Origin of the sequence: Paenibacillus daejeonensis DSM 15491, from assembly GCF_000378385.1 — a bacterium.
GTDB classification, from domain to species: Bacteria; Bacillota; Bacilli; order Paenibacillales; family Paenibacillaceae; genus Paenibacillus_D; species Paenibacillus_D daejeonensis.
Genome location: NZ_KB899665.1, coordinates 168,752 through 226,422 on the forward strand (window position 1 = coordinate 168,752; position 57,671 = coordinate 226,422).

Below are 57,671 nucleotides of genomic sequence, written 5' to 3' on the forward strand. Positions count from 1 at the left end.
AATATTCCGGATAGGGCATCGGTGCCGGAGGTGATGGTCACCTCCACATCCGCTGCCGTCCAAGAAGACTCCGTTGCATCAATAGTCGGTTCGCTTGGTGCAGTACGGTCAATGCGAACGGTCAACTCGGCTTCTTCGCTGACCAAGCCTGCGTGACTAAACGCTCTTGCACTGACAAGGGTTTCTCCTTCTTCAATAAGAGTCAGTGCATCGGTGTAAGGGGCCCAGTCGAGCGTCACTGCTCCCTCCAGGCGGTATTCAATTCGTGCTACGCCGGAAGGCCCGGCTGGATCTCCAGCTGCTATCGTTACTTTTACAGTTTCGGCAGATGTCCAGTCCTCAGTATCCGCAGTCAACAGCGGCTGAGGAGGGGACGTTAGCTCCAGCAAAAACGATTGGCTCGTGATTTCACTGGAATTGCCGGCTTTGTCAATCGTTCGGGCATCAACTTGTGTCTGGCCTTCCACAGATAGAACAAGTGCTTCGCGATACGCTGTCCACTCCTGTTCAACTGCGCCGCTCAGCCTATATTCTAATCGATCTATGCCCGACAAGTTGTCTGTCCCTGTGGTGATGCTGATGCTAATAGGCTCGGTATGCCAGCCCTCTTCGTCCGGATGAATCGAAGGCGCCGACGGAGCGGTACGGTCGATCCGGACGATGCTATCAGTAATTTCGCTGACGTTGCCCGCTTCATCGATCGTCCGTGCATAAACTGTCGTTGCCCCCTCGGCCTGGATAGCAAGCGTCTCATTATATGTCGTCCAGTCCGCAGTCTCAGCGCCGGATAGACGGTACTGCGTATGACGTACACCCGACTGCTCATCACTGCCAGACTGAATCGTCACGTTCACCTGGCTGATACTGAGCCATTCCTCCGCATCGTGTAAGATGACTGGGGAAGTAGGTGCAGTACGGTCGATCCGCACGACAGCTGATCCCACCGAGCTAATATTGCCTGCGTTATCGATGGTCCGAGCTTCGATAGTGGTCTGCCCGGCAGCCGTAACCGTAACAGCTGAGCTGTAGGTGGTCCAATTGAGCGTAGTCGCACCAGTGAGCCGGTATTCGGTGCGGTTCACCCCGGCCCCTCCTGTGTCAGCGCCTGCAGCGACGGTCACCTGCACATTGGCGTTGCTCCAGCCAGTCGCCCCCGGCGTCACAGTCGGCGCAGCAGGAGCAGTTCGGTCGATCCGCACGACAGCTGATCCCACCGAGCTGATATTGCCCGCGTGGTCAATCGTCCGCGCCTCAATGGTGGTCTGCCCGGCAGCCGTAACCGTGACAGCTGAGCTGTAGGTGGTCCAATTGAGCGTAGTCGCACCAGTGAGCCGGTATTCGGTGCGGTTCACCCCGGCCCCTCCTGTGTCAGCGCCTGCGGCGACGGTCACCTGCACATTGGCGTTGCTCCAGCCAGTCGCCCCCGGCGTCACAGTTGGCGCGACAGGGGCGGTTCGGTCGATTCGCACGACAGCTGATCCCACCGAGCTGATATTGCCCGCGTGATCGATGGTCCGAGCTTCGACAGTTGTCTGCCCCGCGGCCGTAACCGTGACAGCTGAACTGTAGGTGGTCCAATTGAGCGTAGTTGCACCGGTGAGCCGATACTCGGTACGGTTCACCCCGGCCCCTCCTGTGTCAGCGCCTGCGGCGACGGTCACCTGCACATTGGCGTTGCTCCAGCCAGTCGCCCCCGGGGTCACAGTTGGCGCAGCAGGCGCAGTACGGTCGATTCGCACGACAGCTGAGCCAAGGGAGCTGATATTGCCAGCGTGGTCAATCGTCCGCGCCTCAATGGTGGTCTGACCGGCGGCCGTAACCGTGACAGCTGAGCTGTAGGTGGTCCAATTCAGCGTAGTTGCACCGGTGAGCCGATACTCGGTGCGGTTTACCCCGGCACCACCAGTGTCGGCGCCTGCGGCGACGGTCACCTGTACGTTAGCGTTGCTCCAGCCAGTCGCCCCCGGCGTCACAGTCGGCGCGGCAGGCGCCGTACGGTCGATTCGCACGACAGCTGAGCCAAGGGAGCTAATATTGCCCGCGTGATCGATTGTCCGAGCTTCGACAGTTGTCTGCCCCGCGGCCGTAACCGTGACAGCTGAGCTGTAGGTGGTCCAATTCAGCGTAGTTGCACCGGTGAGCCGATACTCGGTCCGGTTGGCGGTTCGATCAATCCGTACATTAGCTGTAGCTATCGTACTCGCGTTCCCTGCCTTGTCGATCGTTCGGGCGCTGACCGTCGTCTGCCCGGCATTGGAGATGTCAATGGAGCTCCCTGGCGGATAGACCGTCCAGTCCAGTGTGCTTGCACCGGTAAGTCGGTACTCCGTCCGATCCACGCCGGAACCGGTGTCGGTCCCTGGGGTGAGGGTGAAGGAGGCGTTGCCGCTTATCCACCCTGTAGGCAATCCGTTAATCGACGGTGCGGTTGGCGGGTCAAAATCGAAGGTTAGCTTATAAACTGTATAATTTTCCTCCCACGTATCGCTGAAGTAACCGCCCATGACGTAAACATCTCCTGAACCGGTTACGACCATACTGGGGTTTATCAGTCCGACGGCTGTCGGCGCATCTTGTGTCCAGACATTAGTAACGGGGTCGTAGAGATGAAAATTTCGATTGCCCATGACGAGAACCTTGCCATTGGGAAGTGTCACCTGTGCATGTCTGAAATATGAGTCCCATCCCTGATAAGGAAGTGCGGCCGCCTGGCTCCAAGTGTTGGTGGCTGGGTCGTAGATATAGCTCTCAAAGCTGTAGACATAACCACTCTGCCCGCCTGTAACAAGTACCCTTCCATCCAGAAGGGTGCTTTGCGCTGCGAAATAAAGAGGCTTTGGTAACTTGGCACCTTCACTCCAGCTGTTGGTCGCCGGGTTGTACAGATAGACACTATCGAACATTGGATCTGCCCCACCAGCTATTTGAGGAGCTCCCCCGGCAATCATCACCCGCCCGTCATTCAGGGTACTCTGCGAGTTCCCGAATATAGTCTTGGGCAGGCTGGCCGCGTTGCTCCAGCTGTTGGATTGAGGATTGTAGATCAGGGGCGTGGCGTTGTAGACAGACCCCACGCCGTTCTGAAAAAAACTACCGCCTGTTGCCATCACTCTCCCATCCTGGAGCTGGGATTGACGATGATACGAGCGCTGCAGCGCAGGTGCATGTGTAGCCCATGTCCCAGTGCCAGGTTGATAGATGGGGGAATGCGGCGCAGAGGCATTGTTATTCGTCCGCCGGCCGCCCGTCACCAGAATTTGATTGCCCAGGGGTACAGCTGACCACCCGCTGACGTTCAGAGGAACATTAACTGAGGAGGGCAGAGCTTCCATCATGACCGCGGCCCGGGCCTGGCTGCTCCAGCCGGCAGGCAGGTACCAGCTGATGAGGAGCAACAGCAGAAGCCCCAACCCAATTTTACGTTTCAACATATACGCTCCTTTCACAAAAACTGAGTATGCCAAGGGCAATATACCATCGTTGTAGCGTCCAGAATATTGACGAATGTTAATTGGTGCGCAAATCCCATAAGAAATCCGCCCGTGAGTGAAGAGGAACTGTGCTATAATGTGCAGAGCAATCATCTATGCCAAAAATGATATGAAAAAGAAAAAGAACCCCGCAGCTAATACGCCGGGGACGGAAGGACGATGGCTGTCATGCTGGGATTATCGCGGTTGGCATGGAGACGTGGCTCTGTTCCGCCGGAAAAGAAGCTGTCGAAGGACGCGGTGACATCGCTGATTATCCACGGGTGCTTCCAATTCGGAGCCTCGATGTCCGCTCTCTTCCTCAACTTGTATCTGTGGCGTCTGACCGGCGACTTGCTTGTCAATGGCTTCTACAACATTATTGTGTTCGTGTGTACGCCGCTCGCCTTTGCGCTTGGCGGGTGGATAGCCAAGAAAAAGGACCGGATGGTGACCTATCGTCTGGGCATTGTACTCATTGCTGTATTCTATCTCGGCGTTATCATCGCGCAGGAAAGCGTTGTTGATTATTACGTCGCTTTTGCGGTCTTCAGCGGTCTGGCTCAGGGCTTCTACTGGACCGGTTACCTCGTACTGATGTACGACGTCTCAACCGACACGAACCGGATTCGGTTCCTGGCCATCAATATGATGGTGTTCAACGGGGCGGGACTTGCGGGTCCGGCACTGGCCGGCTATATCATCCAACTGAGCGAGGGGCTGTCGGGTTACATACTGACATTTGGCATCGCTTTCGTCAGCTTTTTCGTGGCGGCCATCATCAGCTTCCGTATTCCACTCATTACCTCGCATCACCGAACGTATTACTTGAAGCTGGTGGGGGCAGTCATCAAGCGCAACAAGGCGTGGCTGCTGTCGCTGTTCGGTTTTCTGGTATTGGGCCTGCTGCAGGGGATTATGCTCTTCCTGCCTAATATTCTCCTGTTTCAGACCGTGGGAAGGGAGGACTGGGTCGGGTATCTGGGCGTGTTGTTTGCTTTTCTGACCGTGGTAACGGGATTTATCATCTCCCGCAAGGCCAAGGAGGAGCATGCGCACCGGTATGTGACGTACTCGTCGCTGGGTGTTATTTGTGGAGCGTCAGTCCTGCTCATCGAGATCAGTACGTGGTCGGTTATTACCTTCATGATCGTGTTCTCGCTCTGCAATCCGCTGACGATCAATACGCTGACTTCGTATTATTACCGGATTATGGGGACGCTGCCCCTGAAGGGACAGCTGAGAATCGAGTCGGTGGTCATGCGCGAGGTGTTCGTCAATGCCGGCCGGGTGCTATCCATCTTCATGCTGCTGTTGTTCGCACGCGATGTCAACTCGTTCGCACTGCCGCTTGTCTTGGTGGGCGTAGCGTTGATGCAGTTGAATCTAATCTGGCTTGTCAAGCGGCGCTAGTTGTGAGGCAAGGTACCGGCGCGCGTCCGGCAGCATGACGGCGATCGGACGACCACATCGCTGCTGACAGAATCAGTTGAGCATGCGGAATTGCTGGGGTGTCAGTCCAGTGCGCTTGCGGAACGTGGCGACAAAATGGCTCGGATCCCGAAACCCGACTTGCGTCGCGATGGTGCTCACCGTCAGTTCCCGATCCCGGATGAGCAGCTCCTTGGCTTTGCGGATGCGGAGATTGAGCAGATAGGCATAAGGAGCAAGGCCAAAGGCGCGGCGGAACAGCTCCCCCAGCCTCCGGCTGGAGAGGCCGAGCTGCATAGCCAGCTCGGTTAAGCCTAGCCCAGGGTCATCCAATTGGGATTCCATCGCTGCAATAACCGGCCTGAGCTGCTCCAGCTGCAGGGAGAAGGCGACGCTTCCCTGTGGCTTGCCGTATTTGCTAAGCGTCACCAGGAACCGGTACACCTCGCTGGTAGCCGTCAAGCCGAATACATCCTCGGCCTGCTCCAGTTTCTCCAGCAGCTTCTCCATCCGCCAGGGCATATCTGACTCCCAACGATAGTATGCGGACCGCTCCATATCGAGCGACTGCAACAGCGGCAAGGCCATCGGCCCGTCAAAGGTCAAATACATCGTCTGCCAGACATCAGATGTAGCCTCGTAGCTGTGGGGAACATGCGGGAGGAGCAATACGCCGCTGCTGGGGGTCAGCTCAATCGAGTTGCCTTCGAAGCGAATCACGCCTTCGCCCGCAGTCGTCTGGATCCAATGATAGTAGGGAAACCCCGCTGGCCGGCTGATCGGCTCCTGGGTGGTGTTATGACCGATGCTCTCGGCAAACAAAGGCAGCGATTGCTCGTTAAATGGGGTGAGTTCTAGGCGGCGGTGGGGTCGAATCATGGGTGCGTCTCCTTTGTCGATGCCGGGCTTCCGGATTATGATAGGCTGGTGCAGATATCTTATATTTATCAGGGGAATCGTGAACGTATACAATAGGAAGATAGTTATATCCCAATGATAAAGGAAGTGTCTAATATGATCAACGAGAAGCTGCCAAAAATCTGGTACGGCGGCGATTATAACCCCGAGCAGTGGGAAGCGGATGTATGGGACGAGGATATCCGCATCTTCAAGCTGGCCGGAATTGACGTAGCGACGCTGAATGTATTCTCCTGGGCGATGATTCAGCCGGACGAAGAAACCTATGACTTCTCCTTCCTGGACGAGACGATCGACCGTCTGTATAAGAACGGCATTTATACCTGTCTGGCTACGGCTACAGGTGCGCACCCGGCCTGGATGGCCAAGCGTTATCCTGACGTCACGCGGGTGGACTATGAGGGACGCAAGCGCAAGTTCGGCGGACGTCACAATTCCTGCCCGAGCTCGCCAACCTACCGTCTCTACTCCGAACGCATGGCAGACAAGCTGGGTGAGCGGTATAAGGATCATCCGGGCGTCCTGATCTGGCATATTTCCAACGAATACGGCGGCTATTGCTACTGCGATAACTGCGCTGCGGGCTTCCGCAATTGGCTGCAGGACCGTTATGGCGATCTGGATAAGCTGAATAAAGCCTGGAACACCCGTTTCTGGGGCCATACGTTCTATGACTGGGACGAAATCGTACCGCCCAACGCGCTGAGCGAGGAGTGGAACGGCAACCGCACGAACTTCCAGGGGATCTCGCTGGATTACCGTCGTTTCCAATCGTGGAGTCTGCTGGAGTGCTACAAGCTGGAGTACAATGCCGTCAAAAAGCATACGCCGGACCTGCCGGTCACTACGAACCTGATGGGCACGTACCCGGAGCTCGATTATTTCGAATGGGCCAAGCATATGGATGTTGTCTCTTGGGACAATTATCCGTCGCTCGATACGCCTTACAGCTACACAGCGATGGTACATGACCTGATGCGCGGTCTCAAAAGCGGCCAGCCATTCATGCTGATGGAGCAAACGCCGAGCCAGCAAAACTGGCAGGCCTACAACTCCCTGAAGCGCCCGGGCGTGATGCGTCTCTGGAGTTACCAGGCGGTAGCGCGCGGCGCTGACACGGTGTTGTTCTTCCAGCTGCGCCGCTCGATTGGCGCCTGCGAGAAATATCATGGTGCGGTTATTGAGCATGTGGGCCACGAGAATACACGCGTATTCCGTGAGTGCGCAGAGCTGGGCCAGGAGCTGGGCAAGCTGTCGGATCAGATTCTGGACGCCAGAGTGGATGCCAAGGTTGCGATCGTATTCGACTGGGAAAATCGGTGGGCTGTCGAGCTCTCCAGTGGACCGTCGGTCGCGCTGAAGTACGTAGATGAAGTGCACAAGTATTATGATGCCTTGTTCCAACAGAATATCCAGGTAGACATGGTCGGCGTGGAAGAGGAGCTGAGCGGCTACGATATCGTGATCGCACCAGTGCTGTACATGATCAAGCCGGGTTATGCGCAGAAGCTAGAGACGTTTGTGAAGGGCGGCGGCACCTTCCTGACCACGTTCTTCAGCGGCATCGTGAACGAGAGTGATCTCGTGACAACAGGCGGCTATCCGGGCGAGCTGCGCTCGTTGCTCGGCATTTGGGCTGAGGAGATTGACGCGCTGTTCCCGGGCCATACCAATCAAATTGTGATGGAGCAGCCGTGGGGCGCACTGAAGGACAGCTATTCCTGCAGCATCCTCTGCGATCTGATCCATGCCGAAGGCGCCGAGGTACTGGCACGTTACGGCGAGGATTTCTATAAGGGGATGCCAGTTGCTACGGTCAACCGTTTTGGCGAGGGCAAGGCGTATTATATTGCCTCCAGTCCAGACGCCGCGTTCCTGCAAGGGCTGCTGGCCAATCTGTGCGAGGAGAAAGGCATTCGTCCGCTGCTGCCGCGCAGTGAAGGCATCGAAGTGACGGCACGCACCAAGGACGGTCGTGAGCTGCTGTTCGTCCTCAATCACCAGGCCGAAGCGGGCGTGGTTGAGGCGGGAGAGACCAGTTACATCGATCTGCTCACCGACCGTACGTTATCCGGCGCCATCGAAGTACCGGCCAAAGGTGTGCTGATTCTGGCACAGGCTTAATTGAACGTTCTTTACATTGCATATAGACGAACAGGCCCTGCCAGCTGGTAGGGTCTGTTTTGCTTGAAAACCGCGAATGGATCTACTGGCTCGTAAGCACGCGCTGAGGGGCGAAGAAGTTAGTTCTGGTTGTTACTTGTGAGGGGGTGACTGTCGGCGAAGCTCGATAGATGCGGTGATGGTGCTAAGATGCGGCGATTGGAGTGGCGTGTGCGATGGTGTGTGTGCAGCAACAGGGGGATGTAAAGACAAAAATGCAGTTAATTCTAGCCTCAGGGGGCATATCTCGGCTCGTAAGGTCAAAAGTGCAGTTAATCTCTCTCAAATATCCATATATTTCAATAAAAGACCGGATTAGTTGTACTTTTGACGCTAATCTCGTCATGTCGCTAGTATCGAGGGTTATTAACTGCACTTTTGTCTTTAAGTGGCAGATGCAGAAGGTCCAGATGTCCCTAGTCCCGACCTGGGCATGCGAGTTGCTGAACATATTCTCTACTAGCTGAGACTATAACGTTCCAGCGAAAGCGCCCCAGCTCTTACTCATCCGGGAACGCTAACGCTCGAGTACCATATTTACAGGGGGTTGCAAGAGATGAACGACATCCTTGCCGTCGCCTCACTCGGCTTGCGCTTCATAAAATCGTACCCAGATGTTCACATTCCTGCTCTTATTTCCAGTCGATTACGATATAATAGAGAAGACTAACTCCGCAGTTGCCGGGATGATGCGGGATTTAAACCGGACAGGGTGGGATAATGTGCAGGAATGGATAGAGACCTCAATCGAACAACTGATCAAGCTGACAGGGCTGCATGGCTACTCCCTGCTGCTTGTAACGTTTCCTCTGGCCCTGATACAAGGGATTATTACGATCTTCCCGTTCGCAACGCTGCTGCTGCTTCATGTGACTTCCTTCGGCTGGTTTGAGGGGATGATGATTAGTTGGGCGGCGGGCACGATGGCGAGCGTGGCGTGTTTTTATTTAAGCCGGACACTGCTGAGCAATTGGATTGATCGACGCTTTGGCGAACGACTGCTGAAATACCGCAAGTGGCAGACCCGGATGAATAACTATGGCGTATGGGTCGTCATTCTGCTGCGGTCGCTGCCGTTTGTGCCTAGCAATATTGTGTCCATTATGGCTGCCGTTTCGCCCCTTAAGCCGCTGGCTTATATCTGGTCGACGACGGTAGGGATGTTTTCGCAGGTGTGGCTGTTTATGTTGTTAACGGCGGAAGTTATCTTTCCAGAGAAAGAAATCCGCCCGATGTGGATGGGATACATAACTTTTTGCGGCGTATTGGTGCTTATTCTGATCGTCGTGCTGCTGCTGGACCGCCAACGCGGTGAGACCGGTACGGAGGTGTGAGCAATGGACACCCTCGTAACTGGTCATTTCTTTCTTGTCAGGCCTGGTCTATAATGAGAGAGGATTAAGATACGGTCTGGAGGCGTAAAAATGAAAAAACTGAAGCTGGTTCAACAACTGTCCGATCTGGGCGTAGTCGCCGTATTGCGCGGAGAGACGCCGGAGGAAGTCGTGGAGATGGCAGAGCAAGCCATCGCGGGCGGTATTAAAGCAATCGAAGTGACCATGACAGTGCCGTTTGCCTTGCGGGCAATCGAGAAGCTGGCGGTCTCTTACTCTAGTACAGCAACAGATCCTGCTAAGCATGCGGTTATCGGCGTAGGTACAGTGCTCGATCCCGAGACGGCACGGATGGCCATCTTGAGTGGCGCGGAGTTCGTTGTAGGTCCGTCGCTGAACCCGGATACGGTTCGTTTATGCAACCGCTATCGTGTGCCGGTCATGCCCGGAACCATGACAGTGCGCGACATTGAGGAAGCATTGGAGTTGGGCGTGGATATCGTCAAGCTGTTCCCGGGGAACCTGTATTCGCCGGCGATTATTAAGGCAATTAAAGGCCCGCTGCCGCAGGCCAACATCATGCCAACGGGCGGTGTTTCGCTGGACAACCTCAGCGAATGGGTCAAGGCTGGCGCAGTCGCGGTCGGCATCGGCTCGGACCTCACGAACGAAGCGGTCAAAAAAGGCGACTACAGCCTGGTGGCCAAACGTGCAGCCCAGTATATCGACGCATACAAAGCCGCCAAGGCGTAACTGTAAGACGCAAAGCACATCCAGACTCAACCTCCATGACATCAGGCAGCGCCGCTGTCATGGAGGTTGAGTTTTTTCGTTCGAGCGTGAGCGCGCGACGTAGTGAAGTTGTGGTGGTGCTCCAAGTAAAGATTGTTTAGTTAGTGTGGGAGTGTGCGTCGTGGTACGGTGTTTCAAGTAAAGATTGTTTAGTTAGAGTGGCGGAGTGCGCCGCTGTGAGGTGCTCCAAGTAAAGATTCTTTAGTTAGAGAAGCTGCGTGCGCCGTCGTGGGAGTCTCCAAGTAAAAATTGTTTAGTTAGAGTGGCGGTGTGCGCCGTGGTACGGTGTTCCAAGTAAAGATTGTTTAGTTAGAGTGGCGGAGTGCGCCGCTGTGAGGTGCTCCAAGTAAAGTTTTTATAGTTAGAGTGGCAATGTGCGCTAGGTGGGCTCTCCAAGGAAAGAATCTTTCGCTAGAGTGGCAATGTGCGCCAAGGTGAGCTCTCCAAGGAAAGAATCTTTCGCTAGAGTGGCAATGTGCGCCAAGGTGAGCTCTCCAACGAAAGAATCTTTCGTTACAGTAGCGGTGTGCGCCGTCGTGGCATCTCCAAGGAAAGAATCTTTCGCTAGAGTGGCAATGTGCGCCAAGATGGGCTCTCCAAGGAAAGAATCTTTCGTTACAGTAGCGGTGTGCCCTGTCGTGGCATCTCCAAGGAAAGAATCTTTCGCTAGAGTGGCGGTGTGTGCCGTGGTGGATTCTCCAAGGAAAGAATCTTTCGCTAGAGCAGCAGGTGTGCGCCGACATGGTGAGCCGTGCATCTGTTATACTCGGACAGCCTCGGTTTTGAACCGGAAGTGGAAGGGGTAATGAGGTTATACACCACATTTCAGCTCGGAAAGGGGATCATGCTATGCTTACATTACATAATCAACGGTTTTGGCACGTGTATGTCGGTACGTATCAATCTGCTGGGGAGGAGTCTATTCGTCATCTGGTCTTTGACTCGCAGGCGGGGAGTCTGCGCGAGGATGTGGGCATCTCGGGCGCGGAACGCCCGTCGTTCCTGGCTACGGATACGGAGCGCAACCGGCTCTATGCGGTATGCGAGATTGATGAGCCTCAGGTGGTCGGATATTTGCTCAATCCGCAGAGCGGCGTGCTGGAGGAGATCAACCGGCAGCCGATCCCGGGCATGCACGCCTGCCATGTTAGCCTTCACCCGTCCGGAGATTGGCTCTATGTGGCCAATTATTCCTCGGGCAACATCTGTCTGTTCCCGATTGACGAAGAGGGACGTCTGGGCCCGCTGGCTGACCAGCAGGAGCACAGTGGCTCTGGCCCACGAGAGGACCGGCAGGACGGGCCACATACGCATTCCATCGTGACCGAGCCATGGAGCGGTCGGTTGCTGGTGCCGGACCTCGGCACGGACCGCATCTACGTATACGATCTGGACCGGCTGGCGGGCAAGCTGAGATTCCATGGCGAAGCGGTTGCGCCTGCTGGCGCGGGACCACGCCATCTGGCTTTCCATGCATCCAGCCCGATTGTCTATTGCGCTGACGAGCTCAGCTCCAGCGTGTCCGCTTATAAATATCGGCCAGAGGATGGGAGTCTCACTCTGCTGCAGACCATCTCCACACTTCCGGACGACGGAGACCCGGCCACCAATACTTGCGGCGACATTCACATCAGCATGTGCGGCGGACTCCTGTATGTGTCCAACCGGGGTCATGATTCACTCGCCACATTCCGTATTGGAGAAGATGGCGAGCTGACGCTTATCGGATGCCCGTCGGTGCAAGGCCAGACGCCGCGCAATTTTGCCGTGGTGCCGGATGGTCGTCATGTGCTGGTGGCCAATCAGGATACCGACTCCATTATTGTTATGGCTCTCGACGAGGAAGGCGTGCCTGCGCCACAGGGCGAGCGCTTTGAGACCGACAAGCCGGTATGCCTGAAGCTGATTCCGGTAATGGAGTAGGTAGCTCGCAGGATGGCGGGACAGTTGAGAATCCAGTATAATAGGTAGCACACTTCTAGAAACGGCAGGAGGGCTGCGTCGTTATGCAAACCGAGGAAGAGCACAAGCGGGAGTCACGGAACCGTCGGCATTTTTCATTTCGGCTCAACATGTTTTTTTTCGTTACCTTTGTTGCGTTTTCAATTCTGATTGTCCGCTTGGCTATCCTTCAGTTCGTAGAAGGGCCGGAGCTCAGCGCCCGAGAGCATGATAACCGCACCCGCAATGTACTGATTCCGCCAATCCGCGGCAATATATATGACCGGGAAGGATTCCCGGTCGCGTACTCTACTTCTACCCAATCGCTGTACTACACGCTGGAACCCGGTGTCAAAGAGGAGCAAGCCCGCCAGATGGCCGAGCTGTTGGCCGTGGAATTCCAGGCCTTTGACCCGCCGGACAAGGTGCCGGCGACGGCGGATGAGATTTTCAAGTTGATGGATATTTCGGGCAGACTCACCTACGTCTACGAGCCAAGGCGGCTGCGAACCGGATTAAGCACCAAGGAGATCGCGTACTTCAGCGAGCATCGAGATCAGTTCCCTGGGATCGAGATCATCGAGGAGAGCATCCGCCACTACAGTACCGACACGATCGCAGTCCAACTCGTAGGGTATATGAAGGGCTTCAACTCCCTGTATGGTGAGAAAAACGGTCTGACCAAGTACCAGAATATTTTTAAGAACAACAAAATGCTGCCTGCCCCTGAGCAGTATCTGGACAAGGAACGGGTAGGCTATGAGGGACTGGAGCTGCTGTACCAGGATGAGCTGCGCGGCAAGAACGGGGTCAAGACGTATCCTGTCGACTCACAGAGCCGCATCACTGGCCCCGTTGAACTTACCGTACCCGAGAAGGGCAACAATCTGTACCTGACAATCGACAGGGAAGTCCAGATGAAGACGGAGAACGGCATTATGGAGCATCTGGCCAAAATCCGTTCGTCCAGCAATCGTCGTGAATATGCGCCACACGCCAAGACGGCCTACGCCGTCGCCATGGAGGTCAACACAGGCAAGGTTGTGGCGATGGCCAGCATGCCCGACTACGATACCAACGTTTGGAGCGATGGCATGAGCCAGGAGCAGTATGACTTGCTGAAGTACTATGAGCCCAACGGTACGATCCGTGAGGCGTATCCGTACTACGAGGACCCCAAGGTTGGGCGCAATCATCCATCGTCGCTGGTTCCACTCGGTTCCACGATGAAGCCACTGACGGTGTTGCTGGGATTAAACGAGCAGTTGTTTACGCCATCGACCACCTATCAGGACCGAGGCTATTTCAGCTTTGGCCGCGAAGGCCATGAGACCAGGGTAAACAATGCCAGCAATGCAGCCAACGGTTCGCTTAATGCAGCCCGGGCCATCTCCAAATCCTCGAATGCGTTCATGTCGGCGATGATCGGCAACAATTTGTATCTGAACCGCAAGAACGGGCTGGATATCTGGCATCAATACATGATCGATTTTGGTCTGGGTGAGCTGACAGGCAGCGGGCTGCCCAACGAAAGCAAAGGCGTCATTGAGTATTATAATGAGGCCAAAACGGGCAGTGCCCAGTCGGCTCTGATCTACGCTTCCTTCGGTCAGCAGGGGCGCTACACTGCCTTGCAGCTGGCGCAGTATACAGCCATGCTGGCGAATCGGGGACACAAGATGAAGCCGCAATTCGTGGAGAAAATCACGGACGCCCAGGGCAATACGATTCAGGAATTCGAGCCCGAGGTATTGAGCAGCGTAGACATTCCCGATAATTACTGGTCGGTCGTACAGTCCGGCATGAGCAATGTTTCCGTCCAGGGCTTCGAAGGCTTCGAATATGATTTCATTCGGAAGACCGGTACCTCGCAGCAGGACGTTGGCAACCGCAGAAAGCTCGAAAATGCGGTATTCATCGCTTATGCGCCAGCCCAGAATCCGGTATTGGCCGTTGCGGTCGTCGTGCCGGACGGTGGATACGGCGGCTGGGGGGCCGCGCCGATTGCGCGCAAGATTTTTGATGCGTACGATGAGGAAATTGGCCTGACAGGCACGCCAAAAGTGAAGCAAGCCCAGAGCACCGAAGAAACGCCAGAGCAGTAGGAGTAAAGCATCGTGTCATGGATTTGGTCTGAACTCAAAACGAGGGTGTCCAAAAGTCAGTTTGCTGACGGTCGGGACAGCCTCGTTTTTTTGCTGGAAGCTGGTGCCAAGGAGCCTCAGACTACGCTACATCTTTTGCCAATTCCGGCGCATACTATCTCCGAAGGTAACTATTCCAGATGGAGGTGGACCATGCCGCATTGGCTGGAAGTGGGGCTTCGTACCTTGTTGGCGCTTGTTGTGCTGTTTATCATTACGAAGGCGCTGGGCAAACGTCAAATCTCGCAGCTGTCCCTATTCGAATATATTACAGGTATCTCTATCGGCAACATTGCCGGTTACATCTCCATTGATACCGATACAGAATGGTATGTGGGAATATTGTCACTAGCTGTATGGGCAGCTGTCTCGGTCGGTGCAGAGAAGCTGACAGTTCATAGCAAGAAGGCGCGGGATCTCATTGATGGCAAGGCTGCTGTACTTATTGAGAAAGGAAATGTAGTGGAGAAAAATCTCGCCAAGGAGCGCCTGACAGTGGACGAGCTGCTGGGGGTCCTGCGAGACAACAGCGTATTCAGACTGGCGGATGTGGAGTTTGCGCTGATGGAGCCGAGCGGCAAGGTCAATGTGATGCTTAAGTCCGAGAAGCAGCCGCTCGTCCGCGAGGATATCGGGATGCAGCCGGCGGAGAACCTCCCTGCCCAGACCGTAATCATCGACAATAAGATTATGGAGAAGCCGCTTCGGGATTCCGGTTACAATGAGCAATGGCTGCGAAAAGAGCTGCATCGGATGCGGATCAAGTACGAGGATGTCTTTATGGCACAAATCGATGATCAAGGTGAATTGCTGGTGGATCTCTACGATCCGGAGGATGAGGGGAAGAAAAAATAGGCCATCCCTCGGATGGCCGTTTCTTTGCGTTATTTTGAATGTATGGGGCCCCGGATTGGACTGGACAGGGTTTACCCGATAATAATCTCTTCCTTCGGATAATGGTAGCTCTGCTTGCGCTTGCGGGTCCGGAACATAAACAGCAGCGACAGCACACCGATCCGTCCGATGAACATGAGCATGATAATGATCCATTTGCCCGCTGTGGAGAGCTCTGGTGTCACCCCCATTGACAGTCCGCTGGTGCCGAATGCCGAGCAAATCTCAAAAATGAGCGCGATAAGCGGAATGTGATTCTGCTCTGTGTAAGCAAGCACCGTCATACTGAAGAGAACAATGATGGCGGCGGCCGTGAACACAATGAAGCTTTTGAGAATATCCTCCTGCTTGATCGCGCGCCGGAAGGCGCGTACTTCATTACGTCCAAGGGCATAGTCGTACAGAGCCAGCATAACAACAGCAAATGTCGTAGTACGGATACCGCCTCCCACACTGGAAGGGCTGGCGCCGATAAACATCAGCATTGCAAGCAGCAGCTGCGTCGGAATACTGAATACGGCGACGTCCATCGTCGCGAGCCCGCCGCTGCGGGTCGTGATGGAGTTGAAGAGGGAGAAGAACAATTTTTCATGCCAGGGCAGGGCTGCGTAATAGAGATCCTTCTCCATCAGCCAGATGCCAACGGCCCCTACGAGCACCAGCAGAAAGAACATGATGCCAGACACCTTGGTATACAGAGAAAACTGATAGCGTTCATGCTTGCCAAAGAAATATTCCCGAAGCTCAATCAGAACGGGGAAGCCGATAGCGCCGAACACCAGCAGAAGCATGGTAATGGTCTGCACAACATAGTCATGCGCAAAGTTGGACAATGAGCTGCCATAGATATCAAAGCCTGCGTTGGTAAAGGCCGAGATCGCATGGAACACACTATGAACAAAAGCGGTCAGCCAGTCATCATAATACCCGGCCAGCCTGAAATAGACGGTCAGCAGCACCGTGCCGATGCCCTCGATATAGAGAGCCAAAATGAAGACGATTTTGAGCAGCTGTACCAGCCCGGAGAGGTTCTCGCGGTTCTGGTCCACCATAATCAGCTTACGGTAGGAGAGGCTGATGTTGCGTCCCAGAATCAGCCACAAGAAGACGCCGAGCGTCATGATGCCGATCCCGCCGAGCTGAAACATAAAGAGGAGCGCGATTTTGCCGAATTCACTGAAGGATTCCGCCGTATTGACGACCGTCAGCCCCGTCACGCTTACCGCACTGGTAGCGGTGAAGAGCGCATCCATCCAGGATAACTGCACGCCCTCCCGCCAACTGATCGGCAGACGGAGTACAATCGTAGAGACGATCACGGTAGCCAGATAGCCCAGAACAATGAATTGGGTCGGTGTAATTCGATTAAGATAGTTCTTCCATGCAAAGTTCATCTCGAAATGCTGCGCCTCCATCACACGGTGATGCCACTTATCATACCTGATTCCGCATAAACAATCCATGCGTCTTCCGCAGCAACGAGGCGCCTGCGTATGACCTGTGAATTCAGGCCTGTTCTCTGCATAAAAGATCAGCCATCCCCCGTTTCATTCGGTATAGATTGGCAATACTATAAAGAAAGTTCAAAGTGTTCGGTGATGAGCACCGAGAAGACTGGAAGCAGCAGGAGGGATGAAGGTGGCGATTTTGCCCATACATGAACGGCTTGCCGAGTTATGGATTCTACGCGGGACGCGCGAGTTGACGGATTCCGAACGCATGGACATGGAGCATTGTCTGGCGGTCAACGCCTCGTACTGCCGCGAACTGGCTAACCTGCGCAATATGTCGCTGCTCGCCTCGATGACAGGGGACGAGAACTGGCAATACGAAATATGCTCCGAAATCGAGCGCCTGGGCGGGGTCCCTCCCTCCACGCGCTACTAATGAATGCTCGGTCAGTAACAGAAAACAACTGTGGATCATGAAGTGACTCGGGAAGTGGATTTTCGAGCACGGACTAAAAGGAGCGGCCGCGAGGGTCGTTCCTTTTAGCGCGGCGTGCCCAGAAAGGGAGGGGCCAAGGCGCCATCTGCCCGCAGTAGTGCACCTTTGTTCCTCTATTTGCTCGAATCTCCGCCATCTGCCCGTAGTAGCGCACCTTTGTTCCTCTATTTGCTCGCACCTCCGCCATCTGCCCGTAGTAGCGCACCATTGTTCCTCTATTTGCTCGCACCTCCGCCATCCGCCCGCAGTAGTGCACCTTTGTTCCTCTATTTGCTCGCACCTCCGCCATCTGCCCGTAGTAGCGCACCTTTGTTCCTCTATTTGCTCGGATCCTCGCCATCTGCCCGCAGTAGTGCACCATTCTTCCTCTAGAGGCCCCATAGATAAGCCACTATCGTTGCTGCGAGCCTCATGAGGAAGAACCTTGGGATGGGGGATCAACCACAGGGTAACTATTTTCTCGTACAGCCCTTTATTATTTTCATTTGACATTGATAATCATTATCACTTACAATAGACCCAGTAAGATGATCAACTTTGACGGCTGCGTTCGACGCAGCGGTTGACTATACATAACGGCTGACGGAGGCTGGTCCGAAGGTCACACCGACAACGATAAGGGAGTGGAAGCTGTGTCACAGGATGCAGATCGCGGACGCGATTGGCTATTGTTTCATTTCACATCCGTGAAAGCGATTGATGAGGGGACGCTGGTAGCGGCGCCGATGGGGCAAGGGGTTATGCGCAAGCGGGGAGAAGGCAGTTGGGAGAAGCTCGACGCGGGGTGGCCCGCAGATACGCATGTCAATCGGCTTCATTTTGAAGAAGGGGAAGTGTTCGCGTCGACCAGCAAGGGGCTATGGGTGTACCGGCAGGAACAATGGGAGCCGACGCCACTAGCCATTAGCTGTTACCAGTTCCGCAAGATCGGCAGATTGCTGCTGGCAGCGACTGAATATGGGGTCTGGACCAATACCGCAGAGGATTGGCATAAGTCTGCCTATGGCGGTTCGATCGTTTATGATTTTTTGTATCTGCCGCAGTTTATTGTGCTCGCGCTGCATACGGGCATAGCGATCTATGACCGGCTTACGGACAGCTGGATGGATTACTCCTTCGGCGAGCCCGTCACTTCATTGGCTGTTCACGAGGGAAGGATTCTGGGCGTGACCGAGAGTGGCAAGCTGCTCCAGACCAACGGACGGGGCGGCTTCGAGCGAATTCGCTTTGACCATCTGTTTTTGTTCTCGGTAGTCATGCAGGGCCGTGCGGTCTACCTCTGTTCAAATCGCGGATTATATCAGGCTACCCGTCTGGGCGGTCAGACGACGATCCGTTCCGTGAAGCTTGGTTGCCCGGTCACAGACATGGATACAGCAGGGGACAGTTTGTTTGTGGCGACGATGTTCGAGGGTGTGCTGGAAGTTGCAAGGTAAGGTCTAATTGAGCGCGCAAGCGCATAAACATAAGATTCGGAGGTTGAACAACATGGCAGATGTAATTGTGATCTATGCGAGCGTGACAGGCAATACGGAAGAGATGGCAGAAGCCATCGTAGAAGGGCTTCGAGCTGGCGGCTGCCAGCCTGTCGTCAAGTCGGTCATAGATGCCTCCGCTGTGGATTTGCTTGACTACCGTGGCGTAATTCTCGGGGCTTACACATGGGGAGACGGCGAGCTGCCCGACGAATTCCTGGATTTCTACGAGGAAATGGACGATGTCAGCCTGGAAGGCCGGCGCTGGGCCGTCTTCGGATCGGCAGACTCCTCCTATCCTGTCTATGGCGCAGCCGTAGACATTCTGGCTGCCAAGCTTGCGGAACGCGGCGCAGCCCCCATCATGAAGGAGCTGAAGATCGATCTCAGCCCGTCTCGGCAAGAGAAGGAAGAGTGTGTCGAATACGGACGGCGTTTTGCAGTACAGATCACAGTTGACGCTGCCCTAAAACCATAGGAGGGATCGCAATGGGTGTGCTGTATGAAATCATCCGGCGCGCAACGAAGCGTTCGGATAGCAAAGGCAGTGGACAGGAGCGTACGATGGAAGCCGGCACAGCAGAGGCGCTGCTGCGTCTAAGCAACCGGCAGGCGGAGCTGGAGCTGCGGCACCAGTACGGACGAGAGAATGTAGGGGCTCTGCGACTTCAGCGCAAACCGGAGGTATAGCGAGTCAGGCAGTTAGGCGATAAGAGGCAGCTTCACGAACTTGTGGGGCTGTCTTTTCGCATGTCCTGAGAGTTTTGCGAAGCAAAACTAGCTTCGTAAGCATGAGCTTAAGGACGACAAAAACGTTTTTGCTTGCTCTAGCGAAGACTCGCAACCCGCGGCAGCTTGGACTTGTGGTAAAATGGCGATAGGTAAGGAGGGGATGGCTTGATCAAGCTATTGATCGTGGACGATCATGCTGTCGTCAGATCGGGATTGCGCATGCTGCTGCATGGGCGGCATGACATCCATGTGGTCGGGGAAGCGGCGGATGGACAGGAAGCGATAGACCAGGCGGAAGCCCTGCAGCCCCATGTTGTGTTGATGGATCTCAGCATGCCGGGCATGGACGGGATGACCGCGGTTGGCGAACTGCGGCGCCGGGTGCCAGAGCTGGGCATACTCGTACTGACGATGCATGATGACGATGAGTACTTGTTCCGGGCGATTCATCAGGGAGCGTCCGGTTATATTCTGAAAAACGCGCCGCATGAGGAGTTAGTCACTGCGATTCAGACGGTAGCGGAAGGCAATGCTTACTTATATCCAACGGCGACCAAGCGCCTCATGAGCGAATATATCCAGCAGGCAGCCCAGCCTGGGCAGAACGGTGGAGTCGATGCGGAAGGCGACAGTGTCTATGAGAAGCTGTCGGAGCGGGAGAAGGAGATTCTGGCCTGGACTGCCCGGGGCTATGCCAACAAGGAAATTGCCGAGCATTTGATGATCAGCGTGAAGACGGTAGAGGCACACAAGAGCAATCTGATGGATAAGCTGGGGCTCAAAAGCCGTCCGGAGCTGATCAAGTTCGCTATGAAAAGGGGGCTGCTGGAGTATGACTGAGCGACAAGCGGAGAACTCGCGATTCAAGGTGTCCGCCGGCGAGCTGGCCCAGGGCGTGGAAGCCCTCATGCAGCGCCTTCAGGACGGGGTGGATGACGCCGCAGTTCGCGCGGAGCTGCAGCAAGCCCTCAAGCAGCTGGCCGACGTCAAGTTTGCGCTGGATGAATCCTCCATTGTGGCGATCACGGATGCCAAAGGCAAGATTCAATACGTGAACGACAAGTTCTGTGAAATTTCCCAATACAGCCGGGAAGAGTTGATTGGACATGATCATCGCATCATCAATTCGGGCTACCATGATAAGTCGTTCATGACGACGCTCTGGCAGACGATTCGCTCGGGCGAGGTATGGCGGGGCGAGGTCAAGAACCGGGCGCGCGACGGCTCTTACTATTGGATGAATACAACGATCGTGCCTTTCGTGGACGATCAAGGCAAGCCCTATCAGTATCTGGCGATCCGTAATGAAGTGACCCGGCTGAAGGAAGCGGAGGACGAGCTCAAGCAAATGATGGTCAAGGTCATGCAGATTCAGGAAGAGGAGCGACGGCGTTTTTCGAGAGAGCTGCATGATGGCATCGGCCAGAGTCTGTTCTCGCTGCAGATCGAAATTGACCGCCTGATCATTGACCGGGAGCTGCCGGAGCTGAAGCCGCTGCGTTCAGAGGTTTCCCGTATGATTGAAGATATCCGGAATCTCGCCTGGGAGCTCAGACCGTCGGTATTGGATGATCTCGGTGTCGTACCGGCGATTCGGACGTATCTGTCCAATTACAGCCGTCACTTTGGCATTCGTGTGGCCTTCGATTGCAGTCTGCACTCCAGGCTGGAGCGCGGCGTAGAAACAGCGGTCTACCGTATCATTCAAGAAGCGCTGATTAATGTGGCCAGATACGCGGGCGTCGAGGAGGCGCAGCTGCGTATCGCAGAGAACGAACATCAAGTCGAGGTGACCATCGTGGACCGTGGTGCTGGCTTCACGCGCAGTCAAGGCGGCAGAGGGGTCGGCTTGTTCAGTATGGAAGAGCGGGCAAGGGCGGTAGGGGCTCGCTTGTCCATCATTTCTGCACCTGGGCAGGGGACGCAGATTCGACTGCTGATCGACAAACAGGCAGATACAGAGTTGAGGCAAGAGGAAAGGGACAGGGATAACACATGAATGTAATGTCGGTTGAGAATTTAAGCAAGAGCTACGGCGACAAGCAATTGTTCGAACAGGTGTCGTTTGGTCTGGACGAAGGCGACAAGGTAGGCATCATCGGCGTCAACGGTACGGGCAAATCGACCCTGCTCAAGGTCATTGCGGGCCTGGAGCCGGCGGACGGCGGCAAGGTCGTGTTCGGCAGCCGGGTGCGTGTGAAGATGCTGTCGCAAAATCCTGCGTTTGACCCGGAGATGACGGTGAGGGAGCATCTGTTCCAGGGAGACAGTCCCGAACTGGTGGCGCTGCGTGCCTATCATGAAGCCATGGCGGCACTGGAGCTGAAGCCGGAGGATACGACCCTTCAGGGGCGCATGGTGACTGCGAGCCAGCAGATCGATGCCCTATCGGCCTGGGAGCTGGAGAGCGATGGACGAGCTGCCCTGACCAGGCTGGGAATCACACAGTTTGATGCTCGCCTGGGGACACTTTCCGGCGGTCAACGGAAACGGGTGGCGATGGCGGCTGCGCTCATTCAGCCCTCCGATGTGCTGATTCTGGACGAACCCACGAACCACATCGACAATGAGTCGGTTGCCTGGCTGGAGACGATGCTGCAAAAGCGCAAGGGCGCTCTTCTCATGATTACGCATGATCGTTACTTCCTGGACCGGGTGAGCAATCGGATTCTGGAGCTGGACCGCGGCCGGGCCTATTTCTATACCGCCAACTACAGTCGCTTCGTGGAGTTAAAACTGGAGCGCGAGGAGCGCGAAGCGGCGTCTGAGGACAAACGCCAGAACTTGCTGCGAAACGAACTGGCATGGATCCGCCGGGGAGCTCAAGCCCGCTCTACCAAACAAAAGGCGCGCATCGACCGGTTCGAGCAGCTCAAAGCGGCAGGTCCCGGCCGCTCACAAGGCAAGCTGGACGTGTCGGTCGCTTCTGCACGGCTGGGCAAGAAGATTCTGGAGATCGAGGAGGCAGCCAAGGGCTTCGGCGACCGTCAGCTGATTCGGGACTTCAGCTTCATCGCGGTACCCGAGGATCGTGTCGGGATTGTCGGCCGTAACGGCACCGGCAAGTCTACGCTGCTCAAGCTGATTGCTGGCGAGCTGCAGCCGGATGAAGGTACGGTGGAGTTGGGTCCTACTGTGAAGCTGGGGTGGTTCACCCAGGAGCATGAGGAAATGGATGAGCAGATGCGTGTCATCGAGTACATTCGCGAGGCTGCCGATCAGGTACGTACCGGAGACGGGACGACGATCTCGGCTTCACAGATGCTGGAGCGTTTTCTCTTCGACTCCAATATGCAGTGGACACCTATCGCCAAGCTCTCGGGCGGCGAGAAGCGGCGGCTGCAGCTGCTGCGCATTCTGATGACCGCACCGAATGTGCTGCTGCTGGATGAGCCGACCAATGATCTGGATATTGCGACGCTTACTGTGCTGGAGGACTACCTGGATGAATTCCCAGGCGTGGTCTTCGTGGTCTCGCATGATCGCTACTTCCTAGACCGCACCGTGGCGCGTATTCTGGCGCTGGAAGGCGATGGTCGGGTGGTGGCATCGGTCGGTAATTATACCGACTATGTCCGGCAGACTGAGCGGACCGGATCGGCCACACCGGGATCCGCCGCATCGGGTGCCAGTTCTCCGAAATCCCCCAAGGAGTCAACACCTGCGGATACGGAAGCGCCTGTCCGTTCGGGCGAGCGGGAGCGCTCGCTGAAGATGAGCTACAAGGAACAAAAGGAATACGAGGAGATCGACGATCGTGTGGCCAAGGCAGAGCAGACGCTGGAGCGGATCCAGAGTCAGATGGAGCAGTCCGCCAGCGATTCAGCGAGACTCCAAGAGCTGATGCAAGAGCAGGAGGCAGCGGAGGCGCACCTGGAAGAGCTGATGGATCGCTGGACGTATCTCAACGAGCTGGCAGAGAAAATCGCCGCTCAGAAGCAGTCTTGAGCGGTTTGACGATAGTCGGCCAAGCGTGCGATAATGCAGGCAAAGAAGGCCGCACGGACAACGAGACAGCATGACATACGACAGGGACGGTCATAGGGAGGGACGCTTCAAACGATGAAGGAGAAACCGAAGGTGCTGGTTACACGCAGACTGCCTGAGCAAGTGATGGCGTATTTAAATGAGCGGGCGGAGGTAACCTGCCCACAGGAGAACCGGGGATTGACCCGGGAGGAGCTGCTCACGGCGATCCAGGGGAAGGATGCGCTGCTGTGTCTGCTAACTGACAAGATCGATGAAGAAGTGATGGATGCCAACCCATACCTGAAGGTCATTGCCAACTATGCGGTCGGGTATAACAATATTGATATTGAAGCGGCAACAGCAAGAGGGATCACGGTCACGAACACGCCGGATGTGCTGACAGCGGCTACGGCAGATATGGCTTGGGCGCTGCTCATGGCCATCTCGCGTCGAGTCGTAGAAGGAGATGCTCTGGTACGCTCCGGCGCTTGGAAAGGCTGGGAGCCTCTGCAGTTAATCGGCGGCGATGTGACGGGGGCGACGCTCGGGCTGGTCGGTCTCGGTCGGATCGGCCGGGCGATGATGCGGCGGGCGCAAGGATTTGATATGGATATCGTGTACTGGAACCGGACGCGTCTCCCGCAAGAAGAGGAGACGGAGCTAGGCATCCGCTACGCTTCGTTGGAAGAGGTCCTGAAGTCGGCGGATTACCTCTCGATTCATGTGGCCTACACCGAGGAGACGCATCACCTGATCGGCGAGCGGGAATTGCGGATGATGAAGCCGGAGGCTTATCTGATTAACACGGCCAGAGGCGCCCATATCGATGAGCAGGCACTGGTTCGTGCGTTGCAGGAACAATGGATTGCTGGCGCGGGACTCGACGTCTACGAACGGGAACCGGAACTCACCGAAGGGCTGCAGGGTTTGGACAATGTGGTGCTGGCCCCGCATCTGGGCAGCGCGACGCTCCAGACCCGGGAGAAGATGGGGATGATGGCCTCGCGCAGTATTCTGGCAGTCATCAATGAAGAACGGCCCGACCATGTCGTCAATACAGGATTGTATGACCACTAGTCGGACCGCGGGGAAGGATTTCTGTGAGTGACGGGCGTTCTGCTGGGCTGGGTTCCCTTAGGTTATCCGCAGCTTCAAGTTAGCCTTTAATCAGCTTGATATGGAATTGCCGATTGCGGGGGCCGTCGAACTCGCAAAAGTAGATGCCTTGCCACTGGCCAAGCACCAGTTGACCCTCGCTGATGATAACCGTCTGTGAGGTGCCAGTGGTCATCGCTTTCAGGTGAGAGGCCGTATTGCCTTCCGCATGACGATACTTGGGGTGTTCCCACGGATAGACTTCGTCCAGCCGCATTAACACATCGAGCTTGACGTCGGGGTCGGCATTTTCCTGAATGGTGATGCCTGCGGTCGTATGCGGCGAATAAATGACGGCTAGGCCGTCCCGGATATCCTCTTGGCGGACCAGCGAGATGATCTGGCGTGTAATATCAATCATCTCGTCCCGGCGCGATGTCCGGAGGGTTTGAGTAAGCAGCATCAAATCAAGCTCCTCTCGTCAATGGAATGAAGATAGCATAAGTGTGGCATGTCAGATAACGGAAGTCAACCGAACGAGTCGGGCAGTCGTTGCACCCATCGTGGTTAGAATCAGGTACATACCGGGTAATTCATTCTATATTCCAACCGTAAAGGAGTGCAGTCATGATGAAAGCAGAAGTGATCGAAGTGAAAGGCATGTCATGCGAACATTGCGTCAAAGCGGTCGAGGATGCACTCGCTCCGCTCGGCGCCCGGGGCGAAGTCGATCTGGCGGCGGGAACGGTCAAGGTCACCTACAACGAATCCAGTGTTTCGCTCGAAGCAATTCGGGAAGCCATTGAGGAGCAGGGCTACGAGACAAGCGCATAGCTTGCAAGCATGCGATGGACAGGCTCTGCAGCATATATGGGACAAGAAAGCCGATTGTACGGACCTCAGGGGTCATGTGCAGTCGGCTTTTTAGGTTGGCGGAAAAGACTCGCTGCGTCACTATAGAACGGCTTAGCGTTGGAACTTGGCACACGGCAGACCGGACTAAAACTTTTTCGTGACACATTTGTACGTACAACCTATAATGAAAAGCAAATAGAAACGTGTAAGGAGGAGACAAATTAACGATGTTAGAACAACTGAAGCAAGATATCTGGGAAGCGAATATGGATCTGCCCAAGCACGGACTGGTGACGTTCACGTGGGGCAATGTTAGCGGGATCGACCGTGAGAGCGGTCTGGTCGTCATCAAGCCGAGCGGTGTGGCCTATGAGGAGCTGCGGCCAGAGCAGATGGTTGTGGTTGATCTGGACGGGAAGGTTGTGGAGGGCAGCTACAAGCCTTCATCCGATACGGCAACGCATGTGCTGCTCTATCGTGAGTTCGAGGCAATCGGCGGCATTGTTCATACACACTCGCCCTGGGCGACGAGCTTTGCTCAGGCTGGGCGGGCACTGCCAGCGCTCGGCACCACGCACGGAGATTACTTCTACGGCGAAATTCCCTGCACCCGGCCGATGACTGAGGAAGAGATCAAGGGTGCATATGAACTGGAGACCGGCCGCGTCATCGTTGAGACGTTCGTCTCGCGGGGCATTGATCCGATGCAGGTGCCATCCGTGCTGGTGAACAGCCATGCGCCATTCTGCTGGGGCAAGGATGCACACAATGCGGTACACAACGCCGTGGTGCTGGAAGAATGCGCCAAGATGGCGGTTCATACCTTTGCCCTGAACCCCCAGGTGGGAGCCATGGACCAGAACCTTCTGGACAAGCATTACCTGCGCAAGCACGGAGCGGGCGCATACTACGGACAGACTGGCGCGAAGTAAATGTTCTTGCATAGGTAAGGAGCACAGCCTGCGGGTTGTGCTTTTTTGTTATGGATACGAGGTGTTTGGCAACCCGCTGGTCGGACTGCTGTAACACACTTTTGTTCCTCTATTTGCCTGGGAACCCGCCAAGTGGGCTGCTGTAACGTACCTTTGTTCCTCTATTTGCCTGGGAACCCGCCGGTCGGCCGCTGTAACGCACCAGGGCGGTCGTCAGAGCAAGGGGATAAGTCTCTTAAATCATCGTTCTATGCTGGAAAATCATTGAAATGATAACGGTTTTCAACTATAATTTCAACTAGAACAGGTCTATCATTATAACATCTGGAGACTAGGCGCCTATGGAAAAGAGTAGAAGAAAAGAGCCGTTTCGGTATATTTTTCATATCCCGGAGGCGTGTACCTTTCAAATTAACCGAATTAACAATTCCCCTGTGGACAGCAGGCGGGCACAAGCAGAGATCGTTAATCTCAGCCGGGCTGGCTGCAATATCGTAACACCGCTCAAGCTAGGCACTGCCGAGCACGCAATTGGGCTGGTGTTGTATGTCCAATTTGGCGAGGAGCCCTGGGAGCTGCATGGTTTGATTCGTTGGCAGACGTTCGCAGACGGGGTATATAATTATGGCATACAGTTTGACACAAGTGATGCCTTCCGGGAGCGGATGAATATTGAGCTGCGACAGCTCGCTGCTACCAAGCGGATCATCGCCCAGTAGGAACGGAGCAGCACCACATCAAGATGAATCGGAGGGAACAGGATGGCTGAGTCACGGAATCAGGAGCAATGGATGTCAGAAATCCAACGTACACGGCTGCCGCAAGGAACGGCCGCGGTCTGGTTTCTGGGGCAGGAGAGTGTGGTTATCAAGGGACAAGCAACGATTATTTATGTCGATCCCTTCATATCAGAAACGCTGGCAGATGCACGGAGCTTCCCACCGCCGTTCTCGCCTGAAGCGATTACTGCAATAGACATCTGCCTCATCACGCATGAGCACATCGACCACCTGGATCCTGGCACCATTCGGGTTCTGGCACAGACGCAACCGCAAACCCGTTATATTGCACCAGCCTGCTGCAGGCAGCTGCTGATCGATTGCGGCGTGGCGACGGACCAGATTACCGATGCGCGCGCTGGAGATTGGCTGGATATCGGAACTGGCGAGGAGTCCATTCGGCTGCTTCCCATATCAGCGGCACACGAGGAGCTGGATCAGGACGAGCAGGGATTTGACCGGTACGTTGGTTATATTCTGCAGCTCAACGGGGTAACGATTTATCATGCGGGGGACACCGTGATCTACCCTGGGCTAGCCGAAACGTTGCGCGAGCAGTCGATTGACCTGGGACTACTTCCGATTAATGGCGGCAATTATTATCGGCGCAGCCAGCACATTGTTGGCAATATGGACTACCGGGAAGCGGTCGAGCTGACCCTCGCTGCGGGGATTGAGACGGTCGTGCCGCTGCATTATGACATGTTCGATGGCAACAGCGAGAAGCCTGGCGATTTCGTCCAATATCTCTATGAGCAATATCCGGAGCAACGAAGCCACGTCATGGCACGGTTTGAACGTTACGTCTACGTATCGGACAAGGCTTTCTTGGAATAATATTTGCGCCCGACTCTTGTCCCGCCACGATGGCGGGCCAGCGTCTTGGCGTTTTTTTCTGCTCCTAAGGAGCGTTTGTTGTGTGTATGTATATGTGTGGCATCCTTCAGGTAAAGGTAGCATCCGGATGATGGCCGCTCATACTGGGACTTTTCTTTCCGCGCCGAGCTCCCAGCGCGCGGGGGCCGGCGGCATGGCGGCGGTCAGACACCACAGGTGGAGATGGCGCAGCGCCGACTGGCGGTGATAAGTACGAAATTTCGAATACATTGGGTGGTTAGAGCGTCGGTGGGCGGGAATAAGTATGAAATTTCGAGTATATTGGGAGAGTAAAGCGCCGACTGGCGGTGATAAGTACGAAATTTCGAATACATTGGGTGGTTAGAGCGTCGGTGGGCGGGAATAAGTATGAAATTTCGAGTATATTGGGAGAGTAAAGCGCCGACTGGCGGTGATAAGTACGAAATTTCGAATACATTGGGTGCTTAGAGCGTCAGTGGATGGAATAAGTATGAAATTTCGAGTATATGGGGCGGGTAGAGTGCCAGTGGGCGGAATAAGTATGAAAAATCGTGTTCGTAGGGTGCGGGACTGTGCGATGGTGCGTAGGTGGCAAGGGGCGGGGAGCGAACGAAGCAAAAGCAGAGCCCCCATCGGAGTGGGCTCTGCCTGACTTCCTTACTACTATAAACATTCAATTGCGTAAATCCTTAGGGGCGTAAGCGAAACTCTACATTTACTGTTGCTAGACGTAAAACAACTCCAAGCCCACGGTATCTCCCGGTTGCAGCGGGATATAGAGCTGGTTGGCAGGCAGTGGGCGACCGTTCAACCGTAGCGTGTAACGAATGTCATTGGTAATGTAGATGCCGTTGACGGCAACGATCTGCCCGTTGAACCCAATTTGGACAACGCCGGTTTCCACCAGTGCTTGATATACCGTCATGCCTGGGCGATACCGAATGTAGTATGGCTGCGTAATCTGTGGAAACGCACGTCCGCCATTAATGACGACCGTGACGGAACGCTGTTGTCCCGGTCCGGGGAATGGCCACGGCAAGGGCAGCGGAATCGGCAGCGGAAACGGTGGGAACGGTCCCGGTCCCGGAGGCGGTGGGAATGGCCCTGGCCCCGGAGGTGGCGGGAACGGCCCTGGCCCCGGAGGCGGTGGGAATGGCCCTGGCCCCGGAGGTGGCGGGAACGGCCCTGGCCCTGGAGGTGGCGGGAACGGCCCTGGCCCTGGCCCTGGCCCTGGCCCCGGTCCCGGTCCCGGTCCCGGTCCCGGACCAGGTCCAGGGCCTGGTCCAGGCGGTGGTGGTGGGATCATGCGACTCTGGTTGCCGGCACATCCACAGCCGTTGGGAGGCGTCGGAGTGGGGTAACCATTTGGAAACTCGGATCTTCTCATTGTGTATCACGACTCCTTCTGACTCATACTGGCGGAGTAATGCAGGACGATTCCGGCTAGCCACAGCAAGTGCGCCAGTTGATGATGGGTTGGCTGCAGCTGGGCGGATCATGATGCAGTATTGTATGCACTGGGCACTTATCCGGTGCCGCTCAGTTGTCGCTAGGCGAGGAGTCAGATACAACACGATATAAAAAGGCATGGCCACTTGAAACGGAGGAACAGAGATGCATACAATGACCGAGCTGCTGATGCAGCATAAGATTGTGGCGATTTTTCGCAATATTGATGAACAGGCTGCAGAGGCAGCCGCTCAGTCTCTCATAGATGGCGGGATTCGCCTGATGGAGGTAACGATGAATACGAAAGGCGCGACGGGGCTGATTCATAGCTGGCGCGGCGCTTTTGGCGAGAAGGCGGCGATTGGCGCCGGGACTGTCTTGGACGTGGAGATGGCGAAGGAAGCCATCGCAGCAGGAGCGCAGTTCCTGATCTCTCCCAACCTGGATGAGGCCGTCATCTCCTACGGGGCAGAGCGCGACGTTCCCGTATGGCCGGGCGTCATGACCCCAACGGAAATCGTGAAAGCTTGGAAGGCCGGCGCTGAAGCGGTCAAGGTTTTCCCAATGGCCTCTCTCGGACTGGGCTATCTCAAGGAAATTCGGGCACCGCTGAACCATATCCCGATGATTGCAACCGGTGGTGTCGATCTGGACAATATCCGGGCTTTCATAGAAGCCGGAGCTGTCGGCGTGGGGATGGGCAGCAAGCTTGTGCGGCAGGACTGGATCGCCAATGGGGAGTTTGACAGACTGCGGGAGCAAGCTTCTCGTTATGTACAAGCCATTCAGGCGGGAGCATAGTTGTTCGCTCTGGCATGACGACTTGCGCTAACGGCAACATAGGCGCTTATTTAGGCTTTTTTGAGGGGTAAGCGTGTCTAACGGCCACAGGCGCAGCTATTGTAAGTGAAACAGAGAGAAAACGGTGTATTTATGTATAATAGCTGCTTATATGGCCGTTACAATCTCAAAGGACCGATTCCGGGCGAAATAACAGCTGTGGTGGCCGTTAGAATCTGAAAATACGGTACATTCTACAGGACTTCGCTTCCCAGAGACTCTGCAAATCAGTAGAGTGAACCTGAACGAAGCGAACTGCTAACTCGGATAAGTTTCGGAAAGCTCCAGAGACACAAAGACACCTGCGGCACGCAGCCACAGGTGTTAAAGAGAAAATATATAATAAAGGGGGGTCATGTCTAATAGTATAGAGAGACAAGCTGAACTCAACCTGAATGTAATATTACAATTTCATTACAGTCCTTTTCAGCCTATAAAACCGATAAAGATAGAGGGATGTTTAAAGACATTAAAACGGGCAGGTTATTTGAACATTGATAAGGTTGCCAAGCTTAATAAGGTGAATTACTCTACAAAAAGGAGATTCGGCTGTGGATGAGAAAAAACCTTTACTTTCGTCTACCCTTGTCATTAGAAGCGCAGTCGCTGAAGACGTCGATACGCTGCGAGACGTCTTTCGCCGTGCGTCACTGACGACCGAGGGCGCCCAAGCATTCTTCGCCGATCATCCTGAGTGGCTGGTGTGGGATGACACGATGTTGCCATTCGCGCGTGTCGCCGTCGCTGACGGGCGTGTCGTTGGCTTTGCGTCGGCCCGCCCTGTCGAAGACTTCCTAGAGCTCGAGGATCTGTTCACTGATCCTGACTGGATGCGCAAAGGCATCGCAAGCTCCCTTCTCAAAGACATTGTACGGCGCGGTATGCGTGTTGAGGTGACTGCTGGCCCGCATGCGGTAGCGTTCTATGAATTCGTCGGCTTCGTCGTTAGCGGCATTGCCAACACACAAGGGGGACCGGCGCCAAGGATGCAACTCGATGCCACATGTGTTCGACCTTTCACCGATCAAGGGAATAATTGGATTTGACCTGCCCGATTAAGGTATACTGAAGTGTAGTACGAGAACGGAATGCTTGGTACGAGGGGGATCCCTATGAGAAAGTTTGTGCTGCGGGCAGGCGTGCTGCTTGCTGTTATCGCGGTGCTGCTGGCCCTGGAACTGAAATTTGAATTTGTCACCGCCGATTCGTCGGCAGTTACTGGCAACGCGGGTCTGGAGCAGGCCATATATACGCAACTAAGTGAGCATGCCACCGATTTTACGATTACCTACTCGGGCAATTCGTCCGAGTTATTTGGCAAGCTGCCGCAGATTATACAGGGTGCAATGGCCAAAGATGACTATATCGCGTATATCGTTGATTCGTATCAATACTCCATCCAGAGCTGGAGTCAACGCTCCAAGATTAAGATGGTCATTGAATACCGCGAGAGCGTGGAGCAGACGGCGTATGTCGACGAGCGGGTAAACGCGATTATTGCTGACATGATCAAGCCTGAGATGAATGCCCATCAGCGGGTCAAGGCGATCAATGACTGGATTGTGCTCAATGTTGCTTACGACGAGTCCTTGCAGAGCTATACGGCGTATGAGGCGCTCGCCGACGGCAGGGCAGTCTGCCAGGGCTACTCGCTGCTGGCTTACAAAATGCTGCAGGCCGCGGATGTACCGAACCGGATCGTAGAAGGAACGGTCGATACGGGCAACCATGCTTGGAATCTGGTTAACGTCAATGGTGCTTGGTACCATCTGGATGTGACCTGGAACGATCCCGTCCCGGATCAGCTGGGTGAAGTCAGTTATGCGTATTATTTGAAGACCGACGAGGAACTGCGCAAAGATCATGCGTGGACCCGCAGCTACCCTGCGGCCGTCACGCCATATGCAGAAACGCTGGGCAAGCTGAGTGCCAAGGATCCGAGCCGCCAGGCGTTTTATCAGGAGCTGGAGCAAGAGCTGGGACTGCACTGGTTGAAGCCTGCGAATATGGCCGCTAACGCCAATGATCTTACTTCGTGGATTCGTACAGCGATTGCCAAGGGCGAGACGACGTTCAAGGTGCGTTACCTGCGAGGGGATACGCTCAAGGCGGATATCGATCGAGCCATGCGGTCGGCAGGGGGCATTGCCTCCTACGAGTTGTCCTATCGAGACTACAGCGACGATGGCTCGGTATTGCTGGATGTGAAATTCAGCTTGCACCGCTAGCCACCCAAACCAAAAAACACCATGTACACCTTCGACAAGGTGAGCATGGTGTTTTTGGGCTGTACACCTGATAGACAAGCAAGGTGCGGTAGAGTCATGGCCAGCGGTGGTTGCCTCGAAGCTTACTGCCCCCGGCGGCTGGCGGTCATCTGCTGCCAGATCGAACCGGCGGCCTCTTCCCCGCGTTCGATGCGTTCCAGGGCAATCGAAGCTTGCAGTTGAATCTCGAACTCGCTGTCCTTGGCCGCTTCGCGTAGTGCCGGGATAGCGGTCTCGTCACCGAGCTCGTAGAGATATCTGGCGGCCCGCCAGCGCACAAGCTTGTTGGAATCCGACAACGATTCGATCATCGGGCCGATGGCAGCCGGATCACCGAGGTCGGATAAGGTGTCGCCGGCTGTGCGGCGGACCGACACGGAGCGATCCTTGAGCGCCGCGAACAGATGAGGCAGCGCCTCGGGACTGCGCAGGTCGCCAAGATAGACGACGGCCAGCCGCCGGATCGACGTGTTGTCGTCCGTAATCGCACGCGCCAGCTGCGGCAGCATCTCTGGCACGGCGGTGCCTACACGCTCCAGCGCCGCATAGCGAATGCGCCAGTCGTCCGACTCCAGCTGCGCTGCCAGCTCCTCCGGCGTCGGCGGCGCCTGACGGGGCGGCGCGGGCGGTTGCTCTGCCGACGCCGCATCCCCGGCCAGCGCAGCAGCTGCATCGATCAGCTCGCGCAGCCGCTCTGGCGTATAAGTGGCGGATAGCTCCGCCGTCACCTCTGCTGCAATCTCCTCGGGGTCGCCATAGCGGACCCCGAGCTCCTCCAGCTTGCGCTCGCGAATCATGCTCGCGCCAGCCGCCTCTTGCACCGCTGCCGTGAACTGCTCCGGCAGCGCCGTGCGATGCTCGCCCGCGCTCGTCTGGATGCGCAGCTGCATCGGGATGCCGCGGTACATCTGCACCAGCACATGCGCTTCACCAAAGGTCCGGTCCGCACCGCTCTCGTTATCGGTACCGGCTTGTCCTTCCGAGCCAGCGTTCAGAATCGTCCGCGCCGACTCCAGAATGGACTGCCAGTCACTGTTCGGCTTGCGGTCCAGCGCTATGAAATCAGCCGTCCGGAACAGACTGCGCACGCCATCAATGGCGAGCAAGCTTTGCAGCGGCTCCGGTGCTTCGGACGCTTGAGCTTTTGTATACGTATACCGCTGCTGGGACGGCAGTTTTTCATCCACATTCAGCTTCATCGAGTTGGGACTCGGTGTCGGTTCAATAGAAATGAGCTTCATCGGTATGCCTCCTGTACATTAAGAGTTCCTATAGGGCTAGTGTACCCGATCTGACGTGCGATTGCGAACCTGTCCCCGGTCGGAATTTTCGTTTATTGTGCACCTTTTGCGGGTAATTTGCGTACAATGCGTCTCTCTTGATATTCTAGTGGAGACATCAGAAGGTGAGGAGATGACGGTTTGCGAAGATTGCGATTCCAAAATTCAGATCCCGTACAAACCGCCAAAACCATGACTCAGTTCAAGCGTTGGCGTCAAGAACGTGTGCGAAAGGCCAAATATAAAGACTATTCCTATGTTGTGCCCAATACAGCGCCGGACCTGACATACCTGGACCACAACGATTCGGAGCCGTCGATCACGTGGATCGGCCACTCGACATTTTTTATTCAGCATTCAGGCCTTAATATTGTAACGGATCCGGTGTGGGCGGCCAAGATGGCCATGAACAAGCGGATGGCGCCCCCGGGCATCGAGATTACCGATATGCCTCCGATCGATATTGTGCTCGTCTCTCATTCGCATTATGATCACCTCAATATTTCGTCGTTGCGACGGCTGACCGGCTCCAAGCTGCTGCTGGTGCCTGCGGGGCTGCGCTCCAAGCTGCGTCTAAAAGGATTCATGCGGATCAAGGAGTTTCATTGGTGGGAGTCCATTACCATCCGCGGTGTTCGCTTTACCTTTGTACCTTCCCAGCACTCGACACGGCGCACGCCTTGGGATATGAACAAGTCGCACTGGGGCGGGTGGGTGATTGAGCCCGCTCCGGAAGCGGACGAGAAGCAAGAGGCCGGTGCCGCGGAACGGCATAAAGCCGCGATCTCTGCGCTTGCCGCCCCCAAGAGCGAGCGGGCCGAAGCGGCAGTGGATACTGGAGAGGAGAGGCCTGTCGTATGTGACCGCCCGGTAATTTATTTTGCAGGGGATAGCGGGTATTTCCGGGGCTTCGAGGAGATTGGCCGCCGCTTCGACATCGATGTGGCGCTCATGCCGATTGGCGCCTATGAGCCCGAGTGGTTCATGGCGCCGCAGCATGTCTCGCCTGAGCAGGCGCTGCAGGCGTTTCTGGATACCGGAGCGCGCTTGTTCGTGCCGATGCATTACAGCTGCTTCAAGCTGGCGGATGATACGCCGCGCGAAGCGCTGGACCGGCTGGAGCAAGGCCGCTGTGACATGAAAATCGATGAGGAACGACTGGTCATGCTCTCGCATGGTGAGACATGGCGGCTGTCGGGGAGATAGCATTGTGTAGCGGACCGCTGCACCGGGGCATAGATGCCTGCGGGTGCAGCGGTTTTTTTGACCTTGATGGGAGGGCCGGGAACAGCCACGGACCACTGCCAGCGCTTCCCGTTGGGATTCGTCAGAAATTATAGTAAGCTATACCTAATAAGTGCGTGGATTGGAGGAACAAGCCGATGACATCATCCTACTGCAAAGTGCTGATCGTCGATGACGAGCAGTTGATTCGTCAGGGGATCAAATACTTCATGAACTGGGAGCAGGAAGGCTTCCAGATCGTCGGCGAGGCCGCCAACGGACAGGAGGCGCTGGAGATGGTCGCCAAGCTGCGGCCGCATATTGTCATTACGGATATCGTCATGCCCCTGATGGACGGAGAAGAGCTGACGAAGCAGATCAAGCTGCACTATCCGGAGACAGAAGTGATTGTCCTGAGCAGCTATGGCGAATTTGATTATGTACGGTCGACCTTCCAGAGCGGCGTTGCCGATTACATTCTCAAGCCGAAGCTGGATATGCAGCATCTGCTGTCCGTACTCAAGGTGGCAGCTGAACGCATCCCATCGCTGCAGACACCTCAGGGACAGGGCGGGACGGGGGTACCGCTGGAGGCACTGCTGGAGAGATTGCTAACCGGTTATGAGACGACGCCGGAGGAGACGGCCCGGGCTGCTGCTCACCTGCCCCATCCCTATTATTGCTTGGCAGGCGGACGTCTTGTGACCCGGACAGGCCCCTTGCGAGTGTCTGAGGAGCGGACCCAGCAGCTGCTCGCGACCGTCACGGAACGCACACTGCCCGGCGCTCATCTCTTGGCGCTGCCGACTGCAGAGCCGGTTACGGCGATCCTGTTGAATGTGGAAGAGCAGGCACTGCCGCAGGTGCGCGTATGGGCAGAAGCGCTGGCGGCGGAGCTGGGTGCGGGCGGTTCCACGCAGGCTGCAGTCTGTCTGAGCGAGCCTTTTGCTGCGCTGGAGCGTACCGGTGAGGTGTACCGTGACCAACTGCAGCGTCTGATGGGAGTTGCCTTTTATTTTCCGGGTCAGGCTGTACTGTCGGGACAGGATCTGCCAGAGCCGCCGGCCCGGCGTGAGCCATTCCACCTGAGCCGGTTCGCCGATGAGTTCAAGCGGGAGCGCTTCGCCGCGGCCTTCGACTACCTGCAGGAGCATGTGCAAGCAATGGCGGACGATTATACGACCGATGTTTTTGAGTATAAGACGTTTCTGGGCAACCTGATCTTCAATATGACGGTCATGCTTGGCAACATGAATTATGATGTCCGTGAGTTGGAGAAAAATAAATACGCCTACTTCAAAGCGATCGAAGAGGCCCGCTATTCAGATGAAGCAGCAGCCTGCCTGAACCGATTTGTCGCGGAAGCACGCAGATCTATCGAGGCCAAGGCAGCAGGGTCCGGCAATGCCAACATGAAGCAACTGCTGCAGTATATCAACGAGCATTATGCAGAGCCGTTAAGTCTGACCGAGCTGGCCCGGCATTTTCACTTCAATCCGTCCTACCTCTCCAGCTTTTTTACCTCGCACAACGACGAGGGGTTTGTGGACTATCTGCAGCGTGTTCGAACGGACAAAGCAGCAGAGCTGCTGCGCGCAGGCGAGGCGACAATTTCGGAGATTGGCGGCCGGGTGGGCTTTTCCGATCACAGCTATTTCACCAAAGTGTTCAAGAAGCATACCGGGCTGTCCCCGAGCCGGTACCGCCGACAATATCTGGGGGATGAGAAGGAAGGATAAGCATGCAGCGGATGTTTGACCGATTCAAATATAACGGCCTGTTCGTCAAAATGTTCCTGGTCATGCTCGTCAGCATCGTCGCTGTCGCCGTCACGGTGACGTGGGCGACGATCAGCATGTCCGAGCGGGTGTTCATGAATACGTTCAGTCTGACCAACTCCAAGATTATCGGCCAGATTGAGGCGGCTATGGATACTTACAATTATTCCGTCGTGTTGACTGCCAACGGCATCTCTCAGAGCGGAACGGCCCGCAGCTTCCTCACAGAAGAGAACGGTAATTCCTTGGAACAGAACAACAGCTACTACAGCATGGGACGGATGTTCAGCCAGATCAGCACCGGGCTGGAAGCCTATGAAGTCGGCATTTATATTACCGGCACCAATGGACGCAGCTACGCGACCGAGCGGACATTCTGGCCGATTACAGATAGCGAATTGCGGCAGCACCCGGCTACCGAGCGAGCGATCGCTGAGCCGCGCCGTCTCCTGTATCAATATGATGACCCCCGTGAGGCCGGGATTGCGGACAGCGAACCTGCAGTTGTCGTAACCAAAGCGATGATGGACCGCTCCAGCAGTACACTTTACGGCGTCATCTATTTCTCCATGCTTGAATCCGAGTTCCGACGCTTCTACTCCAGCTTCACTACGCCGGGCAATGATGTAGCCATTATGGGGACTGACGGGACCGTCATTTCCTCCAATCGCGAGGACTGGCTGGGACGTCAGGATCAAGAGTGGCTGGCGCATGCCGTTCAGATGCAGGAGGAAGGCTTGCCTTATCTGGAAGCTAATATTGCCGGTACCAGCAGTATTTTGGTTGCCAATTACAATCCTTCCCTGGGTCTGTACATTCTGAATATTATCGATAAGGACAGGGCGATCGGCCAATTCATCGATACCGACACGATCATCCTGTGGGTGATATTCATTGTCATGCTGGCCTTGATCATTGTCTTCTTGATCTCCCGCAGGCTCACGCGCTCTCTGTCGCTGCTGGTCAAGCAGATTTCCACGATTTCCAAGTATGAGTTTGACCATCATGTCAGTACAACAGGCAGCTTTGAGACACGCCAGCTGGCCACGGCCTTCAACGCGATGATGGACGAGCTGCAGGAGTATGTCAGTCAACTGGTCCATACCCAGAAGCAGCAGCGCAATGCTGAGCTATCGGCCCTGCAGCAGCAGATCAATCCGCATTTTCTATATAATACGCTGGCCTCTGTTAAGTTTATGGTTCAGCAGGGCAGCAAGGAAAAAGCCGCGGAAATTATCAACTCGTTAATCTCACTGCTTCAGAATGCGATTGGCAATGCGAGTGAGACGATCCCGGTCAGCCAGGAGCTGGCGAATTTGCGGAACTATGTGTACATCAATCATGTCCGTTACGGCGAACGGATCAAGGTCAACTATTTTGTTTCCCCCGATTGTATGGGATACCATGTGCCGAAGCTGATGATTCAGCCTTTTATCGAAAATGCATTCTTCCATGGCTTTAGCCGCAAAACGGAAGGGCATATCTACATCATGGTCTCTCAGGACGGCGAATCGCTACTGTGTGAAGTGGTCGATAATGGTGACGGCATGGTGCTGGATGCGGAGAATCATCTCCCCGCGCCTCGCGGCAAACGGCAGCAATTTACAGGCATTGGTGTCAAAAACGTCCACGAACGGGTCCGTCTGTTGTATGGGGACGGTTACGGCGTGACAATTACCAGTGAATTGGGAGAAGGGACAAAGGTAAGAATTCGCATTCCGCTCATCGAGGGTTAAAGATTTTACCACTATCCAAAAATCGTCCTAATATACGAATTGTCGAGACGAAAATCCATAATAATCTGACCAAAGCTGGCAAAGATAATCCTAACCTACGCCAATCTCCCGATGCTAAAATAAATGCAGTGAGCGGGGAAACGCTTACAGGAAAGATATAAAAATGGAGGTCTTGACACATGAAAAAATGGATTGCCGTGTTGCTGGTTTCAATGATGGCTATTACAGCTTGCTCATCCGGCGGCAACAATAATGAAGGTGCGGCTGAGGGTGGCAGTGCAGACAAATTGGTGGTCTGGGCATGGGATGCCAACTTCAACGTAAAAGCCATGAATCTGGCTAAAGAAGCCTATCAAGCGGAAAACAGTGGCGTTGAAATCGAAGTGATCGAAAACGCTCAGAATGATATTATTCAACGTCTGAATACAGGTCTTAGCTCCGGCACAACTCGTGGTCTGCCGAACATCGTTCTGATTGAAGACTACCGCGCGCAGAGCTTCCTGCAGGCGTATCCTGATATGTTTGAACCGATCGGCGACAGCTTCCAGGCCTCTGATTTTGCAGAATACAAGCTGGGACCAACAAGCGTGGACGGCGAGCAATATGGTCTTCCTTTTGACTCCGGCGTAGCGGGCCTGTTCGTCCGCACGGACTATCTGGAAGAAGCAGGCTACACCGCTGACGATCTGCAGAACATCACATGGGATGATTACATCGAGATCGGCACCAAAGTCAAGGAAGCAACAGGCAAAGACTGGATCACCCTTGACCCTAACGACCTTGGTATCCTGCGTATGATGATCCAATCGGCTGGATCCTGGTACGTTCAAGAGGACGGCAAAACAGCTGATCTGAAAGACAACGCAGCACTGAAAGAAGCATTTGAAGTGTACAAAAAAATGATGGACGCCAACATTGTCCGCATCCATTCCGACTGGAGCCAATATGTAGCAAACTACAATAGTGGCGAAGTCGCTTCTGTACCGACAGGCAACTGGTTCACCTCTTCGATTACTGCTGCTGAAGACCAATCCGGCAAATGGGCTATCGTGCCTGTGCCAAGACTGGCAAACAATGATTCGGTCAACGCAACGAACCTGGGCGGCAGCTCCTGGTATGTGTTGAATGTTCCTGGTAAAGAGCAAGCGGCTGATTTCCTGGGTAAAACCTTTGGTTCGGACGTAGACCTGTACCAGAAGCTCGTTGAAGAAATTTCTGCGATCGGCACCTACATGCCAGCAGCGGAAGGCGAAGCTTACAAAGCGCCGAATGAATTCTTCGGCGGACAAAATGTCATCTCTGATTTCGCCACTTGGACCAACGAAATCCCTAACGTCAACTACGGCATGAACACTTATGCCATCGAGGATATTCTCGTTGTCGAGATGCAGAGCTACCTGGGCGGCAAATCCGTAGACCAAGCTCTGGCTGATGCGCAAGCACAAGCTGACACACAGATTAAATAAACCACAGCATCCGTGCGTCCCGGTCGGTTAGCCCGGCCGGGACGTCAGGCATGCCGGTAGTTGCGATGGGATGAGCGTTCTATAAGCGTGCGCCAGCATAAAAAGACAAGCATGCTATGGATCGACAACGGTGTGAGAGAGGCGAATAACATGAACATAAAAGCAAGAACAAATGCCATTAGCTGGTCATTTATCGCCCTGGCGGTCATAATGATCTGCATTTTCTATTTTTATCCGATGGTGCGGGCCTTGATGCTCTCGTTTCAATCGGGTACGGGTACCAATCTCTCGTACGTGGGATTGGACAATTACGCACGCCTGCTGACCGACTCGACGTTCCGGACGGCGTTATTTAACACCTTCATCTACCTGATCATTCAAGTGCCGGTCATGATTATACTGGCTATTTTTATTTCCGTGCTGCTGAATGATCCGAAGCTGAAGTTCAAAGGTTTTTTCCGGACAGCGATCTTCCTGCCGGCGGTTACCTCGCTTGTTGCGTATTCGATTATTTTCAAGTATCTGTTTGCCGGTGACGGTCTTGTCAATTCGTTGCTGATGAATCTGCATATTATCCAGACACCAATCCAGTGGATTACGGATCCCTTATGGGCGAAGGTGACGATTATTATCGCCATTACGTGGCGCTGGACAGGGTACAATATGATTTTCTATCTGTCTGCTCTGCAGAATATTGACAACTCCATCTACGAAGCGGCGCGCATTGATGGCGCCAATGCCTTTACCCAATTTACGAAAATTACGGTTCCTCTGTTGAAGCCGATTATATTGTTTACTTCCATTACGTCGACCATTGGTACGCTCCAATTGTTCGACGAGGTGATGAACATTACCCAAGGTGGTCCGGGCAATGCGACGATGTCGTTGTCCCAGTACATCTACTATCTCTCGTTCCGCTACACGCCAGACTTCGGCTATGCGGCTACCGTTTCGTATGCGATTGTTATTCTAATCGTGATCTTCTCGGTTATTCAGTTCAGATTGGCAGGTGATCGTAAATAATGGCAACCCTCAAACGTGTGTTTATGTATGTGTTCCTGAGTGGGGCGGCGGCGATTTCGATTTTTCCGTTCCTGTGGATGATCATCAGCTCCACCAACCGCTCCGTCGACGTTACCCAAGGTAGGCTGTTGCCCGGCAGCGCGCTGGGGGAGAACCTGAGCAAGGCGTTCGAACAGATCGATATCTTGCAGGCGCTGATGAATTCGGCCCAGATCTCCGTTATTACGACGCTGCTGGCTTTGCTGATCTCCTCGCTGGCTGGCTACGGGTTCGAAATTTTCCGCAGCCGCGCCAAGGACATCGTCTTCAGCATTCTGCTGTTATCGATGATGATCCCGTTCGCTGCGCTGATGGTGCCGTTGTACCGGATGTTCGGTTCCATTTCGCAAACCGTACCGTTTATCGGGATTGATACGATTTCCTCGGTCATCCTGCCGACCATGGTGACGGCGTTCCTGATTTTCTTCTTCCGCCAGAGCACCAAGATGTTTCCCAAGGACATGCTGGAAGCAGGCCGGATTGACGGTCTGACCGAGCTTGGGGTGTTCTTCCGTATCTATGTGCCAACCATGCGCACCACCTATGCGGCAGCGGCGATCATTACGTTTATGGCTAGCTGGAACAACTACCTGTGGCCGCTCGTCGTATTGCAATCGCCCGAGAAGCGGACGATTCCGCTGCTTATCTCGAATCTCGGCTCCAGCTACTCGCCGGACTACGGCGTGATCATGACCGTTATTCTGATCGCAACGCTGCCGACCGCGATTGTCTTCTTCCTGATGCAGAAGCACTTCGTGGCGGGCATGACCGGCTCGGTTAAATAAGGACCTGGAGGAGAAACCATGACAACTACAGAACCTACTTTGGCGTGGCTGAGCGATCCGACGGTGTTTGCCGTTAATCGTGTACCGGCTCACTCTGATCATACTTATTATCGTACCCGGGAAGAAGCAGAGCGCCGGGCAGCGATGGCGATGCGCCATTCGCTGAATGGCGCTTGGTCGTTCAATTATGCGGTGAATCCGGCTGCTCGTCCGGCGGAATTCTACCGTGATGACTTCAGTACAGCTGGCTGGGGCGCCATTCAGGTGCCTGGCCATATCCAGCTCCAAGGTCATGGACAGCCGCAATACGTCAACACGATGTATCCATGGGACGGTGTGGAGGAGCTGCGGCCGCCGCACATCTCCGAAGATGACAACGCGGTGGGCAGCTATGTCCGTCATTTCCGTCTCCCTGCCGAGCTGTCGGGCGGACCGCTGTACATTTCGTTCCAGGGCGTGGAGAGCGCCTTCTATGTGTGGCTGAACGGTCACTTCGTCGGCTACGGGGAAGACAGCTTCACGCCGTCCGACTTCGAATTGACGCCTTACCTCCGGGAGGGCGATAACAAACTGGCCGTTGAGGTGTATCAGCGCAGCACGGGAGGTTGGCTGGAGGACCAGGATTTCTGGCGCTTCTCCGGCATCTTCCGTGAGGTTTACCTGTATACCGCACCCAAGCTGCATGTGTTCGATCTCGATGTTCGTCCGGAGCTGGATGCTTCGCTGACCAAGGGCTCACTGAGTGTAGCGATGAACCTGCTGACTGCTGCTCCTGCCGGAGCCCAGGCGATGGTTTCGCTGCGTGATGCGCAAGGGACCGAGGTTGCCTCCGTTGAGGTGTCGCTAACCGAAGGCGAGACACGCGCGGAGGCGCAGCTGACGGTGTCTGATCCGAGCTTGTGGAGTGCTGAACGGCCTTATTTATATGATTTATTCATCGAGCTGCGCGATGCATCTGGAGCTGTCATCGAAGTAATCCCACAGCGTGTGGGCTTCCGCCGCTTCGAGATGGTGGACAAGATCATGCGAATCAATGGTGAGCGTATTGTATTTAAGGGCGTCAATCGTCACGAGTTCAATCCGCGCAACGGCCGCGCAATCTCCCGCGAAGATATGCTCTGGGACATCCGTACGCTGAAGCAAAACAACATTAACGCTGTGCGGACTTCGCACTACCCGAACCAGACGCTCTGGTATGAGCTGTGCGACGAATATGGCGTTTATGTTATTGATGAAATGAACCTCGAAACCCATGGTTCTTGGCAGAAGATGGGCGCTGTCGAGCCGTCTTGGAATATCCCACGCAGCGATCCGAAGTGGCAGGATATTGTACTCGACCGTGCCATTTCCGTCTACGAGCGTGACAAGAACCATCCGTCGATCCTCATCTGGTCGCTTGGTAACGAGTCTTACGTGGGCGATGTTCTGCTGGAGACCGCTCGTTATTTCCGCCGTCAGGATGACAGCCGACTCGTCCACTACGAGGGTGTGTTCTACGACCGGGATTACTCAGAATGCAGCGACATGGAGAGCCGGATGTATGCCAAGCCGGCAGACATTATCGAATACCTGGAGAACGATCCAGACAAGCCGTACATCAGCTGCGAGTACATGCACGCCATGGGCAACTCGCTGGGCGGCATGCGTCATTACACAGACCTGGAAGAACAGTATCCACTGTATCAAGGCGGCTTCATCTGGGACTACATCGACCAGTCGCTCTACACAAAGGACCGCTACGGCAACGAGTTTCTCGCCTACGGCGGCGACTTCGGCGACCGTCCGACCGATTACGGCTTCTGTACGAACGGTATTGTCTATGCCGATCGTACCCTGTCGCCGAAGATGCAGGACGTGAAGTTTCTGTATCAGAACCTCAAGGTGACTCCATCGCGCGAGGGCGTGTCGGTACGCAATGACAACCTGTTCACCTCATCGGCGGACTTCGACCTGCTCGTTATTGTGCGTCGGGAAGGTGTTGAAGTATCGCGTCAGACCCTGAGCGTTGACGTAGCTCCACTATCCGATCAAGAGGTGAAGGTAGCGTTGACCGAAGGCTTGTCTGTGCCTGGCGAGTACACCATCGATGCGGCATTCGTGCTGCGGGAGTCCACGCTGTGGGCAGATGCTGGACATGAGGTAGCTTTTGGCCAGTATGTGTTCCGGGTGGACACGCAGGCAGCGAGGGCTGGGGGCGCTGAGGCGCTCGGAGGGTATGCACCGCTTCAAGTAGCAGAGGGTGATGTGTATGTGGGCGTGAAGGGCGAGGGCTTCCGCGTCATGTTCTCGCGTCAGGCGCCGGGTCTGACCTCCCTGCGCTATGCCGACCGCGAGCTGATCGCCGCACCGCCAACGCCATTGTTCTGGCGGGCGACCACAGATAACGATCGGGGCTACTCGCAGGGATACGATGCTGCATTATGGTATGCGGCAAGCCTATCGCGCAAGCTGCTGAGCTTCGAATGGGATGCAGCGGCTGATGGCAGCCGTGCCACCTTCTCTTACCGCTACGCACTGGCGATCCATGGCGACCTGGAGATTGCGATCGACTATATCGTGACGCCGGACGGCCGGGTTCAGGTCGACAGCAAATACAAGGGCGCAGCCGGGCTGCCGAATCTGCCGATCTTCGCGCTCTCGTGGAAAGTGCCAGCGGACTACAGCCGTCTCGCCTGGTATGCGAACGGGCCGGAAGAGAACTACGCCGACCGTGCCGAGGGTGCTAGGTTGGGCTTGTTCGACGGCACTGTGGCCGGCAATGTTGCAGGCTATCTGATGCCGCAGGAATCCGGCAACCGTACCGGCGTGCGCCGCGTCCGTGTGCTGGATGAAGCGGGCCGCGGTTTGCGCGTCAGCTCGCTGGAGGGTGGCGAGCCGCTGGAGTGCAATGTGTCGCCGTACACGGCATTCGAGCTGGAGAACGCCCAGCATCTATACGAGCTGCCACCGGTCCATTACTCGGTCATCACCGTGGCTGGTCGCCAGATGGGCGTCGGCGGCGACGACAGCTGGGGCGCACCGGTCCATGACCAGTACCAAATCCCGAGCAATGGCGAACTGGCCTTCAGCTTCGTCATCAGCCGGGAAGGGCTGTAAGAAGGACTTCCTGAGTCCATTCCTTCCATCCCCGATTGTCCGCTTCGCGCCTCTGCGCGTGGCTGGACGGTCGGGGATTTTTGCGTAGCAGGGGGAGGCGCTTTTAACAAGATAGGGACTGATGGCTTTGAGCTGTGGTGTGGCGGCTGCGGAGATAGTAGTATCATTGGAAGATTGACGTAAGGGGGGAGAATCGTGGTGAGTGTGCGGCTGTTGGAGTGAGACGGGGAGTGTGTGCACGAAACTGGGTAACGTTAACTTGCTCAAATCGGATGTTTTACGAGGCTAACGAAACGTGGGGACGCTATTTGCCTCCCAAACCACGATTTTATTGGGAATGAGCGGAATAGCGATTTGGTGTTTCGTTAAGGCAGAGAATGGTGGGTTTTGGTCCAAATAAGCATCTGTCGTTTCGTTAGCGTGGGGCAACATGGCTCATCATGTCTTATCACACCTCAATCGGTTCGCGGACCTGGAAGAAGGTGGCGATTCCGCATCCGGTCATGGCTCTGGCGGTAATTCTTCTCTTCACAAAATGCCCGTGAAGTCTGGCATAATCGTGCGGACAAGCGTATACTGTAGGCAGTATCTTACCAGGGGGGAACAACTACATGTCAACACAGAAAGTCCGGATCGGAATGATCGGCGCTGGCGCGATCGGCGATGTGCACATGAACGTATTCAAGCGGGTACCAGACGCAATTATGGTATCGGTTACAGACGCGTATCTTCCACTTGCGCAAGAAAAGGCCAAGGTGCATGGCATCGAAGGCGTTCACGATAACCCGCAGGCCATGCTGGAGGACCCGGAGGTCGATGCGGTCATCATCGGTGTGCCGAACCAATACCATGCGCCGCTTGCGATTGAGGCACTCAAGAACGGCAAGCACGTGCTGCTGGAAAAACCAATGGCAATCGATGCGGTTTCCGCACAGCAGATCGTCGAAGCGATGGAGGCGTCCGGCAAAATCCTCATGATGGCTCACCAGATGCGCTGGACGGGACTAGCCCGTGCTTTCAAGCAGCATATTGAGAAAGGCGACCTCGGCCGCATCTACCACGGCAAAACTGGCTGGTTCCGCAAGAAGGGAATCCCGGGCTGGGGCTCCTGGTTCACGCGCAGAGATCAATCCGGCGGCGGCCCGCTCATCGATATCGGCGTACATATGCTTGACCTGTCGCTCTACCTCATGGGTAATCCGCGTCCGGTATCCGTGTATGGCGCGACCTATGCCGAGTTCGGCCCGAAAAAGCGCGGCATTGGCACGTGGGGCACGCCTAATTGGGATGGCTATTATGATGTAGAGGATCTGGCGACGGCGCTGATCAAGATGGACAACGGCTCAACCCTGTCGCTTGAAGTGAGCTGGGCCGCACATGCTGCAGGTCTTGGACAAGAACCGTTTATCCACCTGATGGGGACCGAAGCGGGCGGTTCGATTGTTGGCGACAAAGGGTCGCTCGTCACCCATGCCTTCGATCAAGTCGTCGAAGCCGAGATCAAGCATCTGGGTGGCGAGGACGACCGGACGATGATGAGCAAGCATTTTGTCTCCTGTATCCTGGAGAACAAGGAGCCGATCTCTTCGGCTTTGTCGGGCTACACGAACAACCGGATCCTCGCGGCCATCTACGAGTCCTGCAAAACCGGCAACGAGATCAAGCTGAACTGGTAAAGTAGGGGCCTGGCAGCAGGTTATCACGACGGGACCTGCTTTACGGCAAAACCCGCATGTGAACGTGACTTGTTGCGTCTTCAGGTCATCCTATACGATACCAACGAAAAAACCGCGTTTGCACCTTATTGTGCAGACACGGTTTTTTTTGATGTCAGCCTGAGCTCAATTCAAGTGTCATGCTGGCAGCCCTGCTCCTGTGCGCAGGAGAGCAGGTACCTCGGTTAGCCAAGCTTGGCATCGCAGTAGCGCACCAAACTTCCTCTATTCGCACGCATTCCCGCCGCTCGCCCGCAGTAGCGCTTAACTCACGGGCGGCGATAGCCGAGCTGAGTGGAGATCTCGTCAGCGGCGGCTTTGACCCGGCAGACGAGCTCAGGCAGCCGCTCTTCGTCAAAGGTCACTTCCAGTCCGGCTATGCTGATTGCAGCCAGGATCCGGCCCGCGTGATCGAAGATCGGGGCGCTTAATTCCGCCGTGTAGCTCTCCAGCTCCGAGCGGCTGAAGCTATAGCCCGTCGCTCTGGAGCGCTCAAGGGACTCTCGCAGCAGCGCCTTGTCGATGATGGTACCGCTGCTGATCGGCTCCAGCGCCAAATCGGCGAGATAAGCCTCCCTTTCCTCCTCTGGAATAAATGCCAGAATAATGCGGGATGAGGCGCCGGCATACAGAGGGGCTTTTTTGCCGATTTTGGTGAACAGCCGTACAGGGTGATTGGTATCTAATTTTTCGATGTAGATCGCTTCTTCGCCGTCCCGTAGCACCAGATGAACCGCTTCCCCGACCGCATCCCGCAGGCGCTCCATCGCAGGCAGCGCAGCATGGCGGATATCGAGTCGTTCAGCGACCAGGTTGCCGAATTGCAGGAACAGCAGGCCGAGCGAGTAGGTACCTTCGGCATCCCGATGCAGGAAGCCCATCTCCTCCCAAGACCCTACCATGCGGTGAACGGACGTTTTGGGGATGCCGGAGAGCTTCACCATCTCGTTCATGCTCAGTTTGGTATGGGTTAAAAACAGGTTCAATACATCCATGGAACGCACGACGGTTTTATTTTTATTTTGCACAAGGTCCTCCTGTAAATCACAAGCATGTCTGCTAATAAATTCCCATTTCCCGGGTGTTGATACTCAGTATACAACGAACAACGGCCAAAACCCAAGCTTTAAAATAAAGACCTAACGTAAAATAAAGACTTGCAATTTATTTAATTCCGACTATAATGATCGTATATATAGGTATGATTTTCGGAATTATAGTTCCGCAATTCGGAACAACAATGAATGAAATTTTAGGGTTGGGAGAAACGAGATGATGATGAAACGACAAGAAAAGCTGCAGATCGATCAATTGACCGTACGCTATACAACCCGCGAGACGAGCACGACTGCGCTGGAAGGCGTCGATCTCCATGTCGGCGAAGGCGAATTTGTCTCCGTGGTCGGCCCCAGTGGCTGCGGAAAATCTACGCTGCTGAAGGTCGCCTCAGGCTTGTTGAAGCCGGCTGCCGGAGAAGCACGACTGGACGGTCGCGTCATTAACGGGGTGACCGGCGAGGTAGGCATGGTGTTCCAGAATGATGCGCTGCTGCCCTGGAAGACGGTTTTCGACAATGTCCGTTTGCCGTTGGCAGTCAAGGGCTTGTCCCGGTCTGATCAGGCTACTGAGGTGCGGCGCCTGTTGGCCATGGTAGGACTTAGCGAATTCGAGGACTTCTACCCCAAGCAGCTCTCGGGCGGCATGAAGAAACGGGTTGCGCTGGCCCGCACGTTTGCCTATGATCCGGACCTCTATCTGATGGACGAGCCGTTCGGTCCGCTCGATGCCCAGACACGGGTGAAGATTGGCGAGGAGTTCCTGAAGATCTGGGAGAAGGTCGGCAAAAGCGTCCTCTTCATCACGCACGATATCGAGGAGGCGATTGCACTGTCGGACCGGGTGGTTGTCATGTCCAGCCGTCCGGGACGCATCAAGGCCGAATTTGAAGTCAACCTGGAGCGTCCGCGTCCGTTCTACGAAATTCGTTTTGATAGCCGGTTCAAGGAGCTCCAGCGTCAGATCTGGAACTGTATGGCTGAGGATGAACAGAAAGGAGGGGTCTGACGATGGCAGAAGCCAATCGTTACCGCTCGCTGCAGGTGTGGGGTGGCCGGATCGTTCTTGGGGCGGTCATCCTGGGACTGTGGGAGCTGACGTCCGGTACACTGTTCAACTCGTTCTGGATTAGCAAGCCGTCCCTGATTATTGAGCGGATCTTCGAGATGGTGGAGCGGGGCACCCTCTGGTTCCACGTATCGGCAACGCTGCAGGTAGCTGTCGTTGGTCTCGTCATCGGGATGATTGCCGGTACGCTAATCGGTATCGGCCTGGCATACAGCGGCATCTTCGAGCGTTGGGTTTATCCGTACATTATGGCGCTCTACAGTCTGCCGCGTGTCTCCCTGGCTCCATTGTTCATCGTCTGGTTTGGAATCGGTATGACCTCCAAGGTGCTGATGGTTGTAGCGATGGTCATCTTCGTCGCCTTCTACAATGCATTTGAGGGCATCCGCAACATCGACCGCGATCTGCTGGACATGATGAAGACCTACAAGGCGAGCCGCTTGCAAAAGCTCTCATGGGTCATTTTCCCCTCCATCACCGTCTGGGTGCTCACCAGTTTGAGGCTGAACATCGGGATGGCGCTCATTGGCGCCGTCATCGCAGAGTTGGTAGGCGCAAGCCGGGGCCTGGGATACTACATCACCTATTCCTCCGGCATGCTGGACACGACGGGCATATTTACAGGTCTTTTCCTGATCATGATGATCGCGGTCATTATGGAGCAAGTGGTAGTTCAACTAGAACGCCGTCTATTGAAATATCGCTAAAGGCCGCTTTTGATCACGAAGTGAATCAGGATGCGTATTCGACTTCGAATCTTGAATGCAGGATGAACTTCCGGTGCTCACGTAGGTTCACCTACGCTCCGCTCCTCATTTCCTCCTGCCTCCAATCTTCTCGGTGCTGAAAAGCGGCTTTTTTGAACATGTACTATTATTCATTTTAGGAGGGACTTATCGATGAAACGTTCAACATCTATTGCAGCCGTGCTGCTCGGCCTGACCCTGGTTGTATCGGCTTGCGGCGGCAACAACACTCCAGCCCCTAATACATCTGGCAGCAACACGCAACCGCCGGCCACGGAGAACAATCAGGAAGCACCAGACAACTCGGTAGAGCCCACGAATATTAAGGTGGGGCTAGTATGCGGCGGCATGACGCCGATGCTGACACAGATCGGCATGAATGATGGATCGTTCGAAGAAGCCGGCCTGATCATTGAGAAAACCTGCTTCACCTCTGGTGCGGACGCGGTTCAAGCGCTGGTCGGCGGCAGTATCGACATCAATCTGGGATCGTATGAGCATGTGCTGAGACAGCAGAAAAACGGACTCGGCGTGAAGGCATACGGTGAAATCTACAACGGTGTTGGGTATTCACTGGTTGTGAAGGAAGATGCACCGTATCAAAACCTGGTGGACCTGAAGGATACAGTCCTGGCTGTAACCAAGGTAGGCAGTCTCTCGGATACGGGGCTGCGTTCCGGTCTGGAGGCGGAGGGCGTGAATGCCGAGATGGATGTTCAGATCATCAACGGCGGCAGCGGCGCGACAATGCTGGCTGCGATTGAGAGTGGACAGGCGGCAGGCGGCATGGTCTCGGAGCCGACAATCTCCCAGATGCTCTCCACCGGCGAATACCGGGTGCTCTATGATCCGCCGTTTGAATATGCAGGCATCGTGGTCATGGCCAAAACCGACTGGGCTGACGAGAATACGGAAGCCTTGCGCACCTTCCTCCGGGTGAACCAGGAGGTCTATGAGCGGACGCAGGCCGACCCGCAAAGCGCTGTCGAGCCAATGAAGGTGGAATTCGAGCAAATTTCAGACGAGGTGCTGCTGACAGCGATTGAAAATCAGCTGAAGAAGGTGCCTGCGGGACTGGAGATTACAGAGGAAGCAGCAGCTACTGTAGCGGGCACGCAAATCGAGCTGGGTGCGATTGCTGAAGAGATTCCTTTTGAAGAGACGGTTGATTTGACACTACTGCCTTAAGGAGGCTGATACGCATATGGCTAAGGACCTGAGATCTTATCTGAGTGAGCTGACCCACACGTATCCGGACAGTCTGAAGGTGGTGGACCACGAGGTCGACCCGAGATTCGGAATTACGGCTTACGCCTCCCGGCTGGCGCAGGACGGCCAGCATCCAGGGCTGCTGTTCACCAATGTAAAGGGCTCGGAGCTCTCCTGCATTTCCAACGTGCTCACCGAGTATGAGCGGATTGCATTGTATCTGGGCTGCGAGGTCGAGGACATCCCGCGCGTGTACGGGGAGCTTTTGAAGGCGCCGATTGCACCCATCGAGGTGGAGAAGCAGGCCGCAACAGTCAAGGAGGTCGTCATTGAAGGCGACGATATTGACCTCGGCAAACTGCCGATCCCGGTCCACAATGAGCAGGACGGCGGGCCGTATCTCTCGGCTGGCGTCATGGTCATCCGTGATCCGGACTCCGGCGAGATTAATGCCGGTATCTACCGGCATCAGATCTTCAACGCCAAGGAGATGGGCGTCTGGTTTCTCGGCGCGCATCATGGCGGTCTGATCTACAAGAAATACAAGAAGCAGGGCAAACCAGCGCCGATTGCCATCGTGCTGGGCCATCATCCCGGCTTCGTGATGGGCTCGGTCTCCCGCATCCAGGGCATCGGCGGCGAGTATGCGGCTGCCGGGGCGCTGATGGGCGAGCCGCTGGAGCTGGTGGCGGCGGACACCTCGGATCTGCTCGTACCTGCCCATGCAGAGATTATTCTGGAGGGAGAAATCCTACCGGATCACGAGCAAGTGGAGGGGCCGTTCGGCGAATGGCCGGGTCACTACCTGGGTGGCGGCTCGGTGCCGACCATCCGGATCACCCGGATCACGCATCGCCGTCATGCCATCTTCCAGGATATCGTGGCTTCCAGCCGCGAACATCTGGTTGTCGGCGGCGTGCCGCGTTCCGGCAGTATCTACCACACGGTGAAGGATGTCGTGCCGAGTCTGAAGGCGGTGCATGTGCCGTTTTATGCGAGAATGCATTGCTACATCTCCCTGCACAAGGAGCGGGAAGCCGATGTCAAGAAAGCAGCCTTCGCTGCGCTGAACACCGAGCAGGAGAATCTGCGGCATATCTTCGTGGTCGATGACGACATCAATGTATTTAATGAGGAAGAGGTTGCCTGGGCCATGGGGACCCGTTTCGATGCAGAGCGTGATCTGCTCGTCATTCCGAAATGGAACGGCCCCGGCGGATTGCTGCCGACGAACTGGGAGTACCATGCGGATGGCAAGAACACACCCCGCATGTCCAGCGCCATCATCGTCGATGCGACGAAGCCTGCGCCGCCGATCGTTTTCCCGAAGCGGGCGGTCGTTCCGGCGGATCACGTCGGACTGGCAGATCTGGATGCGCTGCGGGGCATCACCGAAGAAGAGAAGCGCAAGTGGCTCACAAACGAATAGTGGCTGGCTAGCCCCGGAGGCAACGACCGGGCAAGCGGGATGTACTCCCGCCTGCCCGCCCTGCCTGGGGCTACCTGCTGTATGAGGGTGAACGCAAGATTCGATGTCGAATATGCTTCCTGAATAACTTCGTGATCAACAGTGATAAGAAATGAGGGTAGTTAAATGAAGCTGGTCATAGGTATCTCAGGCGCCACGGGTCCGATCTATGGCATCCGGCTGCTGGAAGTGCTGCGAGAGCTGGGCGTGGAGACGCACCTGGTGCTGAGTCCGTGGGCGGAGAAGACGATTGTCATCGAGACGGATTACAAGGTGGACGAAGTCAAGGCGCTGGCAAGCGTCGTCCATCCCTCGGGCAATCAGGCGGCCATTATCTCCAGCGGCTCGTTCCGTACAGATGGCATGGTCATCGCACCGTGCAGCATGAAGACGCTGGCGGCCATCAGTCACGGCTACTCGGACAATCTGCTCACCCGTGCTGCAGATGTTATCATAAAGGAAAGAAGAAAACTCATCCTGCTGCCCCGGGAGACGCCGCTCAGCGAGATTCATCTGGACAACATGCTGCGGCTCTCCCGGCTGGGAGCAGTCATCCTGCCGCCGATGCCGGCCTTCTACACGAAGCCCGAGACGATCGAAGATATCGTCATGCATACGGTCTCCAGAACATTGGACCAGCTCGGCCTGGACTACAAGGGGACCAAACGTTGGCTGCAAAACTGAGTATGGCAGGGCAGGATGAGAGGAAGGAGAGTCTCGTGTTCAAACACGCACAGTTGTCGCCCATGGGGGATCGCGCGATGATCGTCCGGTTGGGCGAAGGGGTGGACCCGCAGACGCATCGCAGCGTCAAGCTGCTGACGGATTACCTGGCGGAGCATCCCTTCGATGGCCTCATCGAGACGATCCCTGCGTTTAATTCCGTTACGATCGAATATGATCCCCTGACCATCTATCAACAAGAAAGTCAGCGGTTGAAGGGCAGGGAAGAACAGCTGCAACTGCCGTTGGAGATCGTGGAACGCCGACTGCGCGAGGCGCTGGGCGCCTTAAGGGAAGGTCAGGAGCCGCAGTCCCGGCTGGTACGGATTCCGGTGTGCTACGGGGGAGAGTTTGGGGAAGACCTGGCGCATGTAGCCGAGCTCAATGGCTTGACACCTGAGGAAGTGATAGCCATCCATTCGGGCAGGGAGTATCTGGTCTACATGATTGGCTTTGCCCCGGGCTTTCCTTATCTGGGCGGAATGGACAGCCGAATCGCTGCGCCCCGCCGTTCGACGCCACGTCTGTCGATTCCACCGGGGACCGTGGGCATTGCGGGAGAGCAGACGGGCATCTACCCGATCGGCACACCGGGAGGCTGGCAGCTAATTGGCCGCTCGCCGCTTGCTTTGTTTCTTCCGGAGCAAGAGCCTCCGACCCTGCTGCAAGCGGGAGACCGCATCCGGTTCGAGCCAATCACCCGCGAAGAGTATGACCAATGGAGGGAGTAAGCTCGTGACGATTCAGGTAGACAAACCCGGCTTGCTGACCCTTCTACAGGATGCAGGCCGGTATGGGTATCAGAAATATGGCGTGATCGTCAGCGGCGCGATGGACAGCTTTGCTCACCGAACGGCGAATCTGCTGGTGGGCAATGGACCTGCAGAAGCGACGATGGAAATGACCGTCATCGGCCCGACGCTGACCTTCGAGGAAGCGGCACTGATTGCTGTCTGCGGCTCCAATCTAAATCCCCGTATTGGCAGCGAGCCGCTTCCGTTGTGGCGACCGGTCTGGGTGCCGGCGGGAACGACACTTGTCTGCGGCTCGTCGCGGCAAGGCTGCCGCAGTTATCTGGCGGTTGCCGGCGGCTTCGATGTTCCCGCGGTGATGGGCAGCTACGCCACCTATCTGCGCGCCGGAATTGGCGGTTATGCTGGTCGTGCTCTTAGACCGGGCGACCGGTTGCGGGCAGGGCGCCCGACCAGAGCAGGAGAGTTCATCAAGGCGCGTATCCGTCGCGGTGCCGTGGCTGGAGCGGCTTTTGATACGGTGAACTGGTCGGTGTCCAGGGAGCTTATTCCCGCCTATGCCGAATCGCCCGAAATCCGGATCACCGAAGGCTCGCAGTATGCGTTGTTTGATGAAGCAAGCCGGGAAGCGCTGGGCACGGCTGTCTACCGGGTCCAGCCGGCGTCCGACCGGATGGGCTACCGTCTGGCGGGCGAGCGGCTGCAGCTGATAGAGCCGCTGGAGATGGTGTCCGAGCCGGTGACCTTCGGTACAGTACAGGTACCGCCCGATGGACAGCCGATTGTTCTCATGGCGGACCGGCAGACGACCGGCGGCTATCCGAAGATTGCACAGGTCATTTCGGCAGATCTGCCACTGCTGGCCCAGGCCCATGTGGGGAGCGAGATCCGTTTTCGTATGGTCAGCTTGCAGGAAGCGCAAGAGAAGGCACTCCTGGTAGGCCTTAGCCTGCAGGTTATGGAAAAGAGCATTCAGATGTATTTTTCTCAAGGAGGATGAAGCATGAAGGTAGTGGATTTGAATTGTGATATGGGCGAAAGCTTCGGTGCCTACACGCTGGGGAGAGATGCTGAGATTCTGAAGTATGTCTCCTCGGCCAACATCGCTTGCGGATTCCATGCAGGCGATGCCGGTACCATGCGCCGTACGGTGAAGCTGGCGCTGGAGCAAGGCGTGGGCATCGGCGCGCATCCCGGATTGCAGGATCTGATCGGCTTCGGGCGTCGCCGGATGGATATCTCACCGCAGGAAGCGTACGAGATTGTTGTTTATCAGATTGGCGCGCTCTGGGGCTTTGTCCGCTCGGAGGGTGGACAGCTGCAGCATGTGAAGCCGCATGGAGAGCTGTACAATATGGCGGCGCAGAGCGCCCCGCTGGCGGAGGCGATCGCCGAGGCCGTCTACAAGATCGACCCCGGACTCGTCCTGTTTGGTCTGGCTGGTAGTGAGCTGGTGGCTGCGGGCCGCAAGGCCGGGTTGCGAACAGCCAGTGAAGTATTTTCCGACCGGACGTATCAGGCTGACGGCTCTCTGACCTCCAGAAGACAACCGGATGCGATGATTACCAAGGACGAAGAAGCGACGGCGCAGGTCATACGGATGGTCAACGAAGGCAAAGTGATGTCACGTCAGCAGGTTGATGTAGATATCCAGGCGGATACGATCTGCATTCACGGCGATGGCGAGCATGCGCTCACGTTTGCCAGAACCATTCACGAGGCGCTGGGGCAGGCTGGTATTACCGTACAGGCTGCTGGCAAGTCGGTAGCCGCGACATCCTAACCTACAGATAGGAGCAGTGCAATGAACGCGAAGCATATCGAAGCAGACGTATTGGTCGTTGGCTCCGGAGCGGCCGGCATGATGGCTGCCAAGGCGGCGGCTGATGGGGGAGCGAAGGTCGTGTTGGTGGACAAAAGCCTGATCGGCCGAGGCGGCGCGACGATTCTCGCCCAGATGACCGTGGCGGTAGCGTTGGGTGAAGCCGAGGCGGACAACCCCGACATCCATTTTGAGGATACGATGAAAGGCAGCCGTGACATGGCCGATCCGGTCATTGTGCGGACCATTGTGGACCGCGGACCGGAGGTCATCCGTGAGGTGGAAGGCTACGGCGTGAAATGGGCCCGTACACCGGATGGCAAGCATGCGCAGGTCGTTGCTCCGGGACATAGCCGCCAGCGCTGCGTGTATGTGGATATTCTCAATACGGGCGGCGCCACCTCGGCGGGCCTGCGCAAGGCGATCTGGAAGCATCCGCGCATCGAGCGGCTCAAAAACGTCATGATCACCAAGCTGGTTGTGGAGAATGGCACGGTTCAGGGAGCCGTCGGCTTCGGTATCGAGCGCTATGAGCCGTTTACGGTTGCCGCGGGTGCGGTAATTCTGGCGACGGGAGGACTGACCGAGGTCTATGCGCGCAACAGTGCCTCGGCCAACATGACGGGCGATGGCTTCCTGTTGGCCGCAGAAGCGGGGGCGGAGCTGCGCGACATGGAGATGGTTCAGTTTTTCCCGATTGCTCATCTGCATCCGCCGTTGGTTGGCATCGATCCGATCATGTGGGACCCGTTCCGCTACAAGCTGGGTGGACGGCTGCTCAATGGCAACCACGAAGAATTCATGGACCGCTATAACAAGGAGCAATCCGGCGTCTATACGGCAGCCCGGGACCAGACGAGCTATGCGATCTTTCAGGAGGTCGAGGCCGGACGGGGCACGCCGCATGGCGGCGCGTACCTGGACTTTCGGATGGTAGAGGAGGCGCGACTGAAGGAGGCTTTTGGCCCTGTCATTAAGATTCTGGCTGACCAGGGTGTTGATCTGACCCGCGACCTGGTCGAGGTGGCACCGATGGCGCATTTCACCATGGGCGGCATCCGCGTGAACTCGGACATGGAGACGCGTGTGCCGGGTCTGTATGCGTGCGGTGAGCTTATCTATGGCATGCATGGCGCCAACCGGCTCTCCGGCAACGCCATCACGGAAGCGCTCGTCACCGGGCGGATTGCCGCAGAGACTGCGGTGCAGGCTAACCGTGGTCGTGGCGATGCGGAGCTGGTGCGGTCGGCGCTGGCGGCTGAAGTAACGCGGCTGGAGGCCTTCTGGCACCCGCGCAGCGTCGAGCAGGATGAGGCTTCGATGCTGGCCTGCAAGCGCGAGCTGCAGCAGCTGATGTGGGAGGACGCCGGCCCGCTTCGCACCGAAGCGAGCCTGGAGCGAGCCTTGGACCGGCTAACCGAGCTGGGTGAGCGGGTACGCGGGGTAGCGCTGGCGCCGCAGCGGAGCTTCGCCCTGTCTCTGGCGGAGAAGCTGGAGCTCAGCGGCATGATTCAACTGAGCGAGTCTATCGTGCGCGGCGGACTGGTCCGCCGGGAGACGCGGGGCGCGCATGTACGGCTGGACTACGCCGATGCTTATGAGACCGCGGTCACAACCGTTTTCGCGCTGGCTGAGAGTGGAGAGTGGAGCGTCAGGGAGCAGCCTCTGGCCGAAGCGATAGAAGACAGCAAAGGGGACGAGGCAGCATGGCAACAGTAACGTTACACACCGTGCGCGGTGACGAGGACAGCGGACGTCGGGAAGAAACATATGAGGTGCCGTACCGTGAAGGCATGAGCCTGCTCGACGCCATCTTCTGGATCCGGGAGCATCAGGACGCCTCCTTCGCTGTGCGCTATTCCTGCCGTTCTGCGAATGCCTGCAAGGAATGCATGGCGCTAATTGATGGCAAGGCAGGCTTTCTATGCAGCGTCCGGGCGGTGCCGGAAACGGCTGTGCGCCTGGAGCCGCTGCCGACCATGGCTTGGATCAAGGACCTGGCAACTGCGCTGGAGTAGGGAGGAGATTAGCATGCAACAGAAACTGACCATTGCGATGTCCGAGAGCGACCGCACCCACCGGCTGCTCTCCGGCCGTGAAACGCTGGGGGCTTGGACACTGGAGCCTCAGGCGGCGAGTATTGAGGAAATCTTCGTCAAGCAGATCTCGGGCGCGGTCTATGATGTCTCCGAGCTGTCGCTGGCTTCATACCTGATCGCGCTGGGGCGGGGAGAGCAGCGGCTCACGGCGATTCCGGTCTTTCTCTCTCGCTCGTTCCGACACAATGCCATCTATGTCCGCAGCGACAGCCCGTGGACGCACCCTTCAGAGCTGAAGGGCGTCAGCTTCGGCTTTCCGGAGTATCAGATGACGGCGGCGGTCTGGGTGCGCGGCATGTTC

General features: G+C 55.9%; 50 protein-coding genes (1 of these 50 cut by a window edge). 43 read left to right on the forward strand and 7 right to left on the reverse strand.

The annotated features are described in order from the left end of the window. A partial coding sequence (locus F556_RS38370; RefSeq protein WP_281167915.1) for an OmpL47-type beta-barrel domain-containing protein occupies positions 1-3,431 on the reverse strand: 3,431 nt, incomplete at its 3' end. 228 nt (positions 3,432-3,659) lie between these two features. Between F556_RS38370 and F556_RS0119445 the strand changes: the two genes are divergently transcribed. Beyond that, complete coding sequence (locus tag F556_RS0119445) at positions 3,660-4,883, forward strand: MFS transporter (protein WP_245583098.1); 1,224 nt, start codon at positions 3,660-3,662, stop codon at positions 4,881-4,883. Positions 4,884-4,955: 72 nt separating this feature from the next. Here F556_RS0119445 and F556_RS0119450 read toward each other — a convergent pair whose 3' ends face one another. Further along, entirely contained in the window at positions 4,956-5,780 is an 825-nt protein-coding gene (locus F556_RS0119450; protein ID WP_020618665.1) for a helix-turn-helix domain-containing protein, read from the reverse strand. A 135-nt stretch (positions 5,781-5,915) separates the two neighbouring features. On the opposite strand from F556_RS0119450, the gene F556_RS0119455 reads away from it, so the two are divergent. From F556_RS0119455 to F556_RS0119490, 6 genes are all read left to right on the forward strand, one after another. Next, on the forward strand, positions 5,916-7,943 hold the full coding sequence (locus tag F556_RS0119455) for a beta-galactosidase (protein WP_020618666.1): 2,028 nt from the start codon (positions 5,916-5,918) through the stop codon (positions 7,941-7,943). 725 nt (positions 7,944-8,668) lie between these two features. Continuing rightward, a complete protein-coding gene (locus F556_RS34570) occupies positions 8,669-9,316 on the forward strand; it encodes a TVP38/TMEM64 family protein (protein ID WP_020618668.1) in 648 nt (215 codons plus the stop codon). A gap of 90 nt (positions 9,317-9,406) precedes the next feature. Next, a complete protein-coding gene (locus tag F556_RS0119470; protein ID WP_020618669.1) occupies positions 9,407-10,069 on the forward strand; it encodes a bifunctional 2-keto-4-hydroxyglutarate aldolase/2-keto-3-deoxy-6-phosphogluconate aldolase in 663 nt (220 codons plus the stop codon). An 888-nt stretch (positions 10,070-10,957) separates the two neighbouring features. Next, the gene (locus F556_RS0119480; protein WP_020618671.1) at positions 10,958-12,031 is read left to right on the forward strand and encodes a lactonase family protein; all 1,074 of its coding nucleotides are present in this window, start codon (positions 10,958-10,960) and stop codon (positions 12,029-12,031) included. An 83-nt stretch (positions 12,032-12,114) separates the two neighbouring features. Continuing rightward, on the forward strand, positions 12,115-14,154 hold the full coding sequence (locus F556_RS34575; RefSeq protein ID WP_020618672.1) for a peptidoglycan D,D-transpeptidase FtsI family protein: 2,040 nt from the start codon (positions 12,115-12,117) through the stop codon (positions 14,152-14,154). A gap of 192 nt (positions 14,155-14,346) precedes the next feature. Next, positions 14,347-15,048 (forward strand): DUF421 domain-containing protein, encoded by a 702-nt coding sequence (locus F556_RS0119490; RefSeq protein ID WP_020618673.1) that lies wholly within the window; start codon positions 14,347-14,349, stop codon positions 15,046-15,048. Between the two features lie 71 nt (positions 15,049-15,119). On the opposite strand, the gene F556_RS0119495 is transcribed toward F556_RS0119490, so the two are convergent. Continuing rightward, positions 15,120-16,481, reverse strand: coding sequence for a TrkH family potassium uptake protein (locus F556_RS0119495; RefSeq protein WP_026297386.1), 1,362 nt, complete (start codon positions 16,479-16,481; stop codon positions 15,120-15,122). A gap of 238 nt (positions 16,482-16,719) precedes the next feature. Between F556_RS0119495 and F556_RS0119500 the strand changes: the two genes are divergently transcribed. The 9 genes from F556_RS0119500 to F556_RS0119540 all read left to right on the forward strand — a co-directional run bounded on the left by F556_RS0119500 (position 16,720) and on the right by F556_RS0119540 (position 24,287). Next, positions 16,720-16,974 (forward strand): DUF7667 family protein, encoded by a 255-nt coding sequence (locus F556_RS0119500; RefSeq protein WP_425414010.1) that lies wholly within the window; start codon positions 16,720-16,722, stop codon positions 16,972-16,974. A 114-nt stretch (positions 16,975-17,088) separates the two neighbouring features. Beyond that, positions 17,089-17,406 (forward strand): hypothetical protein, encoded by a 318-nt coding sequence (locus F556_RS37930; RefSeq protein ID WP_157272846.1) that lies wholly within the window; start codon positions 17,089-17,091, stop codon positions 17,404-17,406. A gap of 260 nt (positions 17,407-17,666) precedes the next feature. Next, complete coding sequence (locus F556_RS0119510) at positions 17,667-18,470, forward strand: hypothetical protein (RefSeq protein ID WP_051108744.1); 804 nt, start codon at positions 17,667-17,669, stop codon at positions 18,468-18,470. Between the two features lie 52 nt (positions 18,471-18,522). Further along, on the forward strand, positions 18,523-18,987 hold the full coding sequence (locus F556_RS0119515; protein ID WP_020618678.1) for a flavodoxin: 465 nt from the start codon (positions 18,523-18,525) through the stop codon (positions 18,985-18,987). Positions 18,988-18,998: 11 nt separating this feature from the next. After that, positions 18,999-19,199, forward strand: a complete 201-nt coding sequence (locus F556_RS0119520) for a hypothetical protein (protein WP_020618679.1) — start codon at positions 18,999-19,001, stop codon at positions 19,197-19,199. A gap of 207 nt (positions 19,200-19,406) precedes the next feature. Beyond that, complete coding sequence (locus tag F556_RS0119525; RefSeq protein ID WP_020618680.1) at positions 19,407-20,081, forward strand: response regulator transcription factor; 675 nt, start codon at positions 19,407-19,409, stop codon at positions 20,079-20,081. After that, positions 20,074-21,240 carry a PAS domain-containing sensor histidine kinase gene (locus F556_RS0119530; RefSeq protein ID WP_020618681.1) on the forward strand — a complete coding sequence of 389 codons (1,167 nt, stop codon included), beginning with the start codon at positions 20,074-20,076 and terminating at the stop codon, positions 21,238-21,240. The genes F556_RS0119525 and F556_RS0119530 overlap by 8 nt, the downstream gene beginning before the upstream one ends. Continuing rightward, on the forward strand, positions 21,237-23,189 hold the full coding sequence (locus F556_RS0119535; RefSeq protein WP_020618682.1) for an ABC-F family ATP-binding cassette domain-containing protein: 1,953 nt from the start codon (positions 21,237-21,239) through the stop codon (positions 23,187-23,189). Before F556_RS0119530 ends, F556_RS0119535 begins: the two co-directional genes overlap by 4 nt. Positions 23,190-23,303: 114 nt before the next feature. Continuing rightward, complete coding sequence (locus tag F556_RS0119540) at positions 23,304-24,287, forward strand: 2-hydroxyacid dehydrogenase (protein WP_020618683.1); 984 nt, start codon at positions 23,304-23,306, stop codon at positions 24,285-24,287. 79 nt (positions 24,288-24,366) lie between these two features. On the opposite strand, the gene F556_RS0119545 is transcribed toward F556_RS0119540, so the two are convergent. Next, positions 24,367-24,768 carry a secondary thiamine-phosphate synthase enzyme YjbQ gene (locus F556_RS0119545; protein WP_020618684.1) on the reverse strand — a complete coding sequence of 134 codons (402 nt, stop codon included), beginning with the start codon at positions 24,766-24,768 and terminating at the stop codon, positions 24,367-24,369. A 164-nt stretch (positions 24,769-24,932) separates the two neighbouring features. Here F556_RS0119545 and F556_RS0119550 point away from each other — a divergent pair, with 164 nt between their 5' ends. The 4 genes from F556_RS0119550 to F556_RS0119565 all read left to right on the forward strand — a co-directional run bounded on the left by F556_RS0119550 (position 24,933) and on the right by F556_RS0119565 (position 27,708). Next, a complete protein-coding gene (locus F556_RS0119550; RefSeq protein WP_020618685.1) occupies positions 24,933-25,139 on the forward strand; it encodes a cation transporter in 207 nt (68 codons plus the stop codon). Between the two features lie 248 nt (positions 25,140-25,387). Next, complete coding sequence (araD, locus tag F556_RS0119555; RefSeq protein WP_020618686.1) at positions 25,388-26,092, forward strand: L-ribulose-5-phosphate 4-epimerase; 705 nt, start codon at positions 25,388-25,390, stop codon at positions 26,090-26,092. Positions 26,093-26,433: 341 nt separating this feature from the next. Further along, positions 26,434-26,811, forward strand: a complete 378-nt coding sequence (locus F556_RS0119560; protein WP_020618687.1) for a PilZ domain-containing protein — start codon at positions 26,434-26,436, stop codon at positions 26,809-26,811. Positions 26,812-26,853: 42 nt separating this feature from the next. Then, positions 26,854-27,708 carry an MBL fold metallo-hydrolase gene (locus F556_RS0119565; protein ID WP_020618688.1) on the forward strand — a complete coding sequence of 285 codons (855 nt, stop codon included), beginning with the start codon at positions 26,854-26,856 and terminating at the stop codon, positions 27,706-27,708. A 745-nt stretch (positions 27,709-28,453) separates the two neighbouring features. Here the strand turns inward: F556_RS0119565 and F556_RS37935 are convergent. Further along, positions 28,454-28,768 carry a hypothetical protein gene (locus F556_RS37935; RefSeq protein ID WP_157272847.1) on the reverse strand — a complete coding sequence of 105 codons (315 nt, stop codon included), beginning with the start codon at positions 28,766-28,768 and terminating at the stop codon, positions 28,454-28,456. Between F556_RS37935 and F556_RS37940 the strand changes: the two genes are divergently transcribed. The 4 genes from F556_RS37940 to F556_RS34590 all read left to right on the forward strand — a co-directional run bounded on the left by F556_RS37940 (position 28,756) and on the right by F556_RS34590 (position 32,246). Next, the gene (locus F556_RS37940; RefSeq protein WP_157272848.1) at positions 28,756-29,310 is read left to right on the forward strand and encodes a hypothetical protein; all 555 of its coding nucleotides are present in this window, start codon (positions 28,756-28,758) and stop codon (positions 29,308-29,310) included. The genes F556_RS37935 and F556_RS37940 overlap by 13 nt on opposite strands. A 33-nt stretch (positions 29,311-29,343) precedes the next feature. Continuing rightward, positions 29,344-29,979, forward strand: coding sequence for a bifunctional 4-hydroxy-2-oxoglutarate aldolase/2-dehydro-3-deoxy-phosphogluconate aldolase (locus tag F556_RS0119580; protein WP_020618691.1), 636 nt, complete (start codon positions 29,344-29,346; stop codon positions 29,977-29,979). Between the two features lie 590 nt (positions 29,980-30,569). Continuing rightward, positions 30,570-31,064, forward strand: coding sequence for a GNAT family N-acetyltransferase (locus F556_RS0119585; RefSeq protein WP_020618692.1), 495 nt, complete (start codon positions 30,570-30,572; stop codon positions 31,062-31,064). Between the two features lie 66 nt (positions 31,065-31,130). Beyond that, entirely contained in the window at positions 31,131-32,246 is a 1,116-nt protein-coding gene (locus F556_RS34590; RefSeq protein WP_020618693.1) for a transglutaminase domain-containing protein, read from the forward strand. 122 nt (positions 32,247-32,368) lie between these two features. Here F556_RS34590 and F556_RS0119595 read toward each other — a convergent pair whose 3' ends face one another. Then, positions 32,369-33,526, reverse strand: a complete 1,158-nt coding sequence (locus F556_RS0119595) for a conserved virulence factor C family protein (protein WP_020618694.1) — start codon at positions 33,524-33,526, stop codon at positions 32,369-32,371. A 180-nt stretch (positions 33,527-33,706) separates the two neighbouring features. Between F556_RS0119595 and F556_RS0119600 the strand changes: the two genes are divergently transcribed. From F556_RS0119600 to F556_RS0119635, 8 genes are all read left to right on the forward strand, one after another. Then, on the forward strand, positions 33,707-34,771 hold the full coding sequence (locus F556_RS0119600; protein ID WP_020618695.1) for an MBL fold metallo-hydrolase: 1,065 nt from the start codon (positions 33,707-33,709) through the stop codon (positions 34,769-34,771). Positions 34,772-34,947: 176 nt separating this feature from the next. Further along, positions 34,948-36,528, forward strand: coding sequence for a response regulator transcription factor (locus F556_RS0119605; RefSeq protein ID WP_020618696.1), 1,581 nt, complete (start codon positions 34,948-34,950; stop codon positions 36,526-36,528). A 2-nt stretch (positions 36,529-36,530) separates the two neighbouring features. Further along, positions 36,531-38,303, forward strand: coding sequence for a sensor histidine kinase (locus F556_RS0119610; protein ID WP_020618697.1), 1,773 nt, complete (start codon positions 36,531-36,533; stop codon positions 38,301-38,303). Positions 38,304-38,482: 179 nt separating this feature from the next. Continuing rightward, a complete protein-coding gene (locus F556_RS0119615; RefSeq protein ID WP_020618698.1) occupies positions 38,483-39,769 on the forward strand; it encodes an ABC transporter substrate-binding protein in 1,287 nt (428 codons plus the stop codon). A 150-nt stretch (positions 39,770-39,919) separates the two neighbouring features. After that, entirely contained in the window at positions 39,920-40,792 is an 873-nt protein-coding gene (locus tag F556_RS0119620; RefSeq protein WP_020618699.1) for a carbohydrate ABC transporter permease, read from the forward strand. Next, entirely contained in the window at positions 40,792-41,616 is an 825-nt protein-coding gene (locus tag F556_RS0119625) for a carbohydrate ABC transporter permease (protein ID WP_020618700.1), read from the forward strand. Before F556_RS0119620 ends, F556_RS0119625 begins: the two co-directional genes overlap by 1 nt. An 18-nt stretch (positions 41,617-41,634) precedes the next feature. Continuing rightward, the gene (lacZ, locus tag F556_RS0119630) at positions 41,635-44,712 is read left to right on the forward strand and encodes a beta-galactosidase, LacZ type (RefSeq protein WP_020618701.1); all 3,078 of its coding nucleotides are present in this window, start codon (positions 41,635-41,637) and stop codon (positions 44,710-44,712) included. Positions 44,713-45,323: 611 nt separating this feature from the next. After that, complete coding sequence (locus F556_RS0119635) at positions 45,324-46,388, forward strand: Gfo/Idh/MocA family protein (protein ID WP_020618702.1); 1,065 nt, start codon at positions 45,324-45,326, stop codon at positions 46,386-46,388. 308 nt (positions 46,389-46,696) lie between these two features. Here the strand turns inward: F556_RS0119635 and F556_RS0119640 are convergent, their stop codons facing one another. After that, the gene (locus F556_RS0119640; RefSeq protein WP_020618703.1) at positions 46,697-47,455 is read right to left on the reverse strand and encodes an IclR family transcriptional regulator; all 759 of its coding nucleotides are present in this window, start codon (positions 47,453-47,455) and stop codon (positions 46,697-46,699) included. Between the two features lie 244 nt (positions 47,456-47,699). Here F556_RS0119640 and F556_RS0119645 point away from each other — a divergent pair, with 244 nt between their 5' ends. The 11 genes from F556_RS0119645 to F556_RS0119695 form a co-directional block, all read left to right on the forward strand. Then, positions 47,700-48,491 (forward strand): ABC transporter ATP-binding protein, encoded by a 792-nt coding sequence (locus F556_RS0119645; RefSeq protein ID WP_020618704.1) that lies wholly within the window; start codon positions 47,700-47,702, stop codon positions 48,489-48,491. Between the two features lie 2 nt (positions 48,492-48,493). Further along, the gene (locus tag F556_RS0119650; protein ID WP_020618705.1) at positions 48,494-49,258 is read left to right on the forward strand and encodes an ABC transporter permease; all 765 of its coding nucleotides are present in this window, start codon (positions 48,494-48,496) and stop codon (positions 49,256-49,258) included. Between the two features lie 192 nt (positions 49,259-49,450). Then, positions 49,451-50,485 carry an ABC transporter substrate-binding protein gene (locus F556_RS0119655; RefSeq protein ID WP_020618706.1) on the forward strand — a complete coding sequence of 345 codons (1,035 nt, stop codon included), beginning with the start codon at positions 49,451-49,453 and terminating at the stop codon, positions 50,483-50,485. A 16-nt stretch (positions 50,486-50,501) separates the two neighbouring features. Beyond that, a complete protein-coding gene (locus F556_RS0119660) occupies positions 50,502-51,935 on the forward strand; it encodes a UbiD family decarboxylase (RefSeq protein ID WP_020618707.1) in 1,434 nt (477 codons plus the stop codon). Positions 51,936-52,100: 165 nt separating this feature from the next. Then, positions 52,101-52,658, forward strand: coding sequence for a UbiX family flavin prenyltransferase (locus F556_RS0119665; RefSeq protein ID WP_020618708.1), 558 nt, complete (start codon positions 52,101-52,103; stop codon positions 52,656-52,658). Between the two features lie 62 nt (positions 52,659-52,720). Beyond that, positions 52,721-53,428 carry a 5-oxoprolinase subunit PxpB gene (gene pxpB / locus F556_RS0119670; protein ID WP_020618709.1) on the forward strand — a complete coding sequence of 236 codons (708 nt, stop codon included), beginning with the start codon at positions 52,721-52,723 and terminating at the stop codon, positions 53,426-53,428. A gap of 4 nt (positions 53,429-53,432) precedes the next feature. Next, positions 53,433-54,449 (forward strand): 5-oxoprolinase subunit C family protein, encoded by a 1,017-nt coding sequence (locus F556_RS0119675; protein WP_020618710.1) that lies wholly within the window; start codon positions 53,433-53,435, stop codon positions 54,447-54,449. Positions 54,450-54,452: 3 nt separating this feature from the next. Further along, the gene (locus F556_RS0119680; protein ID WP_020618711.1) at positions 54,453-55,232 is read left to right on the forward strand and encodes a LamB/YcsF family protein; all 780 of its coding nucleotides are present in this window, start codon (positions 54,453-54,455) and stop codon (positions 55,230-55,232) included. A 21-nt stretch (positions 55,233-55,253) separates the two neighbouring features. Continuing rightward, complete coding sequence (locus tag F556_RS0119685) at positions 55,254-56,990, forward strand: FAD-binding protein (protein WP_020618712.1); 1,737 nt, start codon at positions 55,254-55,256, stop codon at positions 56,988-56,990. Beyond that, the gene (locus F556_RS0119690) at positions 56,978-57,289 is read left to right on the forward strand and encodes a 2Fe-2S iron-sulfur cluster-binding protein (RefSeq protein WP_020618713.1); all 312 of its coding nucleotides are present in this window, start codon (positions 56,978-56,980) and stop codon (positions 57,287-57,289) included. Before F556_RS0119685 ends, F556_RS0119690 begins: the two co-directional genes overlap by 13 nt. 13 nt (positions 57,290-57,302) lie before the next feature. After that, positions 57,303-57,671, forward strand: partial view of a substrate-binding domain-containing protein gene (locus F556_RS0119695; protein WP_020618714.1) — the 5' portion only. 591 nt of this gene lie beyond the right edge of the window; the window shows 369 of its 960 coding nt (coding positions 1-369); the start codon lies at positions 57,303-57,305; the stop codon falls past the right edge of the window.

Coding starts and splice junctions, on each gene's coding strand:
- F556_RS0119445 (WP_245583098.1), top strand. CDS start 3,660: ATGCTGGGATTATCGCGGTTGGCATGGAGACGTGGCTCTGTTCCGCCG.
- F556_RS0119450 (WP_020618665.1), bottom strand. CDS start 5,780: ATGATTCGACCCCACCGCCGCCTAGAACTCACCCCATTTAACGAGCAA.
- F556_RS0119455 (WP_020618666.1), top strand. CDS start 5,916: ATGATCAACGAGAAGCTGCCAAAAATCTGGTACGGCGGCGATTATAAC.
- F556_RS34570 (WP_020618668.1), top strand. CDS start 8,669: ATGATGCGGGATTTAAACCGGACAGGGTGGGATAATGTGCAGGAATGG.
- F556_RS0119470 (WP_020618669.1), top strand. CDS start 9,407: ATGAAAAAACTGAAGCTGGTTCAACAACTGTCCGATCTGGGCGTAGTC.
- F556_RS0119480 (WP_020618671.1), top strand. CDS start 10,958: ATGCTTACATTACATAATCAACGGTTTTGGCACGTGTATGTCGGTACG.
- F556_RS34575 (WP_020618672.1), top strand. CDS start 12,115: ATGCAAACCGAGGAAGAGCACAAGCGGGAGTCACGGAACCGTCGGCAT.
- F556_RS0119490 (WP_020618673.1), top strand. CDS start 14,347: ATGCCGCATTGGCTGGAAGTGGGGCTTCGTACCTTGTTGGCGCTTGTT.
- F556_RS0119495 (WP_026297386.1), bottom strand. CDS start 16,481: ATGAACTTTGCATGGAAGAACTATCTTAATCGAATTACACCGACCCAA.
- F556_RS0119500 (WP_425414010.1), top strand. CDS start 16,720: ATGAAGGTGGCGATTTTGCCCATACATGAACGGCTTGCCGAGTTATGG.
- F556_RS0119515 (WP_020618678.1), top strand. CDS start 18,523: ATGGCAGATGTAATTGTGATCTATGCGAGCGTGACAGGCAATACGGAA.
- F556_RS0119520 (WP_020618679.1), top strand. CDS start 18,999: ATGGGTGTGCTGTATGAAATCATCCGGCGCGCAACGAAGCGTTCGGAT.
- F556_RS0119530 (WP_020618681.1), top strand. CDS start 20,074: ATGACTGAGCGACAAGCGGAGAACTCGCGATTCAAGGTGTCCGCCGGC.
- F556_RS0119535 (WP_020618682.1), top strand. CDS start 21,237: ATGAATGTAATGTCGGTTGAGAATTTAAGCAAGAGCTACGGCGACAAG.
- F556_RS0119540 (WP_020618683.1), top strand. CDS start 23,304: ATGAAGGAGAAACCGAAGGTGCTGGTTACACGCAGACTGCCTGAGCAA.
- F556_RS0119545 (WP_020618684.1), bottom strand. CDS start 24,768: ATGCTGCTTACTCAAACCCTCCGGACATCGCGCCGGGACGAGATGATT.
- F556_RS0119550 (WP_020618685.1), top strand. CDS start 24,933: ATGATGAAAGCAGAAGTGATCGAAGTGAAAGGCATGTCATGCGAACAT.
- araD (WP_020618686.1), top strand. CDS start 25,388: ATGTTAGAACAACTGAAGCAAGATATCTGGGAAGCGAATATGGATCTG.
- F556_RS0119560 (WP_020618687.1), top strand. CDS start 26,434: ATGGAAAAGAGTAGAAGAAAAGAGCCGTTTCGGTATATTTTTCATATC.
- F556_RS0119565 (WP_020618688.1), top strand. CDS start 26,854: ATGGCTGAGTCACGGAATCAGGAGCAATGGATGTCAGAAATCCAACGT.
- F556_RS37940 (WP_157272848.1), top strand. CDS start 28,756: ATGGCCACGGCAAGGGCAGCGGAATCGGCAGCGGAAACGGTGGGAACG.
- F556_RS0119580 (WP_020618691.1), top strand. CDS start 29,344: ATGCATACAATGACCGAGCTGCTGATGCAGCATAAGATTGTGGCGATT.
- F556_RS34590 (WP_020618693.1), top strand. CDS start 31,131: ATGAGAAAGTTTGTGCTGCGGGCAGGCGTGCTGCTTGCTGTTATCGCG.
- F556_RS0119595 (WP_020618694.1), bottom strand. CDS start 33,526: ATGAAGCTCATTTCTATTGAACCGACACCGAGTCCCAACTCGATGAAG.
- F556_RS0119605 (WP_020618696.1), top strand. CDS start 34,948: ATGACATCATCCTACTGCAAAGTGCTGATCGTCGATGACGAGCAGTTG.
- F556_RS0119610 (WP_020618697.1), top strand. CDS start 36,531: ATGCAGCGGATGTTTGACCGATTCAAATATAACGGCCTGTTCGTCAAA.
- F556_RS0119615 (WP_020618698.1), top strand. CDS start 38,483: ATGAAAAAATGGATTGCCGTGTTGCTGGTTTCAATGATGGCTATTACA.
- F556_RS0119620 (WP_020618699.1), top strand. CDS start 39,920: ATGAACATAAAAGCAAGAACAAATGCCATTAGCTGGTCATTTATCGCC.
- F556_RS0119625 (WP_020618700.1), top strand. CDS start 40,792: ATGGCAACCCTCAAACGTGTGTTTATGTATGTGTTCCTGAGTGGGGCG.
- lacZ (WP_020618701.1), top strand. CDS start 41,635: ATGACAACTACAGAACCTACTTTGGCGTGGCTGAGCGATCCGACGGTG.
- F556_RS0119635 (WP_020618702.1), top strand. CDS start 45,324: ATGTCAACACAGAAAGTCCGGATCGGAATGATCGGCGCTGGCGCGATC.
- F556_RS0119645 (WP_020618704.1), top strand. CDS start 47,700: ATGATGATGAAACGACAAGAAAAGCTGCAGATCGATCAATTGACCGTA.
- F556_RS0119650 (WP_020618705.1), top strand. CDS start 48,494: ATGGCAGAAGCCAATCGTTACCGCTCGCTGCAGGTGTGGGGTGGCCGG.
- F556_RS0119655 (WP_020618706.1), top strand. CDS start 49,451: ATGAAACGTTCAACATCTATTGCAGCCGTGCTGCTCGGCCTGACCCTG.
- F556_RS0119660 (WP_020618707.1), top strand. CDS start 50,502: ATGGCTAAGGACCTGAGATCTTATCTGAGTGAGCTGACCCACACGTAT.
- F556_RS0119665 (WP_020618708.1), top strand. CDS start 52,101: ATGAAGCTGGTCATAGGTATCTCAGGCGCCACGGGTCCGATCTATGGC.
- pxpB (WP_020618709.1), top strand. CDS start 52,721: ATGGGGGATCGCGCGATGATCGTCCGGTTGGGCGAAGGGGTGGACCCG.
- F556_RS0119680 (WP_020618711.1), top strand. CDS start 54,453: ATGAAGGTAGTGGATTTGAATTGTGATATGGGCGAAAGCTTCGGTGCC.
- F556_RS0119685 (WP_020618712.1), top strand. CDS start 55,254: ATGAACGCGAAGCATATCGAAGCAGACGTATTGGTCGTTGGCTCCGGA.
- F556_RS0119690 (WP_020618713.1), top strand. CDS start 56,978: ATGGCAACAGTAACGTTACACACCGTGCGCGGTGACGAGGACAGCGGA.